54 protein-coding genes (3 of these 54 cut by a window edge) are annotated in these 56577 nt (G+C 68.0%); 29 read left to right on the forward strand and 25 right to left on the reverse strand.

All coding sequences use genetic code 11. The annotated features are described in order from the left end of the window. Window positions 1-5: the end of an McrB family protein gene (locus AC1MBE_RS13375; RefSeq protein WP_479778966.1), read on the forward strand. It extends 2224 nt beyond the left edge of the window; only the last 5 of its 2229 coding nucleotides appear in the window; the start codon falls outside the window, past its left edge; the stop codon is at window positions 3-5. Then, window positions 1-1236, forward strand: partial view of a 5-methylcytosine restriction system specificity protein McrC gene (locus AC1MBE_RS13380; RefSeq protein WP_479778968.1) — the 3' portion only. It extends 9 nt beyond the left edge of the window; only the last 1236 of its 1245 coding nucleotides appear in the window; its start codon lies beyond the left edge, outside the window; its stop codon occupies window positions 1234-1236. The genes AC1MBE_RS13375 and AC1MBE_RS13380 overlap by 14 nt, the downstream gene beginning before the upstream one ends. 8 nt (window positions 1237-1244) lie before the next feature. Here AC1MBE_RS13380 and AC1MBE_RS13385 read toward each other — a convergent pair whose 3' ends face one another. Then, entirely contained in the window at window positions 1245-1502 is a 258-nt protein-coding gene (locus tag AC1MBE_RS13385) for a hypothetical protein (protein WP_479778970.1), read from the reverse strand. A 119-nt stretch (window positions 1503-1621) separates the two neighbouring features. Here AC1MBE_RS13385 and AC1MBE_RS13390 point away from each other — a divergent pair, with 119 nt between their 5' ends. Then, the gene (locus AC1MBE_RS13390; protein ID WP_479778971.1) at window positions 1622-2284 is read left to right on the forward strand and encodes a TetR/AcrR family transcriptional regulator; all 663 of its coding nucleotides are present in this window, start codon (window positions 1622-1624) and stop codon (window positions 2282-2284) included. A gap of 4 nt (window positions 2285-2288) precedes the next feature. Here AC1MBE_RS13390 and AC1MBE_RS13395 read toward each other — a convergent pair whose 3' ends face one another. Both AC1MBE_RS13395 and AC1MBE_RS13400 read right to left on the reverse strand, forming a co-directional pair. After that, complete coding sequence (locus AC1MBE_RS13395; protein ID WP_479778973.1) at window positions 2289-2717, reverse strand: very short patch repair endonuclease; 429 nt, start codon at window positions 2715-2717, stop codon at window positions 2289-2291. A gap of 40 nt (window positions 2718-2757) precedes the next feature. Beyond that, window positions 2758-3192: a pyridoxamine 5'-phosphate oxidase family protein gene (locus AC1MBE_RS13400; protein WP_479778974.1), complete on the reverse strand. Its 435-nt coding sequence runs from the start codon at window positions 3190-3192 to the stop codon at window positions 2758-2760. Window positions 3193-3447: 255 nt separating this feature from the next. Here AC1MBE_RS13400 and AC1MBE_RS13405 point away from each other — a divergent pair, with 255 nt between their 5' ends. From AC1MBE_RS13405 to AC1MBE_RS13420, 4 genes are all read left to right on the forward strand, one after another. Next, window positions 3448-4092, forward strand: coding sequence for a TrbL/VirB6 family protein (locus AC1MBE_RS13405; protein WP_479778976.1), 645 nt, complete (start codon window positions 3448-3450; stop codon window positions 4090-4092). A gap of 279 nt (window positions 4093-4371) precedes the next feature. Further along, window positions 4372-5034 carry a DUF6318 family protein gene (locus tag AC1MBE_RS13410; protein WP_479778978.1) on the forward strand — a complete coding sequence of 221 codons (663 nt, stop codon included), beginning with the start codon at window positions 4372-4374 and terminating at the stop codon, window positions 5032-5034. 33 nt (window positions 5035-5067) lie between these two features. Continuing rightward, entirely contained in the window at window positions 5068-5976 is a 909-nt protein-coding gene (locus AC1MBE_RS13415) for a hypothetical protein (RefSeq protein WP_479778980.1), read from the forward strand. Window positions 5977-6066: 90 nt separating this feature from the next. Then, on the forward strand, window positions 6067-7137 hold the full coding sequence (locus AC1MBE_RS13420) for an alkene reductase (protein ID WP_479778981.1): 1071 nt from the start codon (window positions 6067-6069) through the stop codon (window positions 7135-7137). Between the two features lie 199 nt (window positions 7138-7336). On the opposite strand, the gene AC1MBE_RS13425 is transcribed toward AC1MBE_RS13420, so the two are convergent. Next, window positions 7337-11029, reverse strand: a complete 3693-nt coding sequence (locus AC1MBE_RS13425) for a TM0106 family RecB-like putative nuclease (RefSeq protein ID WP_479778982.1) — start codon at window positions 11027-11029, stop codon at window positions 7337-7339. A gap of 155 nt (window positions 11030-11184) precedes the next feature. On the opposite strand from AC1MBE_RS13425, the gene AC1MBE_RS13430 reads away from it, so the two are divergent. The 6 genes from AC1MBE_RS13430 (at window position 11185) to AC1MBE_RS13455 (ending at window position 19427) form a co-directional block, all read left to right on the forward strand. Continuing rightward, window positions 11185-11829 carry an SOUL family heme-binding protein gene (locus AC1MBE_RS13430; protein WP_479778983.1) on the forward strand — a complete coding sequence of 215 codons (645 nt, stop codon included), beginning with the start codon at window positions 11185-11187 and terminating at the stop codon, window positions 11827-11829. 23 nt (window positions 11830-11852) lie between these two features. After that, window positions 11853-14279 carry a Tex family protein gene (locus AC1MBE_RS13435; RefSeq protein WP_479778984.1) on the forward strand — a complete coding sequence of 809 codons (2427 nt, stop codon included), beginning with the start codon at window positions 11853-11855 and terminating at the stop codon, window positions 14277-14279. A gap of 221 nt (window positions 14280-14500) precedes the next feature. Then, complete coding sequence (locus AC1MBE_RS13440; protein WP_479778985.1) at window positions 14501-15895, forward strand: OFA family MFS transporter; 1395 nt, start codon at window positions 14501-14503, stop codon at window positions 15893-15895. A gap of 1 nt (window position 15896) precedes the next feature. Then, the gene (locus tag AC1MBE_RS13445) at window positions 15897-16040 is read left to right on the forward strand and encodes an MFS transporter small subunit (protein ID WP_479778986.1); all 144 of its coding nucleotides are present in this window, start codon (window positions 15897-15899) and stop codon (window positions 16038-16040) included. A 3-nt stretch (window positions 16041-16043) separates the two neighbouring features. Next, window positions 16044-17876, forward strand: a complete 1833-nt coding sequence (locus tag AC1MBE_RS13450; RefSeq protein WP_479778987.1) for a gamma-glutamyltransferase family protein — start codon at window positions 16044-16046, stop codon at window positions 17874-17876. 72 nt (window positions 17877-17948) lie between these two features. After that, entirely contained in the window at window positions 17949-19427 is a 1479-nt protein-coding gene (locus AC1MBE_RS13455; protein WP_479778988.1) for a glycosyltransferase family 39 protein, read from the forward strand. Window positions 19428-19478: 51 nt separating this feature from the next. On the opposite strand, the gene AC1MBE_RS13460 is transcribed toward AC1MBE_RS13455, so the two are convergent. From AC1MBE_RS13460 to AC1MBE_RS13480, 5 genes are all read right to left on the reverse strand, one after another. Next, window positions 19479-21188, reverse strand: coding sequence for an HNH endonuclease signature motif containing protein (locus tag AC1MBE_RS13460; RefSeq protein WP_479778989.1), 1710 nt, complete (start codon window positions 21186-21188; stop codon window positions 19479-19481). A gap of 85 nt (window positions 21189-21273) precedes the next feature. After that, on the reverse strand, window positions 21274-22008 hold the full coding sequence (locus AC1MBE_RS13465) for a YqjF family protein (RefSeq protein ID WP_479778990.1): 735 nt from the start codon (window positions 22006-22008) through the stop codon (window positions 21274-21276). 4 nt (window positions 22009-22012) lie between these two features. After that, window positions 22013-22414, reverse strand: coding sequence for a DUF1622 domain-containing protein (locus tag AC1MBE_RS13470; protein ID WP_479778991.1), 402 nt, complete (start codon window positions 22412-22414; stop codon window positions 22013-22015). A 42-nt stretch (window positions 22415-22456) separates the two neighbouring features. Further along, on the reverse strand, window positions 22457-23386 hold the full coding sequence (locus AC1MBE_RS13475; protein WP_479778992.1) for an NAD-dependent epimerase/dehydratase family protein: 930 nt from the start codon (window positions 23384-23386) through the stop codon (window positions 22457-22459). A gap of 119 nt (window positions 23387-23505) precedes the next feature. Further along, the gene (locus AC1MBE_RS13480; RefSeq protein ID WP_346959898.1) at window positions 23506-24411 is read right to left on the reverse strand and encodes an MSMEG_6728 family protein; all 906 of its coding nucleotides are present in this window, start codon (window positions 24409-24411) and stop codon (window positions 23506-23508) included. 145 nt (window positions 24412-24556) lie between these two features. Between AC1MBE_RS13480 and AC1MBE_RS13485 the strand changes: the two genes are divergently transcribed. After that, window positions 24557-25129 (forward strand): hypothetical protein, encoded by a 573-nt coding sequence (locus AC1MBE_RS13485; protein WP_479778993.1) that lies wholly within the window; start codon window positions 24557-24559, stop codon window positions 25127-25129. A 113-nt stretch (window positions 25130-25242) separates the two neighbouring features. Here AC1MBE_RS13485 and AC1MBE_RS13490 read toward each other — a convergent pair whose 3' ends face one another. After that, window positions 25243-25911, reverse strand: a complete 669-nt coding sequence (locus tag AC1MBE_RS13490) for a transglycosylase family protein (protein WP_479778994.1) — start codon at window positions 25909-25911, stop codon at window positions 25243-25245. 230 nt (window positions 25912-26141) lie between these two features. Further along, complete coding sequence (locus tag AC1MBE_RS13495; RefSeq protein ID WP_479778995.1) at window positions 26142-28742, reverse strand: excinuclease ABC subunit UvrA; 2601 nt, start codon at window positions 28740-28742, stop codon at window positions 26142-26144. A gap of 48 nt (window positions 28743-28790) precedes the next feature. Between AC1MBE_RS13495 and AC1MBE_RS13500 the strand changes: the two genes are divergently transcribed. Further along, window positions 28791-29879 carry an adenosine deaminase gene (locus tag AC1MBE_RS13500; protein WP_479778996.1) on the forward strand — a complete coding sequence of 363 codons (1089 nt, stop codon included), beginning with the start codon at window positions 28791-28793 and terminating at the stop codon, window positions 29877-29879. 75 nt (window positions 29880-29954) lie between these two features. Here AC1MBE_RS13500 and AC1MBE_RS13505 read toward each other — a convergent pair whose 3' ends face one another. Continuing rightward, window positions 29955-30929, reverse strand: coding sequence for an aldo/keto reductase (locus AC1MBE_RS13505; RefSeq protein WP_479778997.1), 975 nt, complete (start codon window positions 30927-30929; stop codon window positions 29955-29957). Window positions 30930-31015: 86 nt separating this feature from the next. After that, the gene (locus AC1MBE_RS13510; protein ID WP_479778999.1) at window positions 31016-31456 is read right to left on the reverse strand and encodes a DUF2177 family protein; all 441 of its coding nucleotides are present in this window, start codon (window positions 31454-31456) and stop codon (window positions 31016-31018) included. Between the two features lie 158 nt (window positions 31457-31614). Here AC1MBE_RS13510 and AC1MBE_RS13515 point away from each other — a divergent pair, with 158 nt between their 5' ends. Both AC1MBE_RS13515 and AC1MBE_RS13520 read left to right on the forward strand, forming a co-directional pair. Next, complete coding sequence (locus tag AC1MBE_RS13515) at window positions 31615-32481, forward strand: DUF1295 domain-containing protein (RefSeq protein WP_479779001.1); 867 nt, start codon at window positions 31615-31617, stop codon at window positions 32479-32481. A gap of 136 nt (window positions 32482-32617) precedes the next feature. Continuing rightward, entirely contained in the window at window positions 32618-33475 is an 858-nt protein-coding gene (locus AC1MBE_RS13520; RefSeq protein ID WP_479779003.1) for a pullulanase X25 domain-containing protein, read from the forward strand. 408 nt (window positions 33476-33883) lie between these two features. On the opposite strand, the gene AC1MBE_RS13525 is transcribed toward AC1MBE_RS13520, so the two are convergent. Together AC1MBE_RS13525 and AC1MBE_RS13530 are read right to left on the reverse strand one after the other, a co-directional pair. Continuing rightward, window positions 33884-35119, reverse strand: coding sequence for a mechanosensitive ion channel family protein (locus tag AC1MBE_RS13525; RefSeq protein WP_479779005.1), 1236 nt, complete (start codon window positions 35117-35119; stop codon window positions 33884-33886). 161 nt (window positions 35120-35280) lie between these two features. Beyond that, entirely contained in the window at window positions 35281-35487 is a 207-nt protein-coding gene (locus AC1MBE_RS13530) for a hypothetical protein (RefSeq protein WP_479779007.1), read from the reverse strand. Between AC1MBE_RS13530 and AC1MBE_RS13535 the strand changes: the two genes are divergently transcribed. The 3 genes from AC1MBE_RS13535 to AC1MBE_RS13545 are packed head-to-tail and all read left to right on the forward strand — an operon-like array spanning window position 35465 to window position 36803. Further along, entirely contained in the window at window positions 35465-36040 is a 576-nt protein-coding gene (locus tag AC1MBE_RS13535; protein WP_479779009.1) for a hypothetical protein, read from the forward strand. The two genes, AC1MBE_RS13530 and AC1MBE_RS13535, sit on opposite strands and share 23 nt — an antisense overlap. A 7-nt stretch (window positions 36041-36047) precedes the next feature. Beyond that, window positions 36048-36440, forward strand: coding sequence for a hypothetical protein (locus tag AC1MBE_RS13540; RefSeq protein ID WP_479779011.1), 393 nt, complete (start codon window positions 36048-36050; stop codon window positions 36438-36440). A gap of 60 nt (window positions 36441-36500) precedes the next feature. Then, the gene (locus AC1MBE_RS13545) at window positions 36501-36803 is read left to right on the forward strand and encodes a hypothetical protein (RefSeq protein WP_479779013.1); all 303 of its coding nucleotides are present in this window, start codon (window positions 36501-36503) and stop codon (window positions 36801-36803) included. Window positions 36804-37085: 282 nt separating this feature from the next. Here AC1MBE_RS13545 and AC1MBE_RS13550 read toward each other — a convergent pair whose 3' ends face one another. Then, window positions 37086-37352 (reverse strand): YegP family protein, encoded by a 267-nt coding sequence (locus AC1MBE_RS13550; protein WP_479779015.1) that lies wholly within the window; start codon window positions 37350-37352, stop codon window positions 37086-37088. Window positions 37353-37508: 156 nt separating this feature from the next. On the opposite strand from AC1MBE_RS13550, the gene AC1MBE_RS13555 reads away from it, so the two are divergent. After that, window positions 37509-37826: an acylphosphatase gene (locus AC1MBE_RS13555; RefSeq protein WP_479779017.1), complete on the forward strand. Its 318-nt coding sequence runs from the start codon at window positions 37509-37511 to the stop codon at window positions 37824-37826. A 16-nt stretch (window positions 37827-37842) separates the two neighbouring features. Here AC1MBE_RS13555 and AC1MBE_RS13560 read toward each other — a convergent pair whose 3' ends face one another. Beyond that, the gene (locus AC1MBE_RS13560; RefSeq protein ID WP_479782607.1) at window positions 37843-39561 is read right to left on the reverse strand and encodes a RecQ family ATP-dependent DNA helicase; all 1719 of its coding nucleotides are present in this window, start codon (window positions 39559-39561) and stop codon (window positions 37843-37845) included. Between the two features lie 250 nt (window positions 39562-39811). Here AC1MBE_RS13560 and AC1MBE_RS13565 point away from each other — a divergent pair, with 250 nt between their 5' ends. From AC1MBE_RS13565 to AC1MBE_RS13600, 8 genes are all read left to right on the forward strand, one after another. Further along, complete coding sequence (locus AC1MBE_RS13565) at window positions 39812-40159, forward strand: cupin domain-containing protein (protein ID WP_479779019.1); 348 nt, start codon at window positions 39812-39814, stop codon at window positions 40157-40159. Between the two features lie 34 nt (window positions 40160-40193). Then, complete coding sequence (locus AC1MBE_RS13570; RefSeq protein ID WP_479779021.1) at window positions 40194-41465, forward strand: alpha-hydroxy acid oxidase; 1272 nt, start codon at window positions 40194-40196, stop codon at window positions 41463-41465. A gap of 81 nt (window positions 41466-41546) precedes the next feature. Then, window positions 41547-42449 carry an ABC transporter substrate-binding protein gene (locus tag AC1MBE_RS13575; protein WP_479779022.1) on the forward strand — a complete coding sequence of 301 codons (903 nt, stop codon included), beginning with the start codon at window positions 41547-41549 and terminating at the stop codon, window positions 42447-42449. A 6-nt stretch (window positions 42450-42455) separates the two neighbouring features. Further along, window positions 42456-43529 (forward strand): amino acid ABC transporter permease, encoded by a 1074-nt coding sequence (locus AC1MBE_RS13580; protein ID WP_479779024.1) that lies wholly within the window; start codon window positions 42456-42458, stop codon window positions 43527-43529. Next, a complete protein-coding gene (locus tag AC1MBE_RS13585; protein WP_479779026.1) occupies window positions 43526-44293 on the forward strand; it encodes an amino acid ABC transporter ATP-binding protein in 768 nt (255 codons plus the stop codon). The genes AC1MBE_RS13580 and AC1MBE_RS13585 overlap by 4 nt, the downstream gene beginning before the upstream one ends. A 196-nt stretch (window positions 44294-44489) precedes the next feature. After that, window positions 44490-44810, forward strand: a complete 321-nt coding sequence (locus tag AC1MBE_RS13590; RefSeq protein WP_479779028.1) for a GYD domain-containing protein — start codon at window positions 44490-44492, stop codon at window positions 44808-44810. A gap of 98 nt (window positions 44811-44908) precedes the next feature. Continuing rightward, window positions 44909-46273, forward strand: coding sequence for an MFS transporter (locus AC1MBE_RS13595; RefSeq protein WP_479779029.1), 1365 nt, complete (start codon window positions 44909-44911; stop codon window positions 46271-46273). 206 nt (window positions 46274-46479) lie between these two features. After that, entirely contained in the window at window positions 46480-48372 is a 1893-nt protein-coding gene (locus tag AC1MBE_RS13600; RefSeq protein WP_479779031.1) for an FAD-binding monooxygenase, read from the forward strand. 117 nt (window positions 48373-48489) lie between these two features. On the opposite strand, the gene AC1MBE_RS13605 is transcribed toward AC1MBE_RS13600, so the two are convergent. From AC1MBE_RS13605 to AC1MBE_RS13640, 8 genes are all read right to left on the reverse strand, one after another. After that, window positions 48490-48912: a hypothetical protein gene (locus AC1MBE_RS13605; RefSeq protein WP_479779033.1), complete on the reverse strand. Its 423-nt coding sequence runs from the start codon at window positions 48910-48912 to the stop codon at window positions 48490-48492. Window positions 48913-49097: 185 nt separating this feature from the next. Continuing rightward, window positions 49098-50036 carry an Ltp family lipoprotein gene (locus tag AC1MBE_RS13610; RefSeq protein ID WP_479779035.1) on the reverse strand — a complete coding sequence of 313 codons (939 nt, stop codon included), beginning with the start codon at window positions 50034-50036 and terminating at the stop codon, window positions 49098-49100. A 616-nt stretch (window positions 50037-50652) separates the two neighbouring features. Then, complete coding sequence (locus AC1MBE_RS13615; RefSeq protein ID WP_479779037.1) at window positions 50653-51408, reverse strand: YoaK family protein; 756 nt, start codon at window positions 51406-51408, stop codon at window positions 50653-50655. Beyond that, window positions 51401-52657 carry an amidase family protein gene (locus tag AC1MBE_RS13620; RefSeq protein WP_479779039.1) on the reverse strand — a complete coding sequence of 419 codons (1257 nt, stop codon included), beginning with the start codon at window positions 52655-52657 and terminating at the stop codon, window positions 51401-51403. The genes AC1MBE_RS13615 and AC1MBE_RS13620 overlap by 8 nt, the downstream gene beginning before the upstream one ends. Beyond that, complete coding sequence (locus AC1MBE_RS13625; protein ID WP_479779041.1) at window positions 52654-53784, reverse strand: acetamidase/formamidase family protein; 1131 nt, start codon at window positions 53782-53784, stop codon at window positions 52654-52656. Before AC1MBE_RS13625 ends, AC1MBE_RS13620 begins: the two co-directional genes overlap by 4 nt. Before the next feature lie 26 nt (window positions 53785-53810). Beyond that, entirely contained in the window at window positions 53811-54539 is a 729-nt protein-coding gene (locus AC1MBE_RS13630) for a FadR/GntR family transcriptional regulator (protein ID WP_479779043.1), read from the reverse strand. Between the two features lie 108 nt (window positions 54540-54647). Then, window positions 54648-56087, reverse strand: coding sequence for an MFS transporter (locus tag AC1MBE_RS13635; RefSeq protein WP_479779045.1), 1440 nt, complete (start codon window positions 56085-56087; stop codon window positions 54648-54650). 220 nt (window positions 56088-56307) lie between these two features. Continuing rightward, a protein-coding gene (locus tag AC1MBE_RS13640) for a histidine phosphatase family protein (protein ID WP_479779047.1) crosses the window boundary here: on the reverse strand, window positions 56308-56577 show its final stretch. The gene runs 315 nt beyond the window's last position; the window shows 270 of its 585 coding nt (coding positions 316-585); the start codon falls outside the window, past its right edge; its stop codon occupies window positions 56308-56310.

Here is a 56577-nt window from a genome sequence, read left to right on the forward strand (position 1 = left end):
TCTAGCCTTGCCCCAGGCAGCTCCGTCCGCCACATCGTCCTGGACGAGCTGTCCGGGGGAGTGGTGGAACGGATCGACGCCGGCAGCGCCGCCTACATCAACGGCAGCGGGCTGGCCAAGGCCTCGCCGCTGGGCATGGGCCTGTTCCGGATCGAACCCGTCGGCAAGGTGGGCTCCGTGCGCACCCCGTCGGTGCAGCTGGAGGTGCGGCCCAAGGAGCGGCTGGGCCTGCACCGGCTGCTGTTCCTGCTCGGCTACACGGAGCACCAGGGCTTCCGGGACGACGCCGTGGCCGCCATCGAGGACACGGACCTTTGGTGCGCCCTCGCCGAGTCGCTGGCGCAACTCACCGACCGGGCCCTCAGCCGGGGCGTGCTGCAGGGCTACCTGAACGTCGACGAGTCGCTCCGCACCGTCAAGGGCCGGATCCGGATGTCGGACCAGATCTCGCGCCGCCCCGGCATGCTGGTGCCGCTGGAGGTGTCCTACGACGAGTTCACCGAGGACATCCCGGAAAACCGCATCCTCCGCGCCGCCCTCGAACGCATGGCCCAGGTGCCGGGGGTCCGGGCGGACGTGCTCAGCCGGTTGCGCCGGCTGAAGGGAAAGCTCGACGCCGTGACGCGGCTGCAGTCCGGCGCCCCGCTGCCGCCGTGGCGGGCCAGCCGGATGAACATCCGCTACCACGCAGCCCTCCGGCTTGCGGAGGTCATCCTGCGCAACGCCTCGGCCGAGGCGGGGGACGGCAGGCAGCACTCGGCGTCGTTTGTGGTGGACATGTCCAAGGTCTTCGAGGACTTCGTCGGGACCGCGCTGCGCGAAGCCATGGCTGCCTACCCGGGCGAGATGCGGCTGCGCTACAACGCGATGCTCAACGAAGCGGTGCGGGACTCCGACCGGATCATGGTCCAGCCGGGCGCGGTGCATTTGCTCGGCGGCCGGCCGGTGATGGTGTACGACGCGAAGTACAAGGCGGCGTCCGACGTCGGCGCCTCGCTGTCCGCCGACCACTACCGGATGCTGGCGTACTGCACCTCGCTGCGGGTTCCCACGGCGTGGCTGGTGTATGCGGGCACCGGCGAAATCAAGCTGCGGCGGATCCTGAACACGGACATCGACGTGGTGGAGTTCCCGCTGGATCTGTCCCTGCCGCCGTCGGAAATCCTGGCTTCGGTGGCGGACCTGGCCCAGCAGTCCTGGGGCGAAGTCGTGCGGCAGGCAACGATCAGCCGCTGACGGAAAACCTACGCGGTGTCGTCGCGGAGGGCGGTCGAGACGGACAGCAGATGGGCCAGGAGGGCCTTTTCCGGCTCCCCGGGATTGTCGGCGACGTGCCCGCGGAGCTGTTCACGAACAGCGGCCTCTTCCGGCTTGTCGTCGGAAAGGATGGCGTCGATGATGGCGGAAACCTGACGGCGCAGGGGCTCCAGATCCTCATGTGTTTCGGGGCTCCGGGCGGCGTGCCGCGTGCGGGTCTCGGTAGACAACAACAAGTGTGGCATGGTGCTCTCCTGCGGAGTTCGTAGTATCCCCACATACTGACCAATAGAGTCCTAGTCCCCGAGTGTCGATTTTAGCTCAGGTAGACCAGTCTGTCTCGCGTAGCGGTAAGATATTTTTGATGTCTGTTTCAACCAATTCCCAGGCAACGCCCCCACAGCCCCCTCGCGCGGGCGGCGGTCGCATTCCTGCGGCCGGCGGTGAAGCCACCGTCGGTGCTGCTGAGATTACCGGCATCCGGGAACGCATTTTGGACGTTGCGTACGAATTATTTTCGCGTCGTGGCGTGCGGGATGTGGGGATCAATGAATTGATCGCCCGGTCCGGGGTGGCGAAGGCCAGTTTCTACCGTCACTTCGCCTCCAAGGACCAGCTGGTGCTCGCCTTCCTGGAGCGCCGGGACCGGCAGTGGACGGTGTCCACCATCATTTCCGAGGCCCGACGCCGGGGCCACACCCCGGTGGAGCAGCTGCTAGCCATCTTCGATGTCTTTGCCGACTGGTTCGCGCGGGAGGACTTCGAGGCCTGTTCCTTCGTCAACATCCTGCTGGAGATGGGGCCAACCCATCCGCTGGGCCGGGCAAGCATCGACTACCTCGACAAGATCCGGGGCCATGTGCAGCAGCTCGCCGAGGAGGCGGCCCTGGTTGACCCGGAGTCCTTCGCCCGGTCCTGGTACATCCTGATGAAAGGTTCGATTGTCGCCGCGGCCGGGGGAGACCGGGTGGCCGCCGGCCGGGCGCGGCAAATGGCCGAGTGGCTGATAGCGGCCCATCAGGTGTAGTGGGTCAGGCATTGTCGGTCAGGAAGGTCTCGAGCCGCTGCTCCAGGGCAGTGAGGTCCTTGAGGTCGCATTCCCAGACAGTGAGCACTTCCCAGCCCGAGCTTTCGAGCAGGCGGCGCTGTTCGGCGTCGCGGGTCCGGGTCCTGGACCGCTTGGCCTCCCAGAATTCCGCGTTGGATTTGGGGGCATGCTGGCCCACCCGGCAGTCGTGGAAGTGCCAGAAGCAGCCGTTGACGAAGATGACTTTGTGGCGTGCGGCGAATACCAGATCGGGGTTTCCGGGGAGCCTGCCGCCGCGGGCTGTGCCGTGTAGCCGGTAGCGGTAGCCCTTGGCGTGCAACATCCGGCGGACCAGCAGTTCGGGCTTGGTGTTCTTCCCCCTGATGCGGGACATGTTCCAGCTGCGCCGCTCCGGGGTGAGACTGTCCGCCATGGTTTAAGTCTAGGCGGCGGTGCCCGGCCGCGGACTTGGCCTAGACCTCCCGTTCGGGGTGCTCGCCGAACTGGAAGTGCCGGCCGCTGACCGACGTCGGGTCGATCTCGACGTAGAAGTCCTTCAGGGTTGGCACCCACGGTTTGAGTCCCAGCGCCTCCGCCGCGGCAATGTCCGCCGACTGCTCCAAGACCCGTGCTGTGCCGCGAACTACTACCGACCACGCCTCTTCGGAGAGGATGCCGTCAGTTTCGAACAGCACCTTGGCGTTGATGGTGAGCTCGGCCAGCTTGTTGCCGGGTGCCGTGCGCAGGTAGAGCTTGCGGTTATTAACGGCGTAATTCACCGGAAAAATGTCCGGTTCTCCGGCCACGGTGACGACGAGCCTGCCGTGCTGTGTGCCTTCGATGAGTTTCCAGGTCTCATCCTCGGACAGGTTCAGGATGGGGCTGTTGTCTGCGTGTTCGAACATCATGGGCTCATTGTTCTGTCCCGTGTAGAAAAATGCCAGAGGCCATCGGAAGTGATTGCCTGGGTTGTCGGTCGGGATCCCGCCACTAAATTGTCCGACCCCCTCCCTAACGTTCTTTTTGTCCGGATTGCATCGCAGTCAATGGCCGCCCGTGAGGGTATTTGGCCGTTGGCGGAGATGCCCCTCCGCGCCATGGGGGCGCTTGGGCCCGGGCACTTCACACCGCCAGGCGCTGCCTGGCCATGAATATGGGGAATCATGAGTACTTTCAATTCACACGGCACCGCGCCCGCGGACGCGCCGACGTCCACCGTTCCGTCCCTGGGCGGCGCTCCGGCGCCGGCTTCGCGGGGTAACGGCTGGGGCATTACCGCGCTGGTGCTCGGCATTGTGGCTGTCGTTTTTTCGTTCATTCCGGTCATGGGCATTGTGGCCTTTGTCCTGGGCCCGCTGGCCGTCCTGTTTGGCCTCATCGGTGCCACCCGCAAGTTCGCCAAGAAGGGGGCCGCGATCGCGGGCCTCGTGCTGGGAATTTTGAGCATTGTCATCGCCGCCATCTGGATGGCTGTGCTGTCCGCTGCTGTCTCGTCGGCCGACCAGGCGCTCAACTCGGAGCACAAGGTCCAGTATGTGGTGACCACCAACGGCAAGGCCTCGGTCAGTTACTGGACCAGCGGCGGGACGTCCAACGAGGACGTCAGTACTGGCTGGAAGAAGGAGCAGACCGTCAAGAATTCGGATCTGCTCTCCTTGTCTGTCATGGGGGATTTTTCGAATGCCGCGGCAAAGGTCGGCTGCGAAATCTTCTTTGATGGCAAGTCGATTTCGAAGAACTCGGGCTCCGGCCAGGGCGCGATGGCAAGCTGCAGCGGTTCGGGTCTGGGGGCCGAGAATAAGAAGTAGGAAATAGGTCCGGGCGTAGAGTCCGGCCAGCGGCAGGGCGTTGCAGGAGTGGAGACTTCAGCAGCGCCCTGCTGCATTTGGGGATTGGCTGCGGGCAATAGCGGGGAATTTCCGGGGAGTCGGCTGGGGCTTTTGGGGCGCCTGATTCCCAGGGGGCCTGTGCTTCGAAAGTGAGCCAGCCGCCTGTGGATAAACCTTACGGCGAGAGTGCGGTGTCAGTTACCCTTAGGCATTGTTTGGATTCAGGCGTCTTGATTTCAATCGGGGGATTAGCTGAACATGACATCTCGCACTCCAATTTCCAGCCGCAGGTCAGCTACCGCAGTCGCCCTGGTCACCGCCTTGGCACTCATGGGAACGGCCTGCACCAGCGGCCAGGCGTCCCCGAGCGCAGCCGCGAGCACCGCGTCGACGAGCCAATCCGCGTCCCCCACTCCAAGCGCCACCCCGAAGCCCACCGACACGGCCAGCTATAAACCGGCGGACGCCAAGGGCCGGGCGCAGAACGTCCCGGTTCCGGTGCTCCCGGAGGCTGCGAAGGCAAAGACGAAGGAAGGCGCAATTGCGTTCGCTAAGCACTGGTTCAATCTGCTGAGCTACGGATACGAGACGGGGGATCTGCGGCCATTGAATATCGTCACCTCAGATAATTGTGAACCGTGCGGAAAGGCGAAAGCGGTCATTAATGCTTGGAACACCGAGGGAAGGTGGCTGGTGGGCGGTGTGGTGACTACTCCGTCGGTCAGCACTGAATTCGTCCAAGGCGCGGATATGACTTATCAAGTTTCCGTACAGGCGCATCAAACACCACTCACATATATGCGAAAAGACGGCAGCGTCGCTCGCCGCGGCTCTCAGCCGGATGACACCGGAAATCTCCTATTCATTACCTTTGCCAAGGGGGCATGGAAACTCCTTGACATCGGCAGAATCGTAGGGTGAAACGTGGATTCGGCGGTTGCTTATAGGAGGTGGGTGTCGGCAGCGCTGTTGTCAGTGCTCATGACGTTTTCCGCGGGCGCGTCTGCTGGGCAAGCGGACCCGGACATTTTCGGTGACTGGCGGCCCGATGGTGCTCGTCTTGATGGGTGGAGCTGGGACCAGGAAGCCAGAAAGTTCGTGCACCGGGAGCCGGGCGCTATCTCAAGCGATCCCTTCCAGTACAAATACGAACTCCAATGCCATCTCGGCGGTGGCGACTTCGATGCTGAGTGCCTGGCGACCGTGTTGGAATGCAAGAACGGGCCCAACGGTAAGGACGGCATTCCCGTCACTTGGCTCAAGGCGCCCGCTGGGGTACCCAATCCGGTCTGGAGCTATCACTCCGGGCCAACCTGTCTGTTTGATGCACGCCCCGAGGATTTGTTGCCGCGAATCGCCGCCATGATCCAAACCGAATTCCAGAAACTCCCCATCGCCGCGGGCCGGGCTACCGCGCAGCCGAGTCCCCACACCCTGCGGGGCGCGGAAACGAACTTCTTTGCCGAGGCCGCAGAGCAGCAATTCGACATCAAGATCCTGGCTCAGGATGTCCACGTCGACGCCAAGCCAGCCCAGTACGCCTGGAACTACGGCGACGGGACCTCACTCGGCCCGCAGAACTCGGCCGGTGGCCCGTTACCGCAGGACCGGTGGGGTGAAAAGACGGCCACCAGCCACGCTTACACCCGGACCGGCGACTTCCCGGTGGTGCTGACCACGTACTTCCAAGGGACCTACTCGGTCAACGGCGGTCCGCCGCTGCCAATCCCGGGCCAGGGACAATTCAGCGCCCCGCCGCAGACAGTCAGCGTCTGGCGGTCCATCACCCGCAACTATGCGGACGACTGTCTCCGAAATCCGCAGGGTCAGGGCTGCCCCGGCGCACCGCCAAGCTCACGCTGATTCAAGCGTGATTCGAGTCTCAAACGGAATAGTTGCAGGCGCTGGATTGCTTCCGCCAGTGGACACAATCCACCGCGAAAGGAACTGCGCATGCTGTTTTCCCAAATGACCCTCGGCCAACTGGAACTGCCCAACCGGCTCGTGATGGCGCCACTCACCCGCCTCCGCTCAGGCAGGGAAGGCGTTCCCGGACCGCTGGTTGTTGAGCACTACCGGCAGCGCGCCTCGCTCGGCCTGATTGTCAGCGAAGGCACCTACCCCAGCCCGGCCGGACGCGGCTTCCCGGGCCAGCCCGGCCTGGTCACCGAGGAACAGCTCAAGGGCTGGTCCGAGGTCACCGCCGCCGTGCACGAAGAAGGCGGCAGGATCTTCGCCCAGGTGATGCACGCCGGCCGAGTCACCCACGAGGACACCACCGGTGGCCACGAGGTCGTCGCCCCGAGCGCCATTGCCATCGACGGCGTGACCCGCACGTACGAGGGCAAGCAGGCCTTCCCGGTTCCCCGCGCCCTCACTACCGACGAGCTGTCCGCGATCCGCGAAGAGTTCGTCCAGGCCTCCCGCAACGGGATCGAAGCCGGCTTCGACGGCGTCGAACTCCACTCCGCGAACGGCTATCTGCTGCACGAGTTCCTGACGCCGGCCGCGAACCAGCGCGACGACAACTACGGCGGCTCACCCGAAAACCGCGCCCGCTTCGTCATCGAAGTTGTCCAGGCTGTTGTGGACGCCATCGGGGCGGACCGCGTTGGCATCCGCATTTCGCCCGAGCACAACGTGCAGGGCGCCCTCGAGCTGGACACCGCCGACGTCCGCGAGACCTACGGCTACCTGGTGGACGCCCTTGCTCCGCTGAAGCTGGCTTACCTTAGCGTGCTCCACAAGGAGCCCACGAGTGACCTGGTTCAGGAACTGCGCTCACGCTTCGACGGAACGTTCCTGCTGAACACCGGCTTCGGCGTCATCACGACCCCCGAAGAAGCCAAGTCGCTCGTCTCGGACGGCCACGCTGACGCTGTGGTTGTAGGACGCCCGGCCATCGCCAACCCGGATCTGGTTCGTCGCTGGCGCGAAGGGCTCCCCGTCAACGAGCCCGACGCGGGCACCTTCTACACCGACGGCGCCGAGGGTTACACCGATTACCCGGCCTACCAAAACTAGGAGTCCGGCACCGGCCTAATCACTGCCGGGACATGCCCCCTGCACGCTGCGACCAGTGGACAGAATCCCTTTCTGTCCACTGTTCGCGTTTAAGGATGGGCATGTCCCTCGGAGCGGTCCGGGAGCGAGGGGCATGTCCAGTGGTGCACGCGGAAAGAGGGCATGTCCCGTGGCGGGTGCGAAGAATGAGCATGTCCCCCTAGGGGGCAGCGGGCACGGACCGCTGGCAGAGGCCGATGAAGCCGCCCAGCTGTTCCAGGCCTTCCGGATGGGCCGGCAGGTAGTTGGTCAGCTCGGGGGCACGGACGACGACGGCGCGCCACTGACCGCGTGAGACCGCCACGTTGATCCGGTTCCGGGAGAGCAGGAACTCCATGCCACGCGGCGCCTCGGCCACCGCCGAACACGCCATGGACACGATCACCACCGCGGCTTCCTGGCCTTGGAACTTGTCCACGGTCCCCACCCGCACGCCGGATAGGCCGGCCCGGTCCAGAGCTTCGCGAATGAGGTTCACCTGGGCGTTGTAGGCCGCGACCACGAGGATGTCGGCGGCCGCGAGGGGGCGTGTGCCCTCCGCGGTGTGCCACTTGAGGCCCAGATGGCGCCGCACCTGCCGGACAACCTCGGCTGCTTCTTCCGGGGACGACGTCGTGTTGCCGCTGTGCGGCACCATCACCGTCTCGATCCCGGCCGGAACTCCGTCCAGGTGGCGAAGGTCCGCCGCGGGCGCGGACCGCAGCCGGCCCTCGTAGGACAGCTCGGAGACGGCCAGGCACAGCTCGGAGTGCATCCGCCACGAGTCGGCCAGGAAGTAGCCAAGCTCCGGCGGCAGGGTGGCATGCCCGGCGGAGATCCAGCCCAGGGCCGACTCGTCGACCGGTTCGGGATGCTTGCCCTGGCTGACCTGCGGAAGTTGCTGTGGGTCGCCGAGCAGGAGCAGACGGCTGCTGGCCTGGGCGACTGCGAGCGTGTTGGCCAGGGAGAACTGGCCGGCTTCGTCGATGACCAGCAGATCCAGTGCGCCCGCCGGGACGGTGGCGCCGGTCATGGTCCACGCCGTGCCGCCGATCAGGGCGCCGCCGCGGGAGTCCAACAGCGCCGCTACGTCCTTGGCGGTGCGCGATTGCCACGGCAAGGGATTGTCGTGCTTCACGTCCTTCGCCACCAGGTCCGGGTTGACCCCCGCTTTGATGACCGCCGTCGTCAGCAGGTTCTCCACCACGGCATGGGACTGGCCAACGACCCCCACCTTCCAGCCACGGGCCACGAGCCTGGCGATGACGTGCGAACCCACATGGGTCTTGCCGGTGCCCGGGGGACCCTGCACCGCCAGGTAGGAGTGGTCGAGCCCCAGGACCGCCGTCGTGATGGCGTCGATGAAACGGTCCGGACCGTCACCGGGTTGCGGCAGTGACTCACCGCCGGCAAGCCGGGGCGGGAGGCGCCGGACCAGGTCAAGGGCAGGGTGTCGGGGGATGGCACCGGACCGCAGCCCGGACGCCACCAGGTCTGCGAGCGACTCCAGCGATTGCTCCAGGCTTTTGGTGGCCAGCGGCTGGTCCTCGGTCAGCGCGATCGGCAGCTCACTGTGCGGGGGCACGTTCCGGTGCAGGCGGTCGCGGATGACGACGGTGTCCTTGCCGTCGTCTTGACCCAGTTCGAGGACCTCCGTGCCGAACCAGCCGCTCCGGCCGGCACCGTCCTTGCCGGTGCCCTCCAGCCCCTCGGGCAGCGGAAGCCCGTACATGCGGAACCACTTGCTGCCCTCGCGCAAATCCGAGCCGGGGCTCACGGTGCCGGTCAGCCGGACCCGGCGTTCCGGAAGCTTCCGGCCTTCCTGCTGCCAGTCGTCAAGGATCTCCGCGGACTCAACAAGGAAGACGTTCCGGTCCCGCTCGTGGGTGTCCGGGCCCTGCTCGCACCGGTCGAAGTGCGCCCACCAGAAGGATTTGCGCTCCCGCCGGTGGTAGCTCACCGCGGCGGCCAGCATGGCCACGGCCTTGCGGTCCTCCTCGGGGAGGCCGCTCCCGGGTTCGGCGAAGGTCGTCAGCGCCCGCTCGGCGGGACTCAGCAGGGCATCCGCGTCGGGGGAGCCGACGTCGTCCGCGCCGCCGTCCGGCCCGGACCCCGCGCCACCACCGGACCCGGTCCCCGCCCCACCGCCGGGCACGGACCCACCGTCGCCACCGGGCCCGGACGCAGGCCCGTCGGGCCCGGCCCCCGCCCCGCCGGGCTCGATTCCGCGTTCCTTGGCCCGCTCCAGCAACCAGTTCCGCAACTCCAGGGTCGAGAGGCAGTCGTATTCGTTGTAGTCGGAGATGCCGGCGAGGATCTCCGCGGCCTCCTCGCCGCGGCCGCCGTCGCGCGCATCGCAGTAGCGGGCGTAAGCCACCACGGAGGCGCCGGCGTCTTTCACCTCGCCGGTGCGGAGGTTCGTGCCCATGTAAAGCGGTTCAAGCTTCTTGATGCTGTACGAGTTCTCCGAGATGCGGATGCTGTTCCGGACCGTCTGGTACAGGTCCACCAGCAGGCCCTCGCGGAGCCACTCGTCCACAATGTCTTCGCCGGCCACGTGCAGCACCGAGAGCTTGCGGAGCGCCGTCTTTTCATACGGTGCGTAATGGTAGACGTGCATGGCGGGGTAGGTGCGCCGGCGCTGCTCCACGTAGTCCAGGAAGTTCAGGAACGCCTGCTTCTCCGCCGCCCTGCTGTGCGCCCAGAACGGCCGGAACACCCCCGGATCGCCCGGGCCGGCGGGCGCCTCGATGACGCCGAAAAGGTACTCGAGTCCCCATACTCCGGTGGCGCTGTCCTGCCACAGCGGATCGCCCTCGAAGTCGAAGAAAATGTCGCCCGGACTGGGCGTCGGCAGTTCAGCCAGGGTATTTTGCGGGAGCACGGCGTAGCGCAGGGCGTGCTCCTCGCCCTCCTTGCGGTACCGGACCTCCCCGTCGGCAGCACCCACGCCGCTTTGCATCCGGGCCTGTTCCTGCAGCCGCAGGAGCGTGGGCGTGGGCTTGGCGAGCGGCGTTTGGGCCAGCTCCGTGACCGTGTGAATGCCGAGTTCGTGCAGGTTTTTGCGCTGCACCGAATTCATCCGCGCCACCAGGAGCAGGTCGTCGGTGGCCTTGACCTGTTCCTGGCAGTAATCGCACCGGCCGCAGGCGGTGACACCCTCTGCGCCCCAGCGGACAGCCTCAGCCCGGGTCATGTGCGCCGCGGTCAGGGCGAGGAAACGCTCGCGACGTTCCCGGAAGACCGGCAGGATCTCGGCGAGCTTGTGGTGGGTCCGGACGTAGTCGAAGCCGCCGTCGGCCAGCTGCACCGTGGCACCGAGAACGAGCGTCACCGACGGGTCCACCGGGATGCCGGCTTTGAGCAGCTGGTCACCGTAGGCGGCGAGCTGCAGCAGGGCCGTCACCTTGGCGTGACGGGCCAGTTTCGTGTCGAATACGGCGTAGCCGCCGTCGGCCTGCCGCACCAGGAAGTCGGAACGCCCGTGGAACTGGCCGTCAAAGAACGCGGCCTGGAAAACGACGTCGGCGCCGGCCCGCAACGCCTCGATGGATTCGTGGTGCTTGGCCGCCAAAGTAGCGCGGTCCATGGCAGTGGCGGGAACCACGTCGTACACCCCCCGCCCGCGGGCAGGGTCCCAGTTGCCGAACTCGCCTACAAAACCGTCCAGGACCTTGTGCTCGTGGACGTCGCCCAGGGCGGCCGCATGCCGGAGCATCTCGTCGGTACCGAAGTCGGCGGCGGGGGCGCGGCCCAGCTTTTCATCTAGCTTCCGGAGCAGCTGGTATTCGCAGCCCACCGCCACCACGAGGTCACTCGCGGAGTAGACCAGGTCCGGCGCCGCGTCCGGAACTTCCGATTCAAGGAAAAACACTGCGTCCCCGCTTTGCTTGGCTCTGGCCGATGGACTCTTTATGACCGCCCGGCCGGGTCCAGGCGCCGTCGGTCTCTCTTCTGCCAAGCTACCAAAGCCCCCAGACACTAAAGCACTGGCCGCCGTCGCAGGAGCGGCGTAAGGTCAGCAAGACCATGACCGAACAACAACCCTATGAGCTGGTCCGCAGCTACCCCCACTTTGAGCTGCGCCGCTATCCGGCGCACGTCGTCGCCGAGATCCGGGTCAACGCGAGCTTCGACCGCGCCGGGAACGCGGCGTTCCGCCACCTGTTCAACTACATCAGCGGCAGCAACAGCGCGTCGCAGAAGCTGGCGATGACGGCCCCGGTGATCCAGGGGACCGGAATCCCGGCAGCCGGAGGGCAGGGGAGCCCGGGCAACGGCCCCGCGCAGAAGCTAGCGATGACCGCTCCGGTACTGCAAAGCGGCCCGCTGCCCGGGAAGGATACGCCGGCCGACTTTGTGGTTGCCTTCGTCCTCCCCGCGGGCATGAGCGCCGAAACCGCTCCGGTCCCGACGGACCCCGAGGTCAGGATCCGGGCCGTTCCCGGCTCCTTGGCCGCGGCGCTGCGTTTCTCCGGCAGCGGCTCGGAAACCGCCTTTGCGCGGCGCAACGACGGGCTGCAGTCGGCGCTGACCCTTGCCGGACTGACGCCGGTGGGGCCGCCGAGGTTCGCCCGCTTTGACCCGCCGTTCAAGCCGTGGTTCCTGCGCCGCAACGAGGTCGTGCAGGACGTGCAGGAGACCCCCGACGCTGCGGGAACGCCCGGCAGCTGACCCGGGTAAGGCAAAATGGCTGGGTGAGCCAACTCCCGCAGCACCCCGCCGTGACCACCCCGATAGAGACCCAGATCGCCGCCGAGCTCGGCGTGAAACCCTGGCAGGTAAAGGCGGCCGTGGAGCTGCTCGACGCCGGGTCCACGGTGCCGTTCATCGCCCGCTACCGCAAGGAAGCCACCGGCACCCTGGATGACACCCAACTCCGCGGGCTCGAGGAGCGGCTGCGCTACCTGCGCGAGCTGGAGGACCGCCGTCTGACCGTGCTGGATGCCCTCGCAGCCCAGGGGGCGCTGACCACGGAACTGCAGGCCGCCGTCGCCGCCGCCGACACCAAGTCGCGGCTGGAAGACATCTACCTGCCGTACAAGTCGAAGCGGCGTACCAAGGCCCAGATCGCCCGCGAGGCCGGCCTGGAGCCGCTCGCGGAGACGTTGCTGAAACGGCCGGAGCTGGACCCGGAACGTGAAGCCGCCCGCTACCTCAACGCGGAACATTCCATCGGCGACGCCGCCGCGGCGCTGGCCGGGGCCCGGTCCATCCTCGTCGAGCGCGTCGCTCAGGACGCTGACCTGGCCGCCACGCTGCGGGAGCGGCTCTGGACCCAGGGCCGGATGGTCTCGCGCGTCAAGAAGGGCAAGGAGGCCGAGGGGCAGAAGTTCAAGGACTACTTCGAGTTTTCCCAGGCGCCCTCCGGGATGCCCTCGCACCGGGTCCTCGCGCTGCTGCGCGGCGAAAAGGACGGGGTGCTGGAACTGGATCTCAGCGAAGCGGAACCGGACGACGACGCCGCCCTGGCCGCCGCCCGCGCCCGGTACGAAGCCGCCGTGGCCAGGTTCCTCGGGGTCGCCGACCGCGGCCGGCCCGCCGATGCCTGGCTGCTGCAGACCGCGCAGCAGGCGTGGCGCTCGCGGGTGCTCAGCCGCCTGAGCGGCGACCTGCGCAGCCGGATGTTCGCCGCAGCCGAGGACGAGGCCGTCCGGGTGTTCGCCGCGAACCTCCGCGACGTGCTGCTCGCGGCGCCCGCCGGCAACCGCGCCACCGTGGGCCTGGACCCGGGGCTGCGCACCGGCGTGAAAGTCGCCGTCGTGGACGGTACCGGCAAGGTGGTCGCGACGGACACGGTCTACCCGCACGCCCCGGCACGGAAGTGGGACGAGGCGCTGCGCACGCTCCTGGCGCTGGCCCGGAAGCACGGTGTTGAACTCGTGGCGATCGGCAACGGCACCGCCTCGCGGGAGACGGACAAGCTCGCGGCGGAGCTGATCAAGCAGCTTGGCGCGGACGCCGGCGCCGCGCCGCAGAAACTCGTCGTCTCCGAAGCCGGTGCCTCCGTGTACTCGGCGTCGGCGCTCGCCGCGGCCGAACTGCCCGGCATGGATGTGTCGCTGCGCGGCGCGGTGTCGATCGCCCGGCGGCTGCAGGACCCGCTGGCGGAACTGGTCAAGATCGAGCCGAAGTCGATCGGCGTCGGGCAGTACCAGCACGACGTCACGGCCGCGAAGCTGGAGCGCAGCCTCGACGCCGTCGTGGAGGACTGTGTCAACGCCGTCGGAGTGGACGTCAACACCGCCTCGCCGGCGCTGCTGAGCCGGGTGGCCGGCGTCGGACCGCTGCTGAGCGAGAACATTGTGGCGTACCGGAACGAGCACGGTCCCTTCAGCAAGCGCAGCGAGCTGAAGAAGGTGCCCCGGCTGGGCGCGAAGGCGTTTGAACAATGCGCCGGCTTCCTGCGCATCAGCGGGGGAGCGGAGCCGCTGGACGCCTCCAGCGTGCACCCGGAGGCGTATCCGCTGGCGCGGAAGATCAAGGCCGCGGCTGGTGCCGGTGCCGGTTCGGCGGGCGGGACCCTGTCCGCGCTCAATCCGCAGGACTTCGTGGACGGCTCGTTCGGCCTGCCCACCGTGCGGGACATCATCGCCGAGCTGGAAAAACCCGGCCGTGATCCGCGGCCCGCGTTTGCTGCGGCGACGTTCCGGGACGGGATCGAGAAGATCGCGGACCTCAAACCCGGGATGGTGCTGGAGGGAACGGTCACCAACGTGGCGGCGTTCGGCGCGTTTGTGGACGTCGGGGTGCACCAGGACGGGCTGGTCCACGTCTCCGCACTGGCCAACCGGTTCGTCTCCGACCCGCGCGAGGTGGTCAAGTCCGGCCAGGTGGTCCGGGTCAAGGTGCTGGAGGCGGACCCGGAGCGCAAGCGCATCTCGCTGACGCTGAGGCTCGACGACGAACCGGCGGCGGGCCGTCCCGCGGCGGCCCGTCCCGCGGCGTCCGCAGGGAGGGGAGCGTCCGCAGGGCGGCCCGATACCACGGGCAGTCCGGCGGCGCATTCGCACGACCGGGCCCGGCAGGGCACACCCAAGCCGGCCACCAAGGCGGCACCCAAGCCGGCCCCCGCCAACACGGCGATGGCGGAAGCACTCCGCCAGGCCGGACTGGGTAAGTAGGCACGTTCTAAGCACCCTGCCTACCGCTTATCGCGAATAAGCTACCGTTCGTCGTGAAATCCGGCCGATTCGGCCCCGAACAGCGCCGCTTGGGTGTGATCTGCACCATGATTGCCGGAGGCAACGGCCCCGAACGGAGGTCTTTAGCCTCTATTCCGCTGGGTCAGGTGCTTGGGGAGCGCCGAGACACCGACGTCTTTCGACAAGCAAGGGGAGCAGTTATGGGTTGGCTGGACCGAGAACGAACAATCGCCCCGCCGGGGTTCAACCGGTGGCTCGTGCCGCCCGCAGCGCTCGCCGTCCACCTGTGCATCGGCCAGGCATACGCGACGAGCGTGTACAAGACGGCGCTGGTCAAGCACTTCGGCGCCAGCCTGACCGAGATCGGCGTGATCTTCTCGATCGCGATCGTGATGCTCGGCCTGTCCGCCGCCATCATGGGCACCTGGGTGGACAAGAACGGCCCGCGCAAGGCGATGTTCACCTCCGCCGTGTTCTGGGCCAGCGGCTTCCTGATCGGCTCGCTCGGCATCTTCACGCACCAGCTCTGGCTCGTCTACCTCGGCTACGGCGTGGTGGGCGGCATCGGACTGGGTATCGGCTACATCTCGCCCGTGTCCACCCTGATCAAGTGGTTCCCGGACCGCCCGGGACTCGCCACCGGCATGGCCATCATGGGCTTCGGCGGCGGCGCACTGATCGCCAGCCCGGTCTCCACCGCGCTGCTGAAAATGTACGACCCCAACTCCGGCGCGAAGGGCTGGGTGGCCAGCGGCGACTCCGTGGGCAAGCTCTTCTTGACCCTCGCCGTCGTCTATCTCGCCTACATGCTCTTCGGCGCCTTCACCATCAAGGTCCCCGCCGAGGGCTGGAAGCCCGTCGGCTTCGACCCGGCCAAGGTCAAAGCGTCCAAGCTTGTCACGACGGATAACGTCTCGGCGAAGAACGCCGTCAAGACCAGGCAGTTCTGGCTGGTCTGGATCGCTCTGTTCTGCAACGTCACCGCCGGCATCGGCATCCTGGAGCAGGCTGCCCCGATGATCCAGGACTTCTTCCGGAAGTCCGACGGCGTGTCCCTGGTCAGTGCCGGCGTCGCCGCCGGTTTCGTGGGGCTGCTCTCCATCGGCAACATGGCCGGGCGCTTTGCCTGGTCCGCGACGTCCGATCTGACCGGCCGCAAGCGCATCTACATGGTGTACCTCGGCGTCGGCGCCCTGCTCTACACGGTGCTGGCGCTGGCCGGTTCCTCGACCACGTTCCTGTACGTTGCGCTCGCGTTCTTCATCATCTCCTTCTACGGCGGCGGCTTCTCGACGGCTCCGGCCTACCTGCGGGACCTCTTCGGCACCTTCCAGGTCGGTGCCATCCACGGACGGCTACTGACCGCCTGGTCCGCCGCCGGCGTCGCCGGGCCGCTGATCGTCAACGCCTTCCTGGACGCCCAGGGCAAGCCCGGCCAGCTGAACGCCGCGTCCTACCAGCCGGCACTGCTGACCATGGTGGCGCTGTTGGTGATCGGCTTTGTGGCCAACCTGCTGGTCAAGCCGGTCGACGCACGATTCCACGAACCCCGCCCTGACCGCGAGCGGTCGGCCGAACCCGCCATGGAGGCCTGAGATGAGCACTGCACACAACCCCGGCGCACAGACGGAAGTCAAAGCGTCCACCGGAAAACTCGCGGTGGCATGGGCGCTCGTGGGCGTACCGCTGGCCTACGGGGTCTACGAGACCCTGACCCGCGTGGCGGCGCTGTTCGGCTGATCCATGACTTTCACCGCGCCTGATCAGTTCACCACCCGCCCCACCCTGCAGGGCACCTTCGGGATGAGTGCGTCCACGCACTGGATCGCGACGGCGGCGGCCCAAGCGGTGCTCGAACGCGGCGGTAACGCGTTCGACGCCGCCACGGCCGGCGCCTTCGTGCTGCACGTCGTCGAGCCGCACCTCAACGGTCCCGGCGGGGACATGACAGGTGTCTTCGTGACGGCGGCAGAGCCCGGGAAGCCGGTGGTCCTGATGGGCCAGGGACCGGCGCCCGCAGCGGCCACGGTAGAGCACTACCGGGCCGAAGGGCTGGACCTGGTGCCGGGCTCGGGGGCGCTGGCCGCCGCGGTGCCCGCCGCCGTCGACGCCTGGCTCCTGCTGTTGCGCGACTACGGCACCTGGGAGCTGGACGCGGTCCTGGAATTCGCGATCGGCTACGCCCGTGACGGGCACCCGGTGCTGGGCCGCGTCGGCACCACAATTGCCGCGGTGGCGGAGCTGTTCCAAGAGCACTGGCCCAGCTCGGCTGAGCTCTGGATGCCCGGCGGCCGGATCCCGGCAGAAGGCGAACTGGTCCGAAACCCGGCCTACGCCCGGACCCTGGAAAGGCTCATCGAATCCGGCGCGGCGTTGGGGTCCGGCGAGTCCCGGGAGGCACGGATCGATGCTGCCCGCCGGGAATGGCGCGAGGGATTTGTCGCCCGCGCCATGGTGGAATCCGTGCAGGCCCCGCACCGGCATTCCTCCGGCACCGATCACCGGGGCGTGCTGGCATTGTCCGACCTGGCCGGTTTCGAGGCCGGCTATGAGGCCGCCGCCACGGTGGATTTCCGCGGGCACACGATTGCCAAGACCGGGCCATGGGGACAGGGTCCGGCGCTGCTGCAGACCTTGGCCATCCTCGCCGGGTTCGAGGACCGGCATCTCGATCCGTCCACCGAGCTCGGGGCGCACACGATCCTGGAGGCCCAGAAGCTGGCGCTGGCAGACCGCGAGGCCTACTACGGTGACACGGACGTACCGCTGGCTTACCTGCTGTCCGAGGAGTACTGCGCGGGCCGCCGGGATTTGATCACGGAGCAGGCATCGCACGAATTGCGGCCGGGTAAGGTTCCGGGGCGCGAGCCCTACGTCCCGCAGCTGCGGACCGAATACACGCCGCCGGCGCTGTCCCGGAGCGGGGGCGGGGCCGGCCCGGCGGGACTGGGCGTCGGCGAGCCGACCGTGGCGCCGAGCGGGGAAACCCGCGGCGATACCTGCCACATCGACGTGGTGGACCGTTGGGGGAACATGGTCTCCGCCACCCCGTCCGGCGGCTGGTTGCAGTCCTCGCCCGCGATTCCGGAACTGGGGTTCTGCCTCGGCACCCGCCTGCAGATGACCTGGCTGGAGCCCGGCACGCCGTCCACCCTCAGCCCGGGCCAGCGGCCCCGCACCACCCTGACGCCGACGTTGGTGCTCCGGGACGGGCGCGCCGTGACCGCGCTGGGTTCGCCGGGCGGCGACCAGCAGGACCAGTGGCAGCTGCCGTACCTGCTGCGGACGATTGTGGGCGGCTACTCGCCGCAGCAGGCCGTCGACGCACCAACGTTCCATACGACGTCGATGCCCGGCTCGTTCTGGCCGCGCACCTGGGAGCCCGGCGGCGCCGTAGTGGAGGAGCGTCTGGGCGCGGACGTCATCGATGGGCTCAAACGCCGGGGGCACGTGGTGACCGTGGCCGGCGGCTGGAGCCTCGGCCGACTTTCCGCCGTCGTCCGGGACCCCGCGACCGCTGTGCTGCAGGCCGCGGCCAACCCCCGGGGCGCCCAGGGGTACGCCGCCGGACGGTAGCGCGTACGGAAGTCTGGGGAAGGCTCTACCGAGACGACAAATGCACCTCCGCATCCATGCTTAGATGGTCGGGTGAGTAGAAGCAGCCGCCTCCCCGTGCTCGCCGGGCTGCTTACCTTCCTCTATTCCATCGTCGGCGTGTCCGTACCGAGCTTCTGGACGGATGAGGCGGCCTCCGTCAGCGCGGTCAACAGGGACTTTTCCCAGCTCTGGAGCATGCTCGGAACCGTGGACGCGGTCCACGGCGCCTACTACATCCTGATGTATGGCTGGACGAGAATATTCGGATTCTCCGAGCTGGCGATGCGCCTGCCCAGCCTGCTCGCGGTGGCAGTGGCCGCCGGCCTCCTGCTTGCTCTCTGCCGCCGGCTCGGGGGGACCGCCTACGGTGTGAGCGCCGCGGTCATCTTCGTCATCCTGCCGCGGGTGCAATACGTTGCCACGGACGCACGCTCGTATGCCATGACCGTTTTGGGTGCCGTGCTGGCCACTTACCTGCTGGTGCTCATCCGCGAATCCCCCTCCAGGTTGAGGTGGCTCTGGTACGGCCTGACCGGCTTCGTCACGGTGAGCCTGTCCTTTTATGCCGTACTGCTGGTCGCGGCCCACGGGATGACCCTGCTGCTCGACCGGCGCCTGCGCAGGCAGTGGAGAGCCATGGCAGTGGCCTCGACGGGGTGGCTTGTCCCGGCAGCCTTGATCGCAGCCGTGGCCTCCGGGCAGCAGTTCCAGATCGCCTGGGTGCCGCCGATCGGGGCGTCAACCACGTATGAAGTCGCATTCGTCCAGTTCTTCAGCGACGCCTACTACTCGTCGGAAAACTTCGTGTCCAGCCCCAAGCCGACGCCGGGCGAAGACTTCTCCATGTACGGATTGGCGGTCGTGGTTTGGGGCGCCGCGCTGCTTGGCACCATCCTGGCGCGGAAACATTTCGCGGTACGGCTGGCCTGGCCGTGGCTGGTGCTGCCGCTGGCAATGGTGCTTGTCGGATCCGCGATCACTGGCCGTGGCTATTACCTGCCACGGTACCTTTCGTTCGAACTGGCGGCTTTGCCAATGCTGGCTGCCGCTCCGCTGCTGGCCCGGCCGCTGGAACGCGGCTTCCGCAAGTTCTGGCTGGCCGCAGTGTTGCCGGCCGCCCTGGCGATCTCGCTGCCTTCGTACGTGGGACAACGGACCGAATATGGACGCATCCAGAGCGATGACTTCCGTTTCATCGCGGACACCATCCACCGTGAAATCCGCCCGGGTAACGCTTTTGTGATTGGCAACGACCGCGACATGGCGTTCCGCGGCTACCCGGGCGCATTCGAGGGCCTCAACGATCCCACGCTGGCCCGTCCGGCCGCCCAATGGGGCCGCATCTTTGACCGGCGGTATGACGTCAAAACCGCGAAGAACCGCATTCTCAAATACGACACCGTGTGGGTGGTTGAACTGACCACCAAAACCGGCGCCCGCCGGGCGATGGAGTCAATTGGCTACGCACCCAGGCGGCAATTTGTAGGCCCAACTACGTCAGTGACAGAGTTTCAACGCGCACGGCCCTGAGGCAAGCTGGGAGCCCGGCGAATTGAAGCCGTTGGTAGGTAGACCCGTGGTTCAGCATCTGAAGTAGTGGTTTCTTTGGGGTGTTTGGTGGGGGTCGAGGTGGGGTGGCGGGATGAACCAGGGGATTCCGGTGCGGAGTTGGATGGTCCATTGTTCTTTGTGGATCAGGTGGTGGTGGTGGGAGCAGAGGAGGACGCCGTTGTCGGTGCTGGTGGTGCCGCCGCGGGACCAGTAGGCGATGTGGTGGGCTTCGCACCAGATGGCGGGCATGGTGCAGTTGGGGAAGGCGCAGCCTTGGTCGCGGGCGGTGATGGCCTTGCGGATGTGGGGCGGGAAGATCCGGGTGGTGCGGCCGATGTCGAGGATGCGGCCCTGGCTGCCGAGCAGGATGGGGATGATGTCGGCGTCGCAGGCGATTTTGCGGATGGTCGCGGCGGTGACGGGGCCGGTGAAGGCCAGGGTCCCGGTGCCGGTGAACCCCATCGGGCCTGTGCCGCGTCCGCCGGCGTCCCCGGTGCCGGTGAACCCGAACGGACCGGCCCCGGTGCCGGTGAACCCGAACGGACCTGTGCCGCGTCCGCCGGCGCGGGCGTCAACGGCCCTGGCGAACGGGCCTGTCTGGCTGTCGGTGGCAGGGTCAGCGTTGGTGTTGGTGGCGTGTTGGAGGCGTTCGAGGAGGTCGCGGTAGTCGATGGTGACCATGATCTGGGGCCGGTGTCCGCCGGTGGCGGGCAGCGCGCCGGACGCGAGGGCTATTTTGCAGCCGCCGACCAGGCCGTCGAGGTATTTCTGCGGCCGGGACCGCCAGTCCAGCCCGCCCGGCACGAACCCCTCAGCCCCGTCCTCCCCGGCCACGCCCGCCCCGGCCTCCCCGCCGCCGTCCGCCCCGGCCTCCCCGCCGCCGTCCGCCCCGGCCTCCCCGCCGCCGTTGGCCCCGCCACTGTCCGCAACGGCCGGGCTGCCGTCGGTGCCTGTGCGGGCGGGGGTGGTGCGGGGGTTGGTGGCGGTGTTCATCACGGTGAGGAGGGTCTCGAATTGTTCGGTGGTGGCGAAGATTTCCAGGTGGTGCAGGCCGTGGCGGGGTTTACGGATGAACGCGCCCTGTAACTGGCGCAGGACCTCCTCGGAAGGTTCGGCGCCGTCCTGGTCGATGGCGTCCAGCCAGCGCCGGGTGACCCGGGCCAGGAAGTCAGGGTCGTGCTCGGCCGCGGTGGCCGTGAGGGAGTGTTCCATCCGGGCGGTGGTGGCCGGGTCGCACAGGGGCCGGACCCGGTCCAGGGCCTGGGCGATGATGGTCGCGGACCGGGACGGCACGGTCCCGGCGGCCACGGCGGCGGCGAGTTCCTCATGCAGGGGCGGGAGGATCTGGCCGGTGATCCCGGTGCGGGGCAGGACCGCGGCGGTCAGGGACAGCCGCCGGTGCGCTTCGGTGCCGGTGATCTGCAGCCGGTCCCGCAGGAAGTCCCCGCTCTTGCGGTAACCGTCATCCAGGACCGGGGAATCCGCGGCGGCGGCCTCCTTGCGGGTCCGGTCCACCGCGGCCGCGCCGACGAGCTGCAGGAACTCCAGCCCCCGGGCGAGCTCCTCGACCCCGGCGGCGTACTCCGCGGCCTCCGCGAACCCGAACAGCGCCGCGTCCGCAACCGCCGTCGCGCACAACTCCCGCACCTGCCCCAGAATGTTCCCCAGTGCAGGGACCGGGCGGGCAGTATCACCGGCCCGGGAGACCGGAGAAACGGTGAGAGCTGCGCTGGATCCCATGAACTAAGTTCATCACCGAGCTCTGACAGTATTAGCCCCCTGCGGAACGCGCCGAGCTGGCGGCCGCAGCCAAACGCCAAGACCGTCAGGTCCCGTTCCCCAGCACGCGCGGCCGGCCAAACTGTGTCCGCACGCCGGGCGAAAATAGCACTGACTCGGGCGGGCCGGACACCGTGATTCCTGCTGCTGCGATGAGTTGGTCTTCCAGGGCAGTCATCCGGGCCTGGAACAGGGGCCAGGGGCTGTGGGTATTGGGGACGTAAAGCGTCTTGCCCCGGAAGCGGGTGTGCAGGCCGAACCGGGCTGTGAGGTGGACGGACAGCGGATCGGTGGCTTCGGCGTCGAACTGTGGCGCCACCGCGAAATCGCTCCGCGCCCCGCCCCCAAACCGGCGCACGGAATAGCCGGTCGACGGGTCCACGGCGTTTGCCGCCCGGAAGCGGTCGCGGGACCACACGTAGGGGATTCCCGAGGCGCGCGCCGCGAGTACCACTGCCAGACGCGAGGCGTCCAGGCTCAGGAACACGACGCCCCGGGCGCCGTCCGGCTCGCGGGAGTAGAGCCGCACGTTGATCTCCTTGAAGCTCCCAAAGTAGGGAATTCCGGGTCCGCGGCCCAGGCCGGCGCCCTGCATGCGGAAGCCGATGAGTCCCACCCAGGCCGACCCGTCGAACTCGTCCGGGGCCACGCCGTCAGGCATGTACGGCGCCGCAACTTCCTTGGGGATGCGCCAGTGCAGGAACACCGCGTCCGTCCAGCGCTGGTCCATGATGACCGGTCGGGGCAGCTCCGGCGGCGCTGGCCAGGGATCGGTACCCATCAGGTCAGGCCGCCGACGCCGATTGCGTGCCCGCCGGCTGCTCGCTCGCAGGCTGCTTCTGCCAAGGCCATCGCCCGGTGATCTCGAGCTCAAGGGAGAAGCTCAGGAACGTCCGGATCAGCACGATGATGGCGAGCACGCCCACGCTCTCGAAGGTGGGCGTGACGGCGACGGTTCGGATGATGTCGGCGGCCACCAGCAGTTCGAGGCCAAGCAGGATAGACCGGCCCAGCAGTTGCCGGTAGGAGCGGTACACCGAAAGAGGTTCGGAGCCGGCCGGCCGCTGCCGAGGTTGGTAGCCCCGCAACGCCATCGGCAGCGACACCAGGGCGCCGATGACCATCACGGCCACGCCGGCGAAATCCATGAACCGGCCGACCGTCTCAATGATGTGCTGAAAATCCATACAGTCCCTCGGTGGAGTTGGGTGTGCAAGATAGCGGACGAATCAGGGGTGCCGCTCGCCGACGCCGGCCAGGATGGCGCGATAGCCCTCGCGGAAGCTTGGATACTCGAACTCAAAGCCGGTGCCGCGCAGCAGCGCATTGCTCACGCGCTTGTTACCGCCCCGCGACGGCTCGCCGCCGCCTGAACCGCTGCGGGTGCCCCGCGACGGCTCGCCGCCGCCTGTGCTGGCAGCCCCCGACGGCGGTTCGGTCGGGCGCGGCTCCGGCAATCCCAGCTCGCCGGCCAGGAACCGCAACACTTCGCCCAGCTCGGCGGGTTCGTCGTCCACGCCCAGGTACACCGGCGCCGGCTCGGCCGCCATGGTGCACAGGTGCACGATGGCTGCTGCGGCGTCGTCGCGGTGGATCCGGTTGGTGAAGCGCGACTCCGCCGGGATCGTGGCGTCGCCGCCGCGCACCTGGTCGATCAACCGGGTCCGGCCCGGGCCGTAGATGCCGCCTAGCCGCAAGACCAACGGCGAAATCCCGCTGCCGTGGAGCCGGCTGAAGAGGAGTTCCTCGGCCTCGCAGATGATGCGGCCCGAGAATCCGGCGGGATTCGGCGTCGTCGCTTCATCCACCCAGCCGCCGTCGGCGTCGCCGTAGACGGCGGTGGAGGAGACAAACAACACCCGTCGCACCGGCGCCCCGGATGCCGTGACGGCGTCCAACACATGCGTGAGGCCCTGCACATAGGCCGCCCGGTAGGCCTCCTCGGTGGGGGAGTCCGCGGCGACGGCGACGACGACGGCGGTGGTGTCCGCCGGGACCGGCGGCAGTTCGCCGGAGCTCAGGTCAGCCGCGGCGCCTTCGATTTCCGGCGGCAGTTTTTCCGGCGAGCGCCGCCAGCCGACCACGCGGTGGCCGGCCGCGGCAAAGCGCAGGCCGGCTTCGGTACCCAGATCGCCGCAACCGGCCAGCAGTACAGTCATACGGGCCAGTCTGCCAGTAAATACGGGGCGGCGCGGAGCGGGGGAGACGCTAACCGAACGTCGTCGAGCTACCGCCTCGCCGCCGCGCCCGTCGCCGTGCCCCGGCAGCCTTCCCCCGGCTACCGCGCCGGAATGGGGAAGAACACCCGCGGGTCCTGCAGCAGGGCCGGGTAGTCGAACTCCCGGCGCGGCAGGATTTCGTTGACCTGGAAATTGCGGGCAAACACGCCGTCCACCGTGATCGGACGGCCCTGCACCTCGCCCACGGCGAAGGACTGGCCGCCGTCGAACGGGATTGCCACCACGGACTTCCCGGGCAGCGTGGTGAAGGCCTCTTCCTGGGCCTGGCGCTTGCGGGTGGGCTTCTTCACCAGCGGCTTGGCCGGGCGTTTGCGGGCGTTCTTGTCCGGCCGGCGCGAACCGTTGTCTGCGTAGACGAACTGGTACTCGTCGTCCCCGGCAGCGTTCGCCGCCTTGCCCCGGACCGGCGGCAGGCTGATGGTGTCCAGCTGCTGCGGGTCGGTGTCGGCCAGCGGAAGACGGAGGACCCACATGCGGTCGCCGGCGGGATCTTCCGGCAGCAGCTCATGCTTGGGTTCGGGCCAGACGTACTCCAGGTCCGGGTCCGTGCCCGGGAACACCTCGCTGTAGAACCGCTGGTCCTTGGCGAGCAGCCGGGAGCGGTGGCTGAGGTGGAACTCCGGGTTCCCCAGCCAGTACGGCATCGGGATCTTGGCGGCGTAGTCCGGGTGCGCGGCCTGCGGCGCGAACTCCATGATTTTCTCGCGCGTGGTGTCCTCGCCGCCGCGGGCGGTCCATTCGTCCACCATGGCCAGGCCGTACATGGTCAGCGCCGGGACGTGGCCCATCCACATCCGGACAGCCGGGTGGGACTGCCAGCCGTACTCGGGAATCACCAGCGCGCGCAGCATTTGCAGCGCTTCGACGCGCTGCTTGCCGAGCCGGACGCGATCAAGGGCCGCGGCGCTCTGCTGGAAATCGGGGAAGGGGAGGAAAGTCTGCATCTCTCCAGTTTGGGGCCACGGCGCCGCAACGCCAATTGCTGGGCCTCCCGGGTGAGCGTGTTCACATAACGGATAGGTGCAGACAGTTCCCAGCCCGGAGACCTATCATTTACGGCAAGCACCCCAGCCGCACGGAAGACCCGCCATGACACTTGAATCAACGGCGCCCTTTGCGCCCAAGTACGGACAAATGCTCGGCCCGGAAGCCAACGGCGTCCTGGTTCTCGAAGAATTCACCCTGGACCCCGCCGAGGCCCGCAAGGAACAGAGTGGTTTCCGCGCGGCCTTGGCCTCGGTGGCCCTGACAATGCGCCGCCTGCTGGCGTTCCGACTGTTTATCGCCCTGGTGGCGATTGCCAACCTGCCGCTCTTCCTGCTCTCCAGCGGTTGGGAAATCTACGCGGTCTCGCTGACGCTCGTGGTGGCCGTCCACGCTGCCGTGTCCTGGCTGAACCGGCATGAACCCCGGCTGCGGCAGCGCCGGATGCTCGAACTCCACCTGCACCGGGAACGCAGCGACAACTACCGCAAAGTCCGCGACGCGGTGAAGTACGTCATCGACACCCCTGCCCGGATGAATGAACAGCTCTACCTCGAACTGCTCGCCGCCAAGCGCGTCGCGCTGCACCTCGCGCAGGGCACGGTGGCCCTGCTCGACACCAGCGACGACGCCGCCTGGAAGGTCCGCATCGTCCGCGAACTGCCGCGCACCGTCTGAATCGGACCGTCTGATCGGAACAATCTGAAGCGGACGGTCTAGGACTTAAACGACGACGCCGGCGCGTCCCCCAAGGGCGCTCCGGCGTCGTCGTTTAATCAGCTGGCTCTGCGCTAGGCGGGGAGCTGCAGGACCTGTCCGGCCAGCACGAGGTCCGGGTCGCTGATGGTGCTCGCATTGGCGTCGGCCAGGGCCTGCCAGCCGCCGTGGATGTCGAGCTTCTTGGCGATCTTGCTCAGGCTGTCGCCGCTCTTGACCGTGTAGGTCTCGCCGCTCAGCGCCACCGGGGCGGCGTGCCGCGGCGCGGCCTGAACCTGCGCGGCCTGGGTCTGCACGGGGGCCGCCTGGACCGGTGCTGCCTGGACCGGAACCTGCTGGACCGGCACCTGCGTCACGGGTGCAGAAGCCGGAGCCGCTGCTGCCCCGCCACTCAAGCCCAGCTTCGCGGAGCAGGCCGGCCATGCACCCCAGCCCTGGCTGGCCTGGACTTTCTGGGCAACCGCTATCTGCTGCTCCCGGCTGGCGTTGGCCGCCGAGCCCGTGCCGCCGTGGGCAGCCCACGTGCTCTGGGTGAACTGCAGGCCACCGGAAAAGCCGTTGCCGGTGTTGGTGCTCCAGTTGCCGCCGCTCTCGCACTGGGCCAGTGCGTCCCACGTGGAGGTTGTCGTGGCGGTGGGGGTGGCCGCGGTCGCCGCCGTGGCGGAAAGGGCGACGCCTGCGACCGAAACGGCGGCCAGGGCTGCTCCGCGGCGCGCGACAGTAGTGAGGGTTGAAGTCTTCATGGATTCAGCTGCTCCTGAGGGCCACCGGCGCTCGGTCCGTCCCCGGACGTTAACGCGCCACTGCCCGCCCCTGACAATAGAGGTCATCTGCGGTGTCTGCCGGTCGGGCAGTTCATGGTGGAGGCAGCACCGGGCATGCAATCGCCCGATTGCGGGCGTCCGTCCACGGTAGAACAGCCCGGGGCTGCAGGGCAACCCCGCGCGCTCGCCCTGGACCCGCGGGCCACAGCTCAGCCGCCCAGCACCGCCGCCAGGTACGGAGCGGTACGGCTCTTCTTCGAGCGCGCGACGTCGGCGGGTACGCCAGCGGCGATGATCTTGCCGCCGGCGTCGCCCCCGGCAGGTCCCAGATCGATCACCCAGTCCGCGGCGGCCACCACGTCCATCTCGTGCTCCACCACCACCACCGTGTTGCCGGCGTCCACCAGCCGGTGCAGCTGGGCCATCAGGAGTTCGACGTCGGCCGGGTGCAGCCCGGTGGTGGGTTCGTCCAGCAGGTAGAGCGAGTGGCCGCGCTGGGCGCGCTGCAGTTCGGTGGCGAGCTTGATCCGCTGGGCCTCGCCGCCGGAGAGCTCGGTAGCGGGCTGGCCCAGCCGGAGGTAGCCCAGGCCCACCTCGCGCAGGGTCTGCAGGGCGCGTGCGGCGGCGGGGACTTCGTTGAGGAAATCGGCGGCCGCGTTGACGGTCATGCCCAGCACCTCCGCCACGTTCTTGCCGCGGTAAGTGACTTCGAGAGTCTCCGGGTTGTAGCGGGAGCCGTGGCATTCCGGGCAGGGGCCGTAGCTGCCGGGCAGGAAGAGCAGTTCCACGGCCACGAAGCCCTCGCCCTGGCAGGTTTCGCAGCGTCCGCCGGCCACGTTGAAGGAGAAGCGTCCGGCGCCGAAGCCCCGGGCTTTGGCTTCGTCCGTGGCGGCGAATTCCTTGCGGACGGCGTCGAACAGCCCGGTGTAGGTGGCCAGGTTGGAGCGCGGGGTACGGCCGATCGGTTTTTGGTCCACCTTCACCAGCCGGTCGATCTGCTCCAGCCCGGACACCGGACCCACGCTCAGCGGCTCGGTGGGCTCCCCGGCGTCGTCGGCTTCTTCCGGGGCGGCCGCAACGTCGAAGTCCGGGTGCAGCCAGGCGTTGGCCACCTCGGCGAGGACCTGGCTGACCAGCGTCGACTTGCCGGAGCCGGAGACGCCGGTGACGGCGGTCAGTACGCCGAGCGGGAAGTTCGCGTCGAGGTTTTGCAGGTTGTGGCGGCTGATGTCGCGCAGTTCCAGCCAGCCGGCCGCCTCCCGGCGGGCGCCGGATCCGGAGCCGGCGCCGGCCCGAAAACGGCCCCCGTTGCCGTCCCCGCCGGACCCGCCGCCGTCGTCCGTGGCCCCGGCACTCTCCGGAAACAGGAACGGCCGCGTGACGGAGGCTTCCACCTCGGCGAGGCCGGCCACCGGGCCGCTGTAGAGCACCTCGCCGCCGCCCTCGCCGGCGCGCGGGCCCACGTCCACCAGCCAGTCGGCGCGGCGCACCACGTCCATATTGTGCTCCACCACGAACACCGAGTTGCCGGAGGACTTGAGCTGGTCCAGCACCGCGAGCAGGGGTTCGGCGTCGGCCGGGTGCAGGCCGGCGGAGGGCTCGTCCAGCACGTAGATGACGCCGAACAGGCCGGAGCGCAGCTGGGTGGCGATCCTCAGGCGCTGCATTTCGCCGGGGGAGAGGGTGGGGGTGGAGCGGCCCAGGGCGAGGTAGCCCAGGCCGAGGTCCAGGAGCACGGTGACGCGCTGCAGCAGGTCCCGGGTGATGGCGACCGCCACCTCGTTGGACTCCCCGGAGGACTGTTTTCGGGACGCGGTCCCCGCCCCGGTGAGCTCGGTGGTGGGGCGGATAATCGCGGCCAGTTCGGTCATCGGCACGGCGTTGAGCTCGGCGATGGTCTTCCCCGCGAACGTCACGGCGAGCGCCTCGGGCCGCAGCCCGCTGCCGCCGCAGCGCGGGCACGGGCCGGTTTCCATGAAGCGCAGCACCTTCTCGCGCATGGTGGTGCTCTTGGAATCGGCCAGGGTGTGCAGCACGTAGCTCTTTGCGCTCCAGAAGCGGCCCTTGTACGGCTTGGCCACCCGGTCGCGCTGCGGCGTCACCTCCACCACGGGCTGCTCCTCGGTGAAGAGGATCCAGTCGCGGTCTTTCTTGGGCAGCTTCCGCCAGGGGGTGTCGACGTCGTAACCCAGGTGGGTGAGGATGTCGCGCAGGTTTTTGCCCTGCCAGGCGCCGGGCCAGGCGGCGATCGCGCCGTCGCGGATGCTCAGTGAGGTGTCCGGGACCAGCGAGGATTCGCTGACCGTGTGCGCGATGCCGAGGCCGTGGCACTCCGGGCAGGCGCCGGCCGCGGTGTTGGGGGAGAACGCGTCCGAATCCAGCGATGCGGCGCCGTCGGGGTAGCTGCCGGCGCGGGAGAAGAGCATGCGCAGCGAGTTGGACAAGGTGGTGACGGTGCCCACGGTGGAGCGGGAGCTGGGGGTGCCGCGGCGCTGCTGGAGCGCGACGGCGGGCGGCAGGCCGGTGATCAGCTCCACCTTCGGGTTGTGTCCCTGCTGGATCAGCCGCCGGGCGTAGGGCGCCACGGATTCGAAGTAGCGGCGCTGGGCCTCGGCGTAGATGGTGCCGAAGGCCAGGGAGGACTTCCCGGAGCCGGAGACGCCGGTGAAGGCGACGATCGCGTCACGGGGCACGTCCACGTCCACGTTGCGCAGGTTGTTTTCCCGGGCGCCGCGGACCCGGACGAAGCCGTCCGTGGGGTGGTCCGGCGCCAGGCCGGCGGGATCGGAAGCCTGCTGAGTATTGTGCATCTGTTCGACTCTATCCGTCCTTGCTCCCGGCGGGCATATCCTTACCGAATGGAAACTTACGACGGCGGCGCCCGGGCACCGCAGGCAGAGCAGGAGGCTGAGCCACAGGCCGAAGGGGTCCCGGAGTTCGCCGAGGTGCCCGAGGGGGTCCACGGGGCACTGCCGGTCGCCGAGCTGCACCTGCACATCGAGGGCACCCTGGAGCCGGAACTGATCTTCGCGCTCGCGGAGCGTAACGGGATCGCCCTGCCCTACGCGGACCTGGCCGAGCTGCGCGCCCGGTACGAGTTCACGGACCTGCAGTCGTTCCTGGACCTGTACTACGCGAACATGGCGGTGCTGCAGACCGAGCAGGACTTCGCCGACATGACCCGCGCGTACCTGGCGCGGGCCGCCACGGCCGGGGTCCGGCACGCCGAGATCATGCTGGATCCGCAGGCGCACCTGTCCCGCGGGGTGTCCCTGGCGACCTGCGTGAACGGCGTGGCCTCCGTACTGGCCACCTCGCAGCAGGAGTTCGGCATCTCCACCCTGCTGATCGCCGCGTTCCTGCGTGACCTGTCCGAGGAATCGGCGCTGGAGGTGCTGGAACAGCTGCTAGCCATGGACGCGCCGATCGCCGGAATTGGGCTGGATTCGGCCGAGGTGGGCAACCCGCCGTCGAAGTTTGAGCGGCTCTTCGCCCGGGCCAAGGAGGCCGGGCTGCGGCGGATCGCGCATGCCGGCGAGGAGGGCCCGCCGTCGTACATCATCGAGGCGCTGGACCTGCTGGGCGTGGAGCGGATCGACCACGGCATCCGCTGCATGGAGGACCCCGAGCTGGTGGAGCGCCTGGTCCACGAGCTGATGCCGCTGACCGTCTGCCCGCTCTCCAACGTCCGGCTCCGCGCGGTCGACACGCTGGCCGAGCACCCGCTGCCGGGCATGCTCGCGGCCGGGCTCAACGTCAGCGTCAACTCGGACGATCCGGCCTACTTCGGCGGGTACGTGGATGACAACTTCGCCCAGCTCAAATCCGTGATCGGGCTCTCCGAGTTCGACTGCGTGCGGCTCGCGGCCAACTCCATCCGGTCCTCCTTCGCAAGCGAGGAACGCAAGACCGAGCTACTGGCCGAACTGGCCGCCTCGGGCCGCTAACCCCTCGGTTGCTCTCTCACTTATGGCTGCTAAACCTGCCGGATAGCGACCATAAGTGAGAGAGCAACCGGGCGTTTAGACGTCGATGCTGTCCATGTGCGGGTAGCGCGCGCCGGCCGCGACGCCTGCCGGAGCCAGCTCGTCGAGCCGGGCGAGGTCGTTCGCGGAGAGCTCGACGTCGACGGCGCCCAGGTTCTCGCGCAGCCGTTCGCGCTTTTTGGTTCCCGGGATCGGCACAATGTGTTCGCCCTGGGCCAGCAGCCAGGCGAGGGCCAGCTGCGCCGGGGTGCAGCCCTTCTCGGTGGCGAGTTCGGTCACCCGGTCCACAAGTTCCAGGTTGCGGGTGAAGTTCTCGCCCTGGAAACGCGGCGAGTGGCGGCGGAAGTCGTCCGCTGCGAAGTCGTCCTCGCTGCGCAGTTGGCCGGTGAGGAAGCCCCGGCCCAGCGGGCTGTACGGGACAAAGCCGATGCCGAGTTCGGCGAGCACCGGGAAGATCTTGGTCTCCGGCTCGCGCTCCCAAAGCGAGTATTCGGTCTGCAGGGCGGTGATCGGGTGCACGGCGTGGGCGCGGCGGACGGTGTCGGCGCTGGCTTCGGAGAGGCCCAGGTGCCTGACCTTGCCGGCCTGGACCAGCTCGGCCATGGCGCCGACGGTCTCCTCGATCGGCACCGTCTTGTCCACCCGGTGCTGGTAGTACAGGTCGATGTGGTCGACGCCGAGGCGCTGCAGGCTCGCGTCGCACGCGGCCCGGACGTAGTCGGGCTTGCCGTTGATGCCCACCCACGATCCGTCCTCGCGGCGTTCGTTGCCGAACTTGGTGGCCAGCACGACGTCGTCGCGGCGGCCGGCGATCGCACCTCCCACCAGCTTTTCGTTGGTGAACGGGCCGTACATGTCCGCGGTGTCCAGCAGGGTTCCGCCGGCGTCGAGGAAGGCATGGATGGTGGCGACGGACTCCTGCTCGTCGCCCTGGCCGTAAAACTCGCTCATGCCCATGCAGCCCAGTCCAAGGGCCGAGACGGTGAGTGAGCCGAGGGTACGTGATTCCATGGGGAGCTCCTGAACCAGAGGGGGATGGGATGCCGCGGATCGGCCTCCAGGGGAGCGGGGCCCGGGGAGGCGGCGGTCAACCCACTCTAGCCAGCCTGCTTGCCGCGGGCAACGGTTTTGTCCAGCCGCAGGATCATGGCAGTGAGGGCGGTGACGGCCGCACACACCGCGGTTCCCCACAGGATGTCGGTCACCGCCACCACGGCCGGGAAGTCCTTGAGGATGGCGAACGCGGTCAGCGCCCAGGTGGCGTAGGTGAAGAAACCGAACAGGGCCGCTCCGACCACCCGGCTCCGCAGCGTGGCGCCGGGATCGTTGGGCCGGACGCCGTAGTGCACGATGCCCACCACGTAGATGACATAGAACAGCACGGCGCCCACGAGGTTGAAGCTGGCGGGGAGCAGGTGTCCGATCTGGCTGCGGTATTGGTTGTTCGCCACCGTGCTGATCCAGAGGGCGTCGATTCCGGCGAAGATGACGGCGGCCACTGCATAGGCGAGCAGCCACTTCCTGGTGGGACCGGTCATGGTGGCTCCTCGTGTCGGCCATGCGGGCGTTCCCCGAAGTATAGGCGGCGGCCAGTCAGGGCTGCGTTTCCCGGGCTGTGAACAATACTGGTGGTGACGGGGAACGAACCCGGCTTTGCGCGCCAGCTTTCGGCGACGCCTGTGAAAGGAACATCCTGATGAAAGACTCTGACCGCAAAGCCCTCGCCGTCATCCCCGTCGTCGTGCTGGTTGGGGCCGTTCTGGCGGTGGCCGGCAGCCAGGGCGGCGCCGTGGCCGGCGGGATTCCCGTCTTCGCGCTCGCCGTCGGGGCCGCCTTCCTGATCCAGTGGCTGGCGTTCATCCCGGCGTTCCTGGCGCAGACGGAGAAGTTCTACGACCTGACCGGGTCGCTGACCTACATCGCCGTCACGCTGCTGCTTGTTCTGCTCACCCCGGGCATCGGCGCGCGGGGCCTGTTGCTCGCCGGTTTGGTGCTCGTCTGGGCGGTCCGGCTGGGTACATTCCTGTTCCGGCGGATCAGCCGGGCCGGCAAGGACGACCGCTTTGATGACATCAAGCCTTCCTTCGTCCGTTTCCTCAGCGTGTGGACGATGCAAGGCATTTGGGTGGCGTTCACCGCTGCCGCCGCGTGGGTGGCAATGACGTCGGCGCACCAGGTTGCGCTGGATGGCTTCGCTGTAGCCGGCCTCCTGGTGTGGGTGGTGGGCTTCGGCTGCGAGGTTGTGGCCGACTCCCAGAAGTCCCGGTTCAGCGCGGACCCCGCCAACAAGGGGAAGTTCATCTCGACAGGTTTGTGGGCTGAGTCCCGGCACCCGAACTACTTTGGCGAAATCCTGCTCTGGATCGGCGTCGCGGTCATTGCCGTGCCCGTGCTGCAGGGGTGGCAGTGGGTTGCCCTCATCTCACCGGTGTTTGTGGCCCTGTTGATCACCAAGGTCAGTGGCGTGCCGCATCTTGAAAAGAAGGCCGACACTAAGTGGGGCGGCCAGGCCGACTACGAGGCGTACAAGAAGAACACCCCGGTGCTGATTCCCCGGATCTAGCCGCATACCTGGGCCCGACGAAGGCCGCCCGGACCGTCACAGTGGGTCACGACACCCGGAGTTAACCCCGTCCGGTCGCTATAGCCGCCGAACCTTGGCAAAATGCAGGTGGATCAATTGCTTCTAAAGGAGACCCATGGGCGCGAACGCTGCGGAAAACACGAACCTTCGGCTTAAGGCTGTGCTGGACGTCCTGGCCGAGGGGGTCTGGTCGGGCGAAAAACTGAACGCCGGCGTCGTGCTGGGCGAGGCGATCGCACGGGTGCCGCTCAACGACCATGAGCGTGAACTGCTCAGCGGCGGCATCCCCCGCGGCCACAAGGCGCTCACCAGCGCGACGGCCAAGCTGGTCAAGGCCGGGTGGCTGGTCAAGGGCCGTTCCGGCTGGACCATCACCGAGGACGGCCAGCGCGCCACGGTCGCCTTCGCCGACCCCGCCGCCTTCACCGCAGCGCTCGACGCCGGCACCCCGGTTCCGGCCGACACCCCGCTTCCCGCGGCGCCCGCCGGGAAGGCAGCACCCAAGGCGGCCCCGAAGGCCGTCAAGGTCGCGGAGAAGGTGGCCGACAAGGCTGCCAAGCTGGTCGAAGAAGCCGTGGCTCCGGTCGCCAAGGCGGTCCGGAAGCGCAAGGCCGCGGACAAAACCGCTGCTGCGGAGGCGCCCGCCGCAACCGCCGCCGCCGCTGACACCATCGAACAGCCCGAAGCCGTGGCCGTCGCCGGCGACTTCAACGTCCTGCTTGGCGCACCCGCCAACTGGGCCCCGCAGTACGACGAGGCCCAGATGCAGCTGGACGCGGTGGACCAGCTCTGGAAGATCGCCGCGGAGCTCCCGGCGGGCTCCTACAGCTTCAAGATCGCAATCAACCGCTCCTGGGATGAGAACTACGGCGCGTTCGGCCACTTTGACGGCGCCAACCACGAGGTACACCACCGCGGCGGCCTGCTCGTCATCCACTACGACCACCGGACCCGCGACATCGTCATCGAATAGGCGCCCGGCGCGGCGATACAGGGCCAGTAACAAGCAACGCGGGGTCACTCATGGCCTGTCCCGGCCTCCGGGATGGGCGCTGAGTGACCCCGCGTTGCTTTAAGAAGAACCGCGGCTCAGAACCTGGTGGGGTCCGGGTTCGGCGGAACGGGCGGCGGCGGAACCGGGCCCGGATCGGGAATCGGCAACGGCCCCGGCGCAGGTCCCGGCTGCGGGCTTGGCGTGGGCGCGGGACCCGGACCCGGCGGCGGAGTGGGGCCCGGATCCGGCGGGAACGGATCGCCGGGCTGCGGCTCCGGCGACGCCGGCCCGGGCTCGGGCGGGAACGGAGAGGGCTCGGGCGCTGGTGGAATGGTCATGGCTCCGATTATCGACCCGTGACACCGGAGAGGGAAGGTCAGCTAAGAGCTAGTTCTGCGCCGCGATCGACTTGTCCCGGTCCTCGAACACGTCCTCGCCGGGGCCGGAGAACGCCCGGGAGCGCTGTACTGCCTCGATCGAGCCGGTGAAAAGCTGCGAGTCGTGCGGGTCGGACGGCAACCGCGCGGCGGTCTCGTCCGCCGCGGAGAGCTTGCCCGGACGCCGGGCCGCGGGCCGGGCTGTGTCCGCCGCGGACGGCATGGATTCGAGCCGGACGTGCGGCAGCGCCGTCGGGTATTCCTGCTGCAGGAAGAGCACCAGCTCCTCGCGGATCAGGCAGCGCAGGTCGAAGAGCGAGGCGCTGTCCCCGGCGCTGACCAGGATGCGCACCCGGACAAAGCCTGCCGTCGCGTCGGTGATCTGCAGGATGCCCACCCGCTCGTCCCAGAGTTCGGTGGAGGCGAGGACCTTCTTCAGCTCGGCCCGCATGGCCTCCACCGGTGCGCGCCAGTCAAGGTCGAACTCCACCGTGCCCATCACCTCGGACTGGCGCCGGGTCCAGTTTTCGAACGGGGTGGTGGTGAAGTACGTGGACGGCAGGATCAGCCGGCGGTCGTCCCAGATATGGACCACCACGTAGGTCAGGGTGATCTCCTCGATCCGGCCCCATTCCTTCTGCACCACCACCACGTCGTCCACCCGGATCGCGTCCGTGAAGGCCAGCTGGATGCCCGCGAAGACATTCACCAGAGAGGTCTGCGCCGCCAGGCCGGCCACAATCGAGATCACGCCGGCGGAGGCCAGCAGCCCCGCGCCGAGGGCCTGGATGGCGGGGAACGTCAGCATGATGCTGCCCAGCGCCACGATCGCGATCAGCGCGACGCCGATCCGCCGGGCCAGGATCACCTGGGTGCGGAGCCGCCGGGCACGCCGGTTGTCCGCCACGTCCACCCGGTACCGGGTCAGGACCATGGTCTCGATGATCAGCAGCACCGCGATCGCCAGCCAGGCCACCGAGCCGATCAGCGCGATCACCAGGGCGTGGTCCACGTTGCGGCGCCACTCGGCGTCGTCGGTGGTCAGGGCCAGCGCAATCCGGACTGCGATCAGACACAGCGCGAAGCGCAGCGGCAGCCGCGCCACCCGGGACGTCTCGCGGAGGGCTTCCTGCTTGCGGTTGAGCCGGAGGACCACGCGGCGGACCAGCCAGGAGCCGATCAGGCCGGCGGCCACGGCGAGGGCCACGGCGAGGAAGGGCATGGCGGAGGTCAGGAACTCTTGCATCCTTCAAGGTCTAGCAAGCTTCGCTGGTCAACTGAAATCGGCGGAATGTCAACGTGGGTCTGGTCACCCCAGTGCCCGCAGGCGCTGCCCGGGGTGGAATCGGGACCTAAGCCCCTAGAATCCGCGACGCAAAGCCCCAGAATAGTGCCACCACTTGCATCTCAGGGGGAGGGTGACATGAGCCATAGGGCATCGTTGGCCACAGCCGGTTCCGCCGCATTCTGCGCGGTATTTTTACTGTCCGGGTGCGGGTCGCCCGCGGCGGCGCCGGCCACCAGTGCGCCGGGCACGACGACGGCCTCCGCCACGGCGAGCGCCTCGCCGACAGCGGAATCACCTACTTCCGTGTCACCGACTCCCTCCAGCACAACTCCGCCCGGCTCCACGACGGCGGCGCCGGCGGGCTGGAAGTCCTACACGACGCCGGACGGGACGCTGACCTTTGACTACCCGGCGACCTGGTCGGTCAAAGAGACCGGCAGCGCTGCCGCGCTGGTGAGTGATTACGGCAAAACGATGGCGACGTTGCGGACCCAAGCTGGTCCGGCCCCGGCGTGCACCACCAAGTTCCAGTTCATGGCCTACGACTCCGCGCCGATTCCAGCCCTCGCCCAGTCCGGGGTGACCCCGAGGTTCGCCTACGAGGCCCGGGTCGACCCCGCCGCGGCGGATCCAACCAAGTCGCAGACCTACGCCTACGGCATCACCGCTGCGCCGAAGCCCTCCGGCACCGAGGCATGTCCCTTCTCCCAGTCCTTCAGCTGGCCGCCTAACACCGCGTCCTTTGGCGGCGTCTACGATCCGTTCGACACCACACCCGGCAAACCCATGCATGTGGACACGCCGGAGGTTTATAAGGACACCGCCGAGTACAAGATCATTCGACAGGCCCTCCTGTCCCTGCGCCCGGCAGGGAAGTAGCCTGCCGGTGTCACGTGTTCGGCAGACGGCCGGCACCGCCCTGGGCCTGGCCCTGCTGCTCGGCGGCTGCGCTGGGCCTGCCGCGGTGCAGGAGAGCCCGCAGACGCAGGGCACGCAGGCCGCCAGCGACCCGCCGGGCACCACTCCCGCCGGGACCGGCACGCCGTCGGAGGTCATGCCGTCTGGCGGCACGCCGTCGGAGGTCACGCCGTCGGGCTGGCAGACGTTCACGACGTCGGACGGGCTGTCCTTCGACTACCCGCCGGATTGGACCGCCAAGGATCCGGGAGGTGACCTCGGCGGAGCCTTCGTGGATGTCACGAACGCGGCCGGGAAACCGATGGCGCAGCTGCGCACCAACATCGTCACCGGGGCGGAGTGCACAGTGCAGTACCCGTAGCAGGTCTATGATTCAGAGCCGCTCCAGGCCCTGGTGGAACCGGGCAGCGCGGACCGGGGTATGCCCCGCTACGTCTTCGAGTCCCGCGGTGACGGCACCGGTCCGGGGCCCGCGCCGAACACCGTGGCCGCGTACGGCATCACCATGATGCCCGAAGAGACCGGGCCGCTCGCCTGCCCCATGTTCCATCTCTTCTTGTGGCCGCCCAGCGGGGCATTGTTCGGCGGTACCTACAACCCGGCGAACAACCTCACCCCGGGCCCGGCGGCATTGCCGTACCTGGAGAAGGCCAAGCGCTACGCGGCCACGCCGGAGTACCAATCAATCCGGAGGATGATCACGTCGCTGCGGCCCGCGGGCTAAACGGACGTTCCCTCAGATCTGGTGGTCTTGCCCCGGACGCTCCCTCAGCTCTGGTGGTCTTGCCCCGGACGCTCCCTCAGCTCTGGTGGTGTCTTTCGGGACGTTCCCTCAGCGTTGTCCGCCGGATGTGAGGGAGCGTCGGGTCCGGGGGTGCCGGATGTGAGGGAGCGTCGGGTCCGGGGGTGCCGGATGTGAGGGAGCGTCGGGTCCGGGGGTGCCGGATGTGAGGGAGCGTCGGGTCCGGGGGTGCCGGACGTGAGGGAGCGTCGGGTTCCGGGGTGGCTAGACAGCCGGGGAGTGCCGGCGGTGGTGGGTGCGGGAGCGTGCAGCCGTGCTCGCCTTGGTCCACGTGGTGCCGCCCCAAGGAGTTGAATGCGTCTCCCGGATCAGTCCGGTGCCGGCGCACTCGCGGACTGCCATGATGCCGTCCGCCGCGGAACGCTTGTCCTCGAAGGCTTTTGAGACAGCGAGCACTGTGCCGTCAGCCCCCAGCAGCCGGAACCGGACGTTCGATTCTGCGTCGGTGAAGATCTCGAATTGGCCTGCCATTGTCTTTTCCTTTCAGGCGTTCCGGCGGGCGTCGCGGGGTGTCCGCTGAGTGCACCGTGCCGGAGGTCTTCTTCCACCCTCCTTGGCCCGGGACGAGGCTGAAAGGGGCAAAAGTCCCGGATGTGGGCGGCGCCGGACCGGGTCTACATTTGAGGCATGGCTGATTTTGCAGGGGGTTCCGGGGCAGTGGATGCGGGTGCCGCCGTGCGGCTGACGGCCCGGGTGCAGGGCATGGTGCAGGCCGTCGGGTTCCGGTACTGGACCGTGCGCAAGGCCGAAGAACTCGCCCTGCGCGGCACCGTGAGGAACAACGACGACGGCACGGTCGGCGTCGTCGTGGAGGGGCCGCAGGCGGTGGTGCTGCAGTTCCGGAGCTGGCTGCGCTCGCCGGAGGCGCCCGGGCGGGTGGACCACGTGGAGGAGTCGCTGTCCAACGCCACAGGGGAGTTCAGAGACTTCCAAGTGGAGTACTAGCCCGGGCCGGCCGGGCCTAGTCCCCGGCCAGGGTGAGCAGGCCGCGCTCTTCGACGACTTTCCGGGACAGTGTCTTGTAACCCTCGTTTTCGAACAGGACGGTGAGGACGTCGTCGTCGTTCTGCATGATGATGCCTGGGCCCCATTCGCTGTGGATCACGGCCGCGTTTAGTGGGAAGGCGCCGTCCCCGGAGAGGTCCTGGGCGGTCACCCCGGCGTTGCCGGCGGCCGCCTCGTCCTCCGCGGCGGCGCCGGACGCGCAGTTGTCGCAATTGCCGCAAGGCTGCGGAAGATTCTCGCCAAAGTAGCCCAGCAGGAACTGGCGGCGGCAGCGGCGGGTCTCGGCGTAGCCGCGGATCATCTCAACGCGGGAGTGGTCCACCCGCCCGCGCGCTTCGGCCAGCTCGACGGCGCACGCCACCACCCCGTTCGGGTCCGACACGTCGCCCAGCCGGATCCCGTCCTGTTCCGCGGTGACGGCGCCGGTGTCCTGCAGCTGGTTCAGTAGACCGGTGAGCCTGCGCGCAGGGAGACCTGACTGCTGGGCCAGGACTTTGCGTGGGAGCGGCCCGTCCGCCGCCGCGAGGACGGCCAGCACGATCCGCAGGGATGCTTCGTCCGGGGCGTGCGTGGTGAAGAACCGCCGCAGGCCCAGGTCCTCGGAACGGTAGTGGAGAACTGCGACGGCGGACTCCCCGTCACGTCCGGCGCGGCCGAACTGCTGATAGTAGCTGTCCAGCGACTCGGGGATGTCTGCGTGCAGGACAAAACGGACATCGGGCTTGTCGATCCCCATCCCGAACGCGGTAGTGGCGACGACGACGTCCAGTCCGCCGTCCAGGAACCGTTCGTGGACGCCGGCGCGGTCCGCCGCGGCCATGCCGGCGTGATAGGCGGCGACGCGGAGGCCGTTGCGGGCCAGCTTATCCGCGTACTTTTCGGTGTCCTTGCGCTTGGCCGCGTAGACCAGGCCCGGGCCGTGGAGTTCGCTGACCAGCTCCGTGGCCTGGCGGAGGACCGCGCGGCGCTTCTCCTTGTCCTCGTGGTGGCGTACCACGTCAAGGCTGATGTTGGGGCGGTCGAAGCCGCGGACCAGGACCAGCGGGTCTGTCATCCGGAGCCGCTCGAGGATTTCCTCCCGGACCGGGGGAGCGGCGGTGGCGGTGAGGGCCGCCGTCGTCGGGTTGCCCAGCCGCTCACGGACCTCGCCGAGGCGAAGGTAATCGGGCCGGAAGTCGTGCCCCCAGGAGGTGACGCAGTGTGCCTCGTCTACCACGAAGAGGGCGACGTCCAGGGCGGCCAGCCGGGCCACCGTGCTGTCCTTGGCCAGTTGCTCCGGGGCGAGGAACAGGAAGGCCACCTCGCCGCTTTCCGCCGCCTGCCAGGCGCGTTCCTGCTCGGCCGCGGCGTGGGAAGAGTTGATGGCCGCGGCGCAATGCGGCCCAACGGCCTCCAACAGCCCGTCCAGCTGGTCCTCCTGCAGCGAGATCAGCGGGGACACGACGACGGTGGGCCGCCCGAGCGTCCGGTGCAGCAGCAGCGCGGGCACCTGGTAGATTGCCGACTTTCCGTAGCCGGTGGGCATCACGGCGAGGACATCGCGGCCGGAGGCCAGGGCGCTCATGCCGGTGAGCTGTCCGTCGCGGAGGTTCGGAAGGCCGAAGGACTCGGCGGCGAACCGGCGGAGGCCCTCCTCGGTTCCGGCGGCCGTGCCGGCGCCGGCCGGCTCGGTCATAGTGGGCTCGGTGGGAGCCTGGGTACGGTCGTTGGCAGGGTGGCCTGCGGTGGCCTTTGTCATGGTTGGTGCTCCGCTGGGACGATCGGTGGGCCGTCTGCTTCAGCCGCTTCTTCAGCCTAGCGCCTCCAGGTCTTGGACGCCCGCGGCGGCGGGCGCAGTTTGGCAAGCGCACCGGTAGACGGGTCAGCGCGCTACAGCAGGGCAAAAGGCCCTCGGCCCGGGCGGGGATACCCGGTACCGTGTGCCCATGCAGAAAATATCGATCGAGGCCCTGGCCCGTCAGCAGGTTGCGGCGGCGCTCGCGGCCGGTAGCGGACGGGCCGCCGACACCGTCTACGGCGGGCATGAGAAGGTCCTCCGGCAGACGGTGATGGCGTTCAAGGCCGGGACCCAGCTGAGCGAGCACCAGAACCCGGGGGAGGCAACGGTGTATGTGATCCGCGGCTGCGTCCGGCTGCAGGCCGGCGACGAATCCTGGCAGGGCAAAGCCGGCGACCTGCTGATCGTGCCGGACGGGCTGCACAGCCTGATGGCGGAAGAAGACTCGGCGATCCTGATGACGGTGGCGAAGACCAAGGGCTGGCCAAGCGTCTGAACCGTAACGCACGCCCGCAACGGGAAGGCCCTCCTTGAAAGTCAGCGAAGCCAGGCAGCTCATCCAGATCAAAGCTCCCATCTTGTCGCGCCAGCGCCGGGTGCTGGCCAACGCCTACAACGTTGAGGAGTACCGGAAGGCGGCCCGGAAAGTCCTGCCCGCCGGGATTTTCGACTACCTCGACGGCGGCTCCGAGGACGAAGTAACGCTGCGCCGCAACCGGGCCGTCTTCGATGCCTGGGCCCTGATGCCCAGCTGGGGCCCGGTGTCCGGACCCGACACCACCACGACACTGCTGGGGAAGGAAAGCGCGCTGCCGCTCACCCTGACTCCCACCGGCGCCACCCGGCTGTTCCATCCCGAAGGGGAGCTGGCCGTCGCGGCCGCCGCGGACCGTGCGGGGATCCCCTACGGGCTGGCGGGGCTGAGCACCGTGGCGATGGAAACGATCGCGGCGCGCCAGCCGAACCTTGACCGCTGGTTCAACTTCGGCCTCACCCCGGACGCCCGGGCGCTCAAGGACAAACTGGCGCGCTGCGAAGCCGCGGGCTTCACCACGCTGATTGTCGGCGTCGATACGCGCGCACTGGGATCCCGGGAGCGGGATCTTCACAACGGCTTCACCGCGCCGCCCGCGTTGACGCTCTCCACCATCGCCGACATCGCCCGGCGTCCTGCCTGGTGGATCAACTTCCTGAAGTCGGATGGCATCAGTTTCCCCAACCTGAACCCCCGCAGTGCCGCGGCAACCTCCATGATCACGCCCTCGATGTGGCAGGACATCCTCGGCCACTCGGATGCGACCAGCGGATGGCAGGAGCTGGAGGCGTTGCGGCAGGCATGGAGCGGCAAGATCGTCCTCAAAGGCTGCGTCAACCCGGCCGACGTCGCCAAGGCCTCCCGCGTTGGACTGGACGCCGTGCAACTGAGCAACCACGGGGGTCGCCAACTGGATCACATGCTCAGTCCCATGGACGTCCTGCAGGAATCGAGGCAACGGGCGGGCGATTCGATCGAGATCTACGTCGACTCCGGTATCCGCCGGGGGAGCGACATCCTCAAAGCGCTGGCGCTGGGCGCCGACGCGTGTTCCATCGGCCGGGCCTATCTTTACGGATTGGTTGCCGCGGGAACACCGGGCGTCGAACGCATCATAGAAATCCTCGCCGACGAACTCCGGCGTACCATGACCTTAGTAGGCGTTTCCAGCATTCCCGAGTTGAAAGCCCGGGGTGGAGAAATTCTCCGGGACATTCGTCGTTTCGGGGAAATCCCTGAACCAACGGCGTCAGGCGACACAAAGTGATTCACTCTGATCCAACAGGAACCAAGAGTCCTCCCGCAACGCCGCGTGAGGCTAAAGAATCCCTGAACAGCTAAGGAAGCCATGCGTACTCGACACCTTTTTCCCGTTCTCACGATCGCTACGGCGCTCTCCCTCTCGGGCTGCGTGAACAACAGCGAACCTGCTGCCACCGGCGGAGCGAATGTGAGCTCCGACGCCGTCGACGTTAAAAAGAACGACGCAATTGCAGCGGCCCTGCCGGAGAAAATCAAAACCGCCGGCGTGCTCAATGTCGGCATGGCCAACAATTACCCGCCGAATGAGTTCAAGGACGATAACGGCGCCCCGGCAGGCTGGTCCGTGGATCTCACCAACGCGCTGGGCAAAGTGATGGGGTTGAAGGTCAATTTCGATATTGGCACCTTCGATAACATCCTTCCGGCCGTCCGGGCCGGGAAGGACGACATGGGCATGTCCTCCTTTACGGACACGGTGGAACGCGAAAAGCAGGTGGATTTCGTGAACTACTATTCCGCCGGTATTCAGTGGGCCGCGCCCAAGGGCAAGACCGTCGATCCAAAGAACGCTTGCGGGCTCAAGGTCGCCGTCCAGGCCACCACCTACGAGGACACGCATGAGGTGCCGGCGAAGTCGAAGGCCTGCACGGATGCCGGGAAGCCGGCCATCACCATCTTCCGCTACGACGCCCAGGACCAGGCCACAAACGCCCTCGTGGTGGGGCAGGTGGACGCGATGAGCGCCGATTCACCCGTGACGCTGTACGCGATCTCCAAGACCAAGGACAAGCTGCAGACCGCCGGCGATGCGTTCGAGGTGGCGCCGTACGGCATTCCGGTGGCCAAGGGCAGCGCTTTTACGCCGGTACTGCAGAAGGCACTCCAGTCGCTGATCGACGACGGTTCCTACACCAAGATCCTGGCCAAGTGGGGAGTGGAAGCCGGCGGCATCAAGACGGCGGAACTCAACGTGGCCGCCAAAGGGTGACACCAGATGAGCGAGCGGGAACCCGACCGGATGAGTAACCCGGACCCGGCCATGCCGCGGCTTGCCGGCCAGGCACAGTCGGCTGGCAAGGCGCAACGCACCGGAACGAGCGGGGATCCGGACGACGCCCCGGCGGAGGCCATCGTCGCCATCCCGCTGCGCCACCCCTGGCGGAACGTGATCGCCGTGCTCCTGGTGCTGGGCCTTGCGGTCTTCGTCCTCGACGCCGCGCAGCGCCCGGACTACGGCTGGGCGGATGTGGGCAAGTACATCTTCGACCGCCGGATCAGCCAGGCCGCGTGGGTGACGCTGTGGCTGACCATTTACGCGATGATCAGCGCGATCGTCATCGGGCTCCTGCTGGCCATCATGCGACTCTCCCCGAACCCGGTCCTGAAGAGCATCGCGTGGCTTTACATCTGGATCTTCCGCGGGACTCCCGTCTACGTCCAGCTGGTGTTCTGGGGCATCGTGTCCCTGATCTATCCGGTATTCACGCTGGGGATTCCGTTCATGACGCCGTGGGTCACCATCCCGAACGAGGTCTTCACCAACCTGTTCATTACCGCCGTCATCGGGCTGGGCCTGAACGAGGCCTCCTACATGTCCGAGATCGTGCGGGCCGGCCTGCTGTCCGTGGACGAGGGCCAGGCCGAGGCCTCGACGGCGTTGGCCATGTCCTGGGGGCAGACGATGCGGTACGTCGTGGTCCCGCAGGCCATGAAAATCATCATCCCGCCCACGGGCAACGAAGTCATCTCCATGCTCAAGACCACCTCCCTGGTGGCCGCGATCCCGCTGAGCATTGACTTGTACGGCGTCTCCCGCGGCATCTCCGCGGTGACGTTCACTCCCGTGCCGCTGCTGATCGTCGCGTCCCTTTGGTATCTGCTCTTCACCTCGGTGCTGATGGTGGGCCAGCACTTCATTGAAAAGCGGTTCTCGCGTGGAACCGGACGGATGAAGACCAGCAAGGGACCCGCGGGGCCCGGACCGGCAGCGACGGCGGGACCCGGCACCCCGGGGGCACCCGGCGCGCCCGGCACCCCGACCGGCACTGACTTTGGAGGAAAAGGATGACCGGCGCGCCCATGGTCCTTGCGGAAAAGGTTTCCAAGAACTTCGGCACCAACAAGGTGCTGCGCGGGATCAGCCTGGAAGTGGACCGCGGGGAAGTGCTCTGCATTGTCGGCCCCAGCGGCTCAGGCAAATCGACCTTCCTGCGCTGCATCAACCACCTGGAACGCGTCGACGGCGGCAGGCTGTCGGTGGAGGGCCAGCTGGTTGGCTACCGTCAACGGGGCGGAAAGCTCTACGAGCTCAAGCTCAGTGAAGCAGCGCACCAACGGCAGGACATTGGGATGGTCTTCCAGAGATTCAACCTGTTCCCGCATCTCACCGCGTTGGAGAACATCACCCTTGCTCCCATGCGGGTGAAAAAACAGTCCAAGGCAGCGGCCACCGCCAGGGCCATGGAGCTGCTGGAGCGTGTGGGACTGGAGGATAAGGGTGGTGCCTATCCGGCCCACCTGTCCGGGGGCCAGCAGCAGCGTGTGGCGATCGCCCGGGCCCTGGCTATGGACCCCAAGCTGATGCTCTTCGACGAACCGACCAGCGCCCTGGACCCGGAGTTAGTGGGTGAGGTCCTGGACGTCATGAAGGGGCTGGCCAAGAGCGGCATGACCATGATTGTGGTGACCCACGAGATGGGGTTCGCCCGGGAAGTGGCGGACACCCTGGTCTTTATGGATGAAGGCGTGGTGGTGGAGGCCGGACCTCCCCGGCAGCTCCTGAGCAACCCGCAGCACGACCGGACCAAGGCGTTCCTTTCCAAGGTCCTCTGACGCGTCACCGGGAGCCGGCCGGGGTGGTGGGGATGCCGCCGGCGGACTTTCCGGAACCCGTTGTCACCGCGTCCCAGTGGGCCTACGCTGTGCCTCGACGGCCCCACTCCGGGGACCGGCTCCAGGACCCTCCTCGCTGGGGTGCCAGCACACCCCCGGATGCCCGTGTCCTGGACTTCACGGGACAGGAACTGCCATGACCAAGTATCTCTTCGAAGCCAATTACCTGGGCGAAGGAATCAAAGGACTGATGCGCGAGGGCGGCAGCAAACGCCGCGACGCCCTGGTGGACGCCCTCAAATCCGTCGGGGGAACGCTCGAGTGCTTCTATTACGCCTTCGGGGACACCGATGTCCTGGGCGTCCTTGAAGCCCCAAGCGACGCCGACGCCGCAGCCCTCTCGCTGATGATCAATGCCACCGGCAACGTCAACGTCCGGCTCAAGCCGCTCATGCCGGTGGAGGACATCGACGAAGCGGTCAAGAAGACACCCACCTACCGGGCGCCGGGCCAGTAGGGGCGTTACCCGCCAAAGCCTGCGTTCTGTGACGGCCTAACTGGCCCGTGACGGCGGGCGGGTTCGATTCGACCCGCCCCGTAGGACAGACTGTTGCCGTGAGCAACTCTTCCCGCACCGGCGTCGCCATCGCAGGACTCAGCCTCGGCACGGCGCTGAACCCGCTGAACTCCTCGATGATCGCCGTCGCGCTCGTGGTGCTGCGCGCGGATTTCGCGCTCGACGTCGCCACGGTCACCTGGGTGGTCACCTCCTTCTACCTCACCTCGGCGGCCGGCCAGCCGCTGATGGGACGGTTGGCGGACCGGTTCGGCCCGCGCCGGCTGTTCCTGCTGGGCATGGCACTGGTGGCCGTGACCTGCGCGCTTGCCCCGTTCGCGCCGAACTTCGCGCTGCTCTGTGTGGCGCGGGCGTTTATGGCGCTCGGCACCGCGACGGCCTACCCCAGCGCGGTCGTGATGGTCGCGGCGCTGGCGCGGCAGGCCAACGTGAAATCCACCCGACCGCTGGGCCGGATCCAGATGGCAAACACCTCGGCGGCCGCCGTCGGCCCGGTAGTGGGCGGCCTGCTGGTGAGCCTGGTGGGCTGGCAGGCGCTGTTCCTGATCAACGTGCCCCTGGCGCTGGTGGCGATCCTGCTGGTCCGTCGGTTCGCCCCGGCGGACGGCGAACGGGAACGCGGCCGGGTGTCGGAACTGGTCCGCGACTCGGACCTGCCGGGCATCGGCGCCTTCATCGGGGCGCTGGTGCTGGTGATGATGGCGCTGCTCAATGTGCTGCCCGACTACCGGTGGTGGCTGCTGGGCGGCGGGCTGCTGCTCGCCGTGCTGTTCGCCGTGCGGGAGCTGCGCTTCAGCCCGCCCTTCCTGGACCTGCGGCTGCTGGGCCGCAACCGGCCGCTGTTGCTGGTTTACCTGGGCTTCGCGCTGTTCAACGGCGTCTATTACTTCGCGTTCTTCGGCCTCCCGCAGCTGCTGCAGACCGCCGGCGGCTACGACCCGGGGATCGTGGGCCTGCTGATGCTGCCGCTCGCCGCCATCTCCGTGGTCGGAACACCCTTCGCGGTCCGCGCCATCGACAGGTTCGGCGTGCGGCGGGTGCTGATCGCCGGCGTCGTGCTGCTGATCGTGGCGTCCGGCACCATGTGGCTCCTGACCGCGTCCCTCGCCGCGCCGCTGGTGCTGGCGATGACGGCGCTGCTGGGAGTGCCGTACTGCGTGGTCAGCATCGCGTCGAGCCAGGGCATGTACCTCTCCACCCGGCTGGAGGAGCGCGGCGTGGCCGCCGGGATCTACCAGACCTGCCGCTACCTCGGCGCCATCACGGCGACCGTGCTGATCGGCATCTTCTACGGCACCGGCGTCACCCAGGCGAACTGGGGGCTGATGGTGTTTGTCATGCTCGGCCTGGGCGCGGTCGTGTTCGTCGTGTCGCTGCTTTGGCGGGAGCAGCGGCCGGCTTAGGCGGTCCGTCCGACGGCGCCCACGGCGCCCTTGACGCCTGCGCAGCGCGCGGGCTATGTGTGAGCGGAGCCACAAAATATTTGCCTGCGCGGCACCGGGGCGCCTATAGTCAACTCAGGGGTTCGATATTAGAACATCGGGTTCTATTATCGAACAACTTAATCTTGACGGCGGCAGCCAACCCTACAACGACGTAAGGAAATCCCGTGCACTTTCACCACCACGGCTATGTATCCGGGGACCCGCGGGTCCAGCCGGCCGCCGGCGTCGGCGTCGACCGCCCGGCCGAGCTTCCCGACGTCGTCGATGTGCTGATTGTCGGCACCGGGCCCGCGGGCATGGTCGCCGCCGCCCAGCTCTCGCAGTTCCCCGACATCACGACGCGGATCGTGGAGCGCCGGCCGGGCCGGCTCGCCATCGGCCAGGCGGACGGCATCCAGGCCCGGAGCGTGGAGACGTTCCAGGCTTTCGGTTTCGCCGAGCGGATCATCGCCGAGGCGTACCGGATCACTGAGATGGCGTTCTGGAAGCCGGACCCGGCGGATCCGTCCCGCATTGTCCGCGCCGCCCGCACCCTGGATGACCCGGCCGGGATCAGCGAGTTCCCGCACCTGATCGTCAACCAGGCGCGCGTCCTGGACTACTTCGCCGAGGTTATGGCCAATGCGCCCACCCGGATGAAACCGGACTACGGCTACGAATTCCATGGGCTGGAAGTCGGCGAGGGGGAGTACCCCGTCACCGTGACGCTTGCGCACACGTCCGGACCCGACGCCGGAGCGGAGCGCACCGTGCGGGCCAAGTACGTGGTGGGCGCGGACGGTGCCCGGAGCAAGGTGCGGGACGCGATCGGCTGCACCATGGCCGGCGACAAGGCCAACCACGCCTGGGGCGTGATGGACGTGCTCGCCAACACGGACTTCCCGGACATCCGCACCAAATGCGCCATCACGTCCGGCGCGGGCGGCAGCATCCTGCTGATCCCGCGCGAGGGCGGCCACCTCTTCCGCATGTACGTCGATCTCGGTGTGGTCCCGGAGGGCGACGCCGGTGCGGTGCGCAGCACCAGTATCGAGCAGATCATCGCCAAGGCCAACGCCATCATCCACCCCTACACGCTCGATGTGCGCAACGTCGCTTGGCACAGCGTCTACGAGGTGGGCCACCGCCTCACCGACCGGTTCGACGACGTCCTCCCGAAGGAGCTCGGCACACGCACGCCGCGCGTCTTCATAACCGGCGACGCCTGCCACACCCACAGCGCCAAGGCCGGCCAGGGCATGAACGTCTCCATGCAGGACGGCTTCAACCTGGGCTGGAAGCTGGGCCACGTGCTGGAGGGCCGGAGCCCGGAGAGCCTGCTGGCCACCTACTCCGCCGAACGCCAGGTGGTCGCGAAGAACCTCATCGACTTCGACAAGGAATGGTCGACGCTGATGGCCAAGAAGCCGGAGGAATTCGACAGCCCCTCCCAGCTGGAGGACTTCTACGTCAGCACGGCGGAGTTCCCGGCCGGCTTTATGACCCAGTACTCCCCGTCGATGCTGATCGGCGAGGCCACGTACCAGGAGCTGGCCACCGGCTTCCCGATTGGCAAGCGCTTCAAGTCCGCGCCGGTGGTGCGGGTCTGCGACACCAACCCGCTGCACCTGGGCCACCAGGCCACGGCGGACGGCCGGTGGCGGATCTACGTCTTCGCGGACCCGGACGTGCCCGGCGCGCCGTCGCCCACCACCGACCTGGCCGACTGGCTGGCGAACGCGCCGGACTCGCCGCTGGCTGCCACCCCCGAGGGTTTGGACCGTGATGCGTGGTTCGACGTCAAGGTCATCTACCAGCAGGAGCACACGAGCGTGGACATCGGAGCCGTGCCGGCAGTGTTCAAGCCGCAGGTGGGCCCGTTCCAGCTCACCCACCTCGAGAAGGTCTACGCCGCGGATCCGCGGGCGGACATCTTTGAATCGCGCGGCCTGGACCGCAGCGGCGTCGTCGTGGTGGTCCGGCCGGACCAGTACGTGGCCACCGTCCTGCCCCTGACGGCGACGGCGGAGCTCGCCGCGTTCTTCGCGCCGCTGCTGGGGGAGCGTTCGTCGGTCTGAGTGGGGTGCGGGCATCCGGCTGGCACTCCCTGTCAGTCGGATGCCCACCGTCAGCACTCGGTGAAGAGAACGGCGGGTGCAGATGGCCGAATGAGGCCATTTGCACCCGCCGCACGGCTATTTGGTTACGTGGACGACGACGGCCTTGCTAAGGGCTTGTTTGGCGCCCGGGTTGTCGATTCCGGTCACCGTCCAGTTGCGCAGCAAGAGGACGGTCTTGCCCGTATCGGAGTTGTAGATGATGTTGTCGAATCCCAATGTGGTCAGGTCGTCGTCGAGGGCCTGGGCGTTCATGCCCTGAACCGCGGCCGGAACCACGGCTGTCTTGGGCGGAGCGGGAGCAGCAGGTTTGGCAGCCACAGGCGCTGCAGCAATCGGTGCCGCAGCTTCGGCGGTCACCGTAACGGTTACCGTTGCCGTGGCCGTTTCGGTCACCGTAACGGTCTCTGTAACGGTCGGAGCGGCTTGGGGCGAATTCCCTCCCGCGCATCCTGATAGCGCAAGGCACAGCAAGCCCGTCAGAGCCAGTTCTTTCTTCATTTTTCCCATTTTCGTTTGTTCAAAGTTATGAGCCCTCCGAGGGCTCGATCGATCAATTCGCGCAGGAACCTTCGGTCAGCGCCATATAGATTCGGATCTCATCCAGCGGGCTACGGAACCACGTTGGAGTAGGAATTCCGGCTCTGGTTCGAACGGCCAGTCGCAAAGTGAACATCTACCTGCTGCTAGAGGCCCGTCTTGCTCACTCCGTACTCGGCCTGCGCCGGGGTGTACCCCTCGAAGATAAGTTGATCGATCAGGCCGGGGCGCGAGAAGGACGTCATATCTAGGTAACTCTTGGCCTTCTTGGCGGCCTGCTCGTTCCAGTTGACCGTCATGTGGTCCACAGCCCAGGTCGCGTCCGCTGGCGAATACTTCTCGAAGACCAACTGGTCGATCAGGCCCGAGCGCGAGAAGGCGGCGAAATCGAGGTAGTCGCCAGCCTTGTTGCGCGCGTTCTGCTGGCTCATCGTTCCGGCATCTGCAATTGCCTTGGCAGCCGCAGCAGCGTCGGCCTTGGCCTTTGCCTCGGCGTCAGCCTTGGCTTTCTTGGCTGCCGCGTCGGCAGCCGCCTTAGCCTTCGCGTCAGCATCGGCTTTCGCTTTGGCCTCCTTAGCTGCGGCGTCAGCTTCGGCCTTTGCGGCCTTCTCGGCCGCTTCCGCCTCGGCCTTGGCGACGGCGGGGTCCACGGTCGCCGTCTCGGACGGAACCGCAGCGGCGGTGGCGCCGGCGGAGTCGCTCAGGGCGGATGCAGGAGTAGCGGACGTGGTGGCAGCGCCGGCGCGGCTGCCGTTGACAATGATGCTCAGCAGCAGGAAGGCGCCGGTGATGATCAGGGCAATCTTCTTGTGCTTGTCGTAGCCCTCCAGCGGAAGACCCTGCTTATCCCGGGTCTTGTTCGCCAGAACGAGGATGAGGTCGACCAGGGCCCAGATTCCCAGGCCGCCGAACGTAACCAGCTTGAGGATGCCGGTTCCGACCTTGCCGAGATAGAACCGGTCGACGCCCAAAATACCGAGCAAGAGGGACAGCAGCCAGGTTACGAGGAACGACTTCTGGCTCTGCAACGGCTGCCCGTATCCGGGGAATTGCGGATAAGGGGCGAGATTTGGGTTTTGGCTCATGAGAGTCCTTTCATAGGACACCTGACCGACGTGCGATGTGAAGCGTGCGGAGTGGGTGCGGTGATGGACGCGCATAGAGGGAGCCCGGTCTGAAACGCAGGCCGCAAAGGCAGCATTGCTCCCCAGCCAACAGTCACAAGCATGTTCGCTTCCCCCACTAGCGTCGCGGGTTTAGATACCCGCAAAACGGATGTTACACGCAATCCGCGAAATTGAACCCAATACGCTGGGAAATGACCTCTGGGCCGTTTACCGGGCAATTTGAAACTGTTTAGCCAGTGGACGTTTGGATGCGCAGATCCGTCCTGAATCGGGCACCTCAATATCTATGGACCTGCGAATTAAGAAGCAAGCTGATCTTTAGCAGGAAATTATCTAAACCAAGGGCCTAAATCGCCTCGCCCATTCTTCTAAGCGGGCCCACGCATGATTGGGCAGGTGTGGGCAGCAATTGGTCCCTGACCGGAGGTTCCCCCTGCGGTCCGGCTTTTGACCGGTGTAGGGGCCCTGCCGGCACATGCGACGGAGCCGGCATCATCGAGAACGACATGGTTAGCGGTGGCCCCCTTTGTGCCTCGCTGGGGCGGTCTCCCGGGTCCCAGCGGGAGTGCTCAGCTCACACCGACCCCGACGACTCCTGCGACATTTGCAACCGGCCAATGTTTTCTTCACGTACCGGCCCTTCCCCCGGAGTCCGGGTCCGGGCGATGCCGCCGGCCACGGCGACGCCGAGGCTGAGCAGCGCGGTCAGCAGCACCCCGAGGCCCGGGTGCACGTGCAGCAGGGCCGCGCCCACGGTGGCGCCGGCCAGGATCAGCACGACGGCGCCCAGCCGGCGGCCGGTGTGGGCGCCGGAGCCGCCGCCAAGCCGGGAATCCGCGGCCAGCCCGGTCAGCGTTGAGGTGACCACCACCGTGGTGACGTCCTTGACGGCCAAGTGCCGGGCCGTGGCCGCCTGGATTCCCATCGCCACCGCGAGCGCGCCGGTGATCGCCAGCGTGACGGGGTCGCCGGCGTGCGGGGCGTGAAGAAACAGGACGACGGCGACCGCAGCCATCGTGACCCCGACGGCGGTCAGCAGGGCCGTGGTCCGGCGGCTCCAGCCCGCGGCTTCGGGACGGAGGACGCGGCCGGCCACCACGGCGCCGAGCATAAAGCAGGCCAACGCGATGGAGGGGCCCACCACCGGCAGGTTGTCCGCGCCGATCAGCGCCATGCCCAGGATCACCACGTTGCCGGTCATGTTGCCGGTGAAGACCCGGTCCAGGCCGAGGTAGCCCACGGCGTCGATGACTCCGGTGGAGAAGGTCAGCACGAGCATCAGGATCAGCTGCAGGCGGGCCTGTTCGGCGGACTTCAATCGTTTAAGCATGGATCATCTTTCGTTGCTGGGGCCGGGCCGTCGTCGGTGGTGAGCTGAGCTGGCGGGCCAGGCGGAGGAGGTCGGCGTCGCGGTGTACCGGACCCACAATACTCACGCCGCAGGGGAGCCCGGCTGAGGTGGTCAGCGGGATGTTCACCGCCGGGAGCCCGGCGATGCCCGCGATGCAGGTCAACTGCATGGTGGCGCGGCGCACGGCTTCGATCCCCGCGCCGCCCAGCTCGGCGTCCATAACCAACGGCGCCACGGACGACGCCGAGGGCAGCACCAGGATCCCGCCGCCCACAAAGGAGCGGAGCTGCTGCCGGGCGGCGCGCAGCGTGTCCCGGGCGGCTTCGGCCTGGTCCGGGGCGATCAGCGAGGCCGTCTTGAACCGGGCGGCCACGTCGGTCCCGAGGGATTCCCAGCGCCGGGTGATCCAGCCGCCGTGCTGCTCCCACGCTTCGTAGCCCTGCACGGCCTGGAACGCCGCGAGCCAGCGCGGTAGCTCATCGACGGGGAAATCCGTGGCGATCAGGCCGGGCAAACCGGCGGTCCCGGCCCAGCCGTCGAGGAACTCCCGGGCGGCGTGGACGACGTCGGGCTCGGCCAGGGCCAGCAGAGCCGGCGCGAACTGCGCCCCGGTGAGCGGCCCGGTCTGTGGCGCCGATATTTGCCGCGGCAGCAACACCTCGCCTACAGCGGCCAGCGTCCCGGCGTCGCGGGCCAGCCAGCCGACCGTGTCGAAGGATGGTGCCAGCGGCAGCAGCCCGTCGGTGGACACGGCGCCGTGGCTGGTGCGGATGCCGTAGAGGCCCTGGTACGCGGCGGGGACGCGAATGGAGCCGCCCGTGTCGGTGCCGAGCCCGACGTCGGCCTGGCCCAGCGAGACGGCGCTCGCCGAACCGGAGGAGGAACCGCCGCTGATGCGGCCCGGCGCCGCCGGGTTCGGCGGCGTGCCGTAGTGGGCGTTGGTTCCGGCCAGGCTGTACGCGAACTCGTCGGTCCGGGCGATCCCGGCCACCGCGGCGCCCGCAGCCAGCAGGGCGGCCGGGGCCGCCGCCGTCGTCGTCTCACGCGTGGCGCCGGCCAGCCAGCCCGGATTGCCCGCGCCAACAGCGAACCCCTCGAGCGCGAACAGGTCCTTGACCGCCACCCGCAACCCGTCCAGGATCCCGGATCCGGTGGCCGGGAGCAGCGGATCGGCCAGCACCCGCCAGAGCGACGGGTCCGGCGCGGCCGGCAGCGACGCCGCGGTCACCGGAGGAAATCCTCGACCCTGATGCGGGCGTGGACGCCTTTGACCAGGTCCACCACCTGGGAGATGTTGAAGTCCGTGGCGGCGCTGAGGTAGGCGTAGGCGAGGCTGGGGTCCATGCCGTAGCGGGCCTGGAGCAGCGCGATGGCGGCGCGGACACAGTTCTGCACGGCCGTGTCCAGGTCCTCGTCCATGCCGGTGGGGACCAGGAAGTCCGGGGTCTGCGCCAGCGGGCCGGTGAGTTCGCCGAAGTTCCGCACCGCCTCGTCCTGCGGCACGACGTCGAAGCGGAGCCTGACCCGGAGCGAGGCCTCCATGGCGGTGAGTGAGACCTCGCCGTCGCCCTGCGCGAAGTGCGGATCGCCCACATAGGCCAGGGCGTCGGGAACCTGGACCGGCAGGTAGAGGGAGCTGCCGGCGGTGAGCAGGTTGATGTCGATGTTGCCGCCGTGGGCGCCGGGCGGGACGGAGTGCGGCCGCTGCCCGCCGTCCACCGCGACCCCCATGATGCCCAGGAACGGTTTGAGCGGGAAATGCACGGTCGGTTCGGCGCCGGGGCGCAGCGGCAGCCAGCCCGCTCGTCTCCCGTCCGGGGTGTCCCGGACGGTGGCGAAGGCGCTGTAGCTGCCGGCGCCGAGCGGGAATTCGCCGTTGAGCGCGCCGCGTCCGTGCCGGCTGGAGATCACACCGTAAGGCACCCGCGGGGTGGTTTGCAGCACGGTGATTTTCAGCAGGTCGCCGCGGCGGGCGCCCTTGACGGCGATCGGCCCGGTGACGACGTGCGGGCCGAGGCCCGCGGACAGCCGCTGGACGTCCGAGGCGGCGAGGTCGATGGCGTCCTCGAGCACCTGGTGCTCGCGGACGCCGTGGGAGCCGAAGAAGGCGAGCGGGTCGCGGCCCTGGTCTTCGAGGATCCCTTCGTGGCTGAGGGTGTCGATCGTGACGTCGGTGCCGGGGTCGATGCTGAGGACCGGGCGGTCCCCGGCGCAGGGGAGCGCGCCCCAGAGGACGTTTTCTTTGGCGGAGGGAAGGTAGGTGGTGCCGTCCGGGATGCCGTCCCAGGACTGCAGGATGCTGGCGGTGCCAGCGGCGCGGGTGGCGGGGGCGGGCTGGAAGAGTGAGGTGGTCACGGGTGGTCTCCGGTGGGTAGGGGGTGTCAGTGCTGATGGCCGCTGATCAGCACGGCGACGTCGGCGAGGTGGTCGCGCATGGCGATGCCGGCGCCGGTGGCGTCCCGGGCCAGCACGGCGTCGAGGATGTGCCGGTGGCCCTCGATCGAGCAGCGGCGTCCCTCCAGGGTGGAGTGGGAGCGCAGCCGGACCTCGGAGGTCCAGGAGCTCGTCAGGGTCAGGACGCTGGCCATCAGCTGGTTGCGGCCGGCCTGGGCCAGCAGGGTGTGGAACTGGATGTCCAGGCGCAGCGCCTCCTCCGGCGAGAGGTGTTCGCTGGAGGCGGCCAGGACGTCCTGGAGCTGGATGAGGTCCGCGGCGCTGGATCGCACCGCCGCGAGTTCGGCCACCAGGGGTTCGAGCGAGCCGCGCAGTTCCGCCACATCCTGCTGTGCCTGCCCGACGCCGGCGAGGCGGGCATAAAGCTCGCTCACCGGCGCCGGGGGTTGCGCCACGGTGGTGCCCCGGCCGCGGGTGCGTTCCACCAGGTGCTTGGACTCCAGGTCCTGGAGTGCGGTGCGCACGGTGGCCCGCGAGACGGACAGCTGCGCGGCCAGTTCGCGCTCGGGCGGGAGCTGGTCCCCGGGTTTGAGCCCGCGGCAGGCGATCTCGCGTTCGAGGTAGGCGGCAACTTCCGCGCTCATCGAGGCGGCCCGTCGAAGGGTGGGACGGGGGGCGGTGTGCTGGTCGGTGGTCGGAAAGCTGCGCTGGTCCACGGCGGGGCCTTTCGTGGGTGCTGATTGTTGTGCTGTCTGTTGTGAGGCTGTGGTGCGGGGACGACGGCGGGTGGGCGGCCGCCGTCGTGCTCCCCAGGGTTAGCGGCGTTAGTTGGCGGGCTGGAGCGCCGGCTCAGCGGACGCAGCGGCGGGCTCGGCCGGGACGCTGGCGGGCTGGGTGAAGCAGAACGCGACCGCGCCGATCAGGAGCAGCACAGCGGAGAGATAGAACCCGGCTTCCAGGGCTCCGGTGGCGTCCGCGAGGGCGCCGGTGATGTACGGGGCGAAGATCGAGGAGAGCATGCCGGCGAAGTTGAAGTATCCGTACGCCGCGGAGTACATGGAACGCGGGGTGTTCTCGGCCAGGAACGCGATCAGGATGGGGTCCAGGGCCAGTTTGCCGACCAGGCCGTAGACCACCAGGCCCGCGATCATCAGCGAGTAGTCGCCGGTCAGCGGCACGAGGATCTGGCACAGGCCGCCCAGGACGGCGAGCGCGACGATCAGCGGTCGGGTGTTCTTGAGCCGGCGGGCCCACATGCTCAGCAGGATCGCGCCGGGGATGGAGGCCCACGGGACGAGGGAGGCGATGATGCCGGTCTGGGACGGGGCGACGCCGCGGGCCTGCTGCAGGTAGGTGGGCAGCCAGGTCAGCATCGAGAAGAAGCCGTAGAGGGAGCAGAAGATCAGCACGTAGGTGAGGATGTGGTTGCGGGTGAAGAGGGCCTTGTTGTCGGCCTTGGCGGCGGGGGCGTCGTTCTCGGCGCGGGTGGCCGCGGCGGCTGCTGCCTGGGCCTTGTGTTCGGCGTCGATCGGGGCGAGGTAGTAGTTGATCAGGAAGGCGACCACCAGGGTGGCGGCACCGAAGATGAGGAAAGAGGCGTGCCACGGCAGGCCCAGGGTAAAGGTGAAGTAGCCGGAGCCGATGAAGCCCAGCGAGATGCCGACGGCCATGCCGCTGTTGATCAGGGCCGCCGAGACGCCGCGCCACTTGTCCGAGATGTAGCTGGAGGAGATGCCGTAGACCGGGCTGTAGAAGGTACCTTCGCCGATGCCGGTGAAGGCGCGCATCAGCAGGAAGACCATAAACCCGGGGGCGAAACCGCTCAGGATGGTGCCGATGCCGAAGACCACGTAGCCGGCCACCACCACCTTGACCCGGCCAATCCGGTCCGCGAGGTAGCCGGTGGGGATCTGCATCAGGGCGTAGGTGATGAAGAAGACCGTGGACATCAGGCCCAGCTGGCCCTTGTTCAGGCCCCACTGGTCCTGGATGACGCTCATGACGGGGGAAAGGATGTTGCGGTCCGCGTACATAAAGACCCAGCCGAGGGAGAACAGCAGGGTGACGGCGACGGGTCCGGGGCGCTTGCCGCTGACCGGGAGGAGACGACGGCGGGTGGCCGGGACGGCGTTCGTCGCCGGGGCGGTTGCGGGGCTCGCGGCGCCCTCGGTGCCGGGCGGCGGCACGGCGCCGGCGGTGGCCGGCTTTTCTGCGGTGGAAACGTTCAAGGGATGCTCCTGGAGGCTCTTGGCTGATTGGTTCATTGGTCGAACCAATGACAAAGCTAGAGACCACGAAGGGGCGAAAACCCTTGAATTTGCGGGGGTTAGGAGTCTTTTACGGAGCCGAAACCGGGTTTAACCTGCCGGTTACACGGCTGGTTTTTGGCTGACTCATAGGACCCGTTATGCGTCGGGCATGTTGCGGCGTGCGGGGAGGTTACGGGGGTCGGTTTGCCTGGCGGGGGCGGTCAGGGGATGGCGCTCAGGCGAGGGCGTCGGCGGTCAGGCGCTCGCCGTTGAAGTATTCAAGGTGCCAGCCGTCGACGGCGTGGTGGTGGGCCAGGTTGAGCGCGGCGTTGTCGACCCTCTGCAGCGGGCGGCCGACGATGCGGCTGAGGCTCACCCGGAGCAGCGAGCCGTGCGCCACCACCAGGACGCGGCCGCCGCGGAACTCCTCCGCCAGCGCCTCCAGCGCGCCGAGCCCGCGGTCCGCGGCGTCATCCTCGCTTTCAGCGCCGCGGAAACCGCCGGG

It is taken from the genome of Arthrobacter sp. BG5 (genome assembly GCF_056680155.1).

Coding starts and splice junctions, on each gene's coding strand:
- AC1MBE_RS13385 (WP_479778970.1), bottom strand. CDS start 1,502: ATGCCACACTTGTTGTTGTCTACCGAGACCCGCACGCGGCACGCCGCC.
- AC1MBE_RS13390 (WP_479778971.1), top strand. CDS start 1,622: ATGTCTGTTTCAACCAATTCCCAGGCAACGCCCCCACAGCCCCCTCGC.
- AC1MBE_RS13395 (WP_479778973.1), bottom strand. CDS start 2,717: ATGGCGGACAGTCTCACCCCGGAGCGGCGCAGCTGGAACATGTCCCGC.
- AC1MBE_RS13400 (WP_479778974.1), bottom strand. CDS start 3,192: ATGATGTTCGAACACGCAGACAACAGCCCCATCCTGAACCTGTCCGAG.
- AC1MBE_RS13405 (WP_479778976.1), top strand. CDS start 3,448: ATGAGTACTTTCAATTCACACGGCACCGCGCCCGCGGACGCGCCGACG.
- AC1MBE_RS13410 (WP_479778978.1), top strand. CDS start 4,372: ATGACATCTCGCACTCCAATTTCCAGCCGCAGGTCAGCTACCGCAGTC.
- AC1MBE_RS13420 (WP_479778981.1), top strand. CDS start 6,067: ATGCTGTTTTCCCAAATGACCCTCGGCCAACTGGAACTGCCCAACCGG.
- AC1MBE_RS13430 (WP_479778983.1), top strand. CDS start 11,185: ATGACCGAACAACAACCCTATGAGCTGGTCCGCAGCTACCCCCACTTT.
- AC1MBE_RS13440 (WP_479778985.1), top strand. CDS start 14,501: ATGGGTTGGCTGGACCGAGAACGAACAATCGCCCCGCCGGGGTTCAAC.
- AC1MBE_RS13445 (WP_479778986.1), top strand. CDS start 15,897: ATGAGCACTGCACACAACCCCGGCGCACAGACGGAAGTCAAAGCGTCC.
- AC1MBE_RS13450 (WP_479778987.1), top strand. CDS start 16,044: ATGACTTTCACCGCGCCTGATCAGTTCACCACCCGCCCCACCCTGCAG.
- AC1MBE_RS13460 (WP_479778989.1), bottom strand. CDS start 21,188: ATGGGATCCAGCGCAGCTCTCACCGTTTCTCCGGTCTCCCGGGCCGGT.
- AC1MBE_RS13465 (WP_479778990.1), bottom strand. CDS start 22,008: ATGGGTACCGATCCCTGGCCAGCGCCGCCGGAGCTGCCCCGACCGGTC.
- AC1MBE_RS13470 (WP_479778991.1), bottom strand. CDS start 22,414: ATGGATTTTCAGCACATCATTGAGACGGTCGGCCGGTTCATGGATTTC.
- AC1MBE_RS13475 (WP_479778992.1), bottom strand. CDS start 23,386: ATGACTGTACTGCTGGCCGGTTGCGGCGATCTGGGTACCGAAGCCGGC.
- AC1MBE_RS13480 (WP_346959898.1), bottom strand. CDS start 24,411: ATGCAGACTTTCCTCCCCTTCCCCGATTTCCAGCAGAGCGCCGCGGCC.
- AC1MBE_RS13485 (WP_479778993.1), top strand. CDS start 24,557: ATGACACTTGAATCAACGGCGCCCTTTGCGCCCAAGTACGGACAAATG.
- AC1MBE_RS13490 (WP_479778994.1), bottom strand. CDS start 25,911: ATGAAGACTTCAACCCTCACTACTGTCGCGCGCCGCGGAGCAGCCCTG.
- AC1MBE_RS13495 (WP_479778995.1), bottom strand. CDS start 28,742: ATGCACAATACTCAGCAGGCTTCCGATCCCGCCGGCCTGGCGCCGGAC.
- AC1MBE_RS13500 (WP_479778996.1), top strand. CDS start 28,791: ATGGAAACTTACGACGGCGGCGCCCGGGCACCGCAGGCAGAGCAGGAG.
- AC1MBE_RS13505 (WP_479778997.1), bottom strand. CDS start 30,929: ATGGAATCACGTACCCTCGGCTCACTCACCGTCTCGGCCCTTGGACTG.
- AC1MBE_RS13510 (WP_479778999.1), bottom strand. CDS start 31,456: ATGACCGGTCCCACCAGGAAGTGGCTGCTCGCCTATGCAGTGGCCGCC.
- AC1MBE_RS13515 (WP_479779001.1), top strand. CDS start 31,615: ATGAAAGACTCTGACCGCAAAGCCCTCGCCGTCATCCCCGTCGTCGTG.
- AC1MBE_RS13520 (WP_479779003.1), top strand. CDS start 32,618: ATGGGCGCGAACGCTGCGGAAAACACGAACCTTCGGCTTAAGGCTGTG.
- AC1MBE_RS13525 (WP_479779005.1), bottom strand. CDS start 35,119: ATGCAAGAGTTCCTGACCTCCGCCATGCCCTTCCTCGCCGTGGCCCTC.
- AC1MBE_RS13545 (WP_479779013.1), top strand. CDS start 36,501: ATGCCCCGCTACGTCTTCGAGTCCCGCGGTGACGGCACCGGTCCGGGG.
- AC1MBE_RS13550 (WP_479779015.1), bottom strand. CDS start 37,352: ATGGCAGGCCAATTCGAGATCTTCACCGACGCAGAATCGAACGTCCGG.
- AC1MBE_RS13555 (WP_479779017.1), top strand. CDS start 37,509: ATGGCTGATTTTGCAGGGGGTTCCGGGGCAGTGGATGCGGGTGCCGCC.
- AC1MBE_RS13560 (WP_479782607.1), bottom strand. CDS start 39,561: ATGACCGAGCCGGCCGGCGCCGGCACGGCCGCCGGAACCGAGGAGGGC.
- AC1MBE_RS13565 (WP_479779019.1), top strand. CDS start 39,812: ATGCAGAAAATATCGATCGAGGCCCTGGCCCGTCAGCAGGTTGCGGCG.
- AC1MBE_RS13575 (WP_479779022.1), top strand. CDS start 41,547: ATGCGTACTCGACACCTTTTTCCCGTTCTCACGATCGCTACGGCGCTC.
- AC1MBE_RS13580 (WP_479779024.1), top strand. CDS start 42,456: ATGAGCGAGCGGGAACCCGACCGGATGAGTAACCCGGACCCGGCCATG.
- AC1MBE_RS13585 (WP_479779026.1), top strand. CDS start 43,526: ATGACCGGCGCGCCCATGGTCCTTGCGGAAAAGGTTTCCAAGAACTTC.
- AC1MBE_RS13590 (WP_479779028.1), top strand. CDS start 44,490: ATGACCAAGTATCTCTTCGAAGCCAATTACCTGGGCGAAGGAATCAAA.
- AC1MBE_RS13605 (WP_479779033.1), bottom strand. CDS start 48,912: ATGAAGAAAGAACTGGCTCTGACGGGCTTGCTGTGCCTTGCGCTATCA.
- AC1MBE_RS13610 (WP_479779035.1), bottom strand. CDS start 50,036: ATGAGCCAAAACCCAAATCTCGCCCCTTATCCGCAATTCCCCGGATAC.
- AC1MBE_RS13615 (WP_479779037.1), bottom strand. CDS start 51,408: ATGCTTAAACGATTGAAGTCCGCCGAACAGGCCCGCCTGCAGCTGATC.
- AC1MBE_RS13635 (WP_479779045.1), bottom strand. CDS start 56,087: ATGAACCAATCAGCCAAGAGCCTCCAGGAGCATCCCTTGAACGTTTCC.